The organism is Pseudoxanthomonas sp. JC1303, from assembly GCF_058448525.1.
In genome coordinates this window covers 4,029,438-4,085,470 of sequence record NZ_CP185958.1, presented here as the reverse complement: position 1 = coordinate 4,085,470, position 56,033 = coordinate 4,029,438, and the positions used below count along the sequence as shown (strand labels likewise).

Sequence of the window (56,033 nt, the reverse complement as noted above, 5' to 3'; positions counted from 1 at the left end):
GCGTCCAGCATGTCCTTCAGGTAGTCCAGCGACTGCTGGGCGGCGTCGAAGTGGCGCGCCTGCAGCGTGGTCTGGCCGGCGCGCGCCATGCCCAGGGTTTCCTCGGCGGCGTGGCACAGCTCGACCATCGGGTGGATCGCCAGGAACCCGGCGCCGCCCTTGAGCGTGTGGAAGCCGCGGAACACGGCGTTGAGCTGCTCCGAATCACCGGGCGCCTGTTCCAGCGCGACGAGCTGCTCGCCCAAGCGCTCCAGGATTTCCTGGGCCTCGATGATGAAGTCGGCAGCGATGTCGTCGGGAACGGCGCTCATGGCTTACAACCCGAGGTTGGAGAGCAGGTCATCGGCGTCGTGCTGGGACACGCCGTGCTTGTCCAGGCCGGCCAGGGCAGGGCCCGCCAGGCCATTGGCCACCGGCGATCCCTCCTTGGGAGGCAGGCCCAGCGCGCCGAAGCCTTCATGCACACGGCGCACGATGCCGGCCACGCGGCGGATGATCTGTCCGGTCAGGTCCTGGAAGCTCTGGGCCAGGGCCATCTCGGTGAGGTTGTGGCGGATGCGGTCCAGGATTTCGCCCTGGTCGGCGTTCAGGCCGCCGGCGCGCAGCTGGTCGGCCAGGGTGCGGCATTCCTCGGCCAGGTCCAGGGTGCGGTGGCTGGCCTGTTCGGTCATGGCCACCACGTGGTCCAGGCGCGAGCAGGCATCGTCCAGCTCGCCGGCTTCGCTCGGCACGGTGGGCAGGTCGCCCAGGGCCTGGCCCAGGTCGCGTGCCAGCCGGCTCAGCCCCTGCATCATCGGCTTGGTGCGCCAGGCGGCCAGGGTGTCGATCTCCACCCGCCAGGCGCCCTCGTCGCCGCTTTCCAGCGCGTCCAGGGCCCGCTGCAGGCTCTCGATGAGCGCGCCGCGCTCGGTCGTGGCGTTCATCAGGCGGCCGCTCCCAGGCGTTCGAAGATCTTGCCCAGCTTTTCTTCCAGGGTCTGGGCGGTGAACGGCTTGATGATGTAGCCGCTGACTCCGGCCTGGGCCGCCTCGATGATCTGCTCGCGCTTGGCCTCGGCGGTGACCATCAGCACCGGCAGGTGCTTGAACTTGTCATCGGCGCGGATGTTGCGCAGCAGGTCGATGCCGGTCATGCCGGGCATGTTCCAGTCGGTGACCACGAAATCGAACGGCGATGCCCGCAGCGCCGCCAGGGCGCTGTTGCCGTCTTCGGCTTCGGCGGTGTTGGTGAAGCCCAGATCGCCGAGCAGATTCTTGACGATACGTCGCATCGTCGAGAAATCGTCCACGATCAAAATCCGCATGTTCTTGTTCACCGCTGACTCCTAGGTTCTTTAATCTTCGTCTTCGAGGCCGGAATCGGCCATTTCGAATGCCTTGAGGCGACCGCGCAGGCGCACGGTGGCCTGGCCGTGGATCTGGCAGACGCGCGATTCGCTCACCCCCAGTACGGCACCGATTTCCTTCAGGTTCAACTCCTGCTCGTAATAGAGCGAGAGCACCAGCTGTTCGCGTTCGGGCAGCTGCGCGATGGCCTTGCCCAGCTCGCGGCCGAATTCCTGCCGTTCGAGCATCTGCTGCGGATTGGGGCCGCCCTTGGCGACGGTATCCAGCTCACCCTGGTCCTCGATGCGCGACTCCAGGCTGAGCACGTGCCCGCGTGAGGCGTCTTCCATCAGGCGCATGTAGTCCGGCAGCGGCATGTCCATCGCCGCGGCCACCTCGTTGGGGGCGGCGGCGCGGCCGGTGGCCTGCTCGATCTTGCGGATCGCGGCGGCCGCGTCGCGGGCGCGGCGATGCACCGAGCGCGGCACCCAGTCGCCGCGGCGGATCTCGTCGATCATCGAACCGCGGATGCGGATCGAGGCGTAGGTCTCGAACGAGGCGCCCTGGTCGGCGTCGTAGCTGCGCGAGGCCTCCAGCAGGCCGATCATCCCGGCCTGGATCAGGTCGTCGATTTCCACGCTGGCCGGCAGGCGCGCGGCCAGGTGGTGGGCGATGCGGCGCACCAGGTCGGCGTGCTGGGTGATGTAGTCGTTGTCGTTGTTGCGCTGGACGGCGCGGTACTGGGCCAGGGCGCTCATGCGGCCACCCCCGGGCGGATCATCCGCTCGACGAAGAACTCCACGTTGCCGCGCGGGGCGGTCGGGGCCTGCCAGCGGGCGGTGCGGCGGGCGATTTCGGCAATGGCCTGGGCCGACGGGCTGGCCGGATAAGCCTTGACCACCGGCTGCTGGCGCTGCACCGACAGGCGCAGCCAGTCGTCCTGGGGCACGCAGCCCAGATAGTTGAGTGACACGTCGCCCAGGAACTTCTCGCAGACCCGGCCGAGCTTGTCGTACAGCAGGCGGCCTTCGTTGGGGTCGCGGACCATGTTGGCCACGATCTGCACCCGGTCCACGCCGCGCTCGCGCGAGAGGACCTTGATCAGGGCGTAGGCGTCGGTGATCGAGGCCGGCTCGTCACAGACCACCACCACCGCATCCTGGGCGGCCTGACAGAAGGTCAGCACGCTGTCGGTGATGCCCGCGGCGGTGTCGATCACCATGACATCCAGGTCGCGCTCCAGCTCGGAGAAGACGTTGATCAGCCCGACGTGCTGGCCCGGGGCCAGCTCGGCCATGTGCCGGCGGCCGGAGGCGGCCGGAACCACCATCAGCCCATTGGGCATGTCGATGATCGACTCTTCCAGGGTGCAGCGGCCGGCGACCAAGTCGGCCAGCGTGTAGCGGGGCGTCAGGCCCAGCAACACGTCGACGTTGGCCAGACCCAGGTCGGCGTCGAGCAACAGGGTCCGCTTGCCCATGTCCGCAAGGGCCATGGACAGGTTGACCGACAGGTTGGTCTTGCCGACACCACCCTTGCCACCGGTCACGGCGATGGTCCGCACCGGGCCCAGCGGCTCGGGTCGGGTCGCCGACAGGGGGAAGGCGTTGGTCAGCTTGGCGTAGTCACGCGACTGCATGGGTCTGCTCCGGGATACAGGGCTTATCGGCATCGCGCCGCAAATCTTCAAGGCGCAAAACCAGGCTGGGGGCATTGGCGCGGTGCAGGTCGTCCGGCACGTGCTGTCCATCGGTCACCCAGGTGATGGGGAGGCGGTGATCCACGACCACCGACAGGGCGCTGCCAAAGCGTCCGGTCTCGTCGAGCTTGGTCAGGATCACGCCCTGCGGGGCGGCCCCGGCGAAGCGGCGCACCACCTCGTCCAGGTCCGAAAAGTGGGCATTGGCCGGCAGCACCAGCAGCGAGCGGACCGTGCGCGAGGCGCGCAGCCAGTTCAGCTGGGCGGCCAGGGCGCGGTCGCGCTGGCCCAGGCCGGCGGTGTCGATCAGCACCAGCTTGTAGTCGGCCAGGCGCACCAGCAGCTGCTGCAGGGAGGCGTCGCTGTCGGCCTCGTGCACCGCGATGCCCAGCTGGCGGCCGTAGCTGTGCAGTTGTTCGCGGCCGCCGACGCGGATGGTGTCGGTGGTGACCAGGGCGATGTCGCGGGCGGCATGGGTCTGCAGGAAGCGCGAGGCCAGCTTGGCGATGGTGGTGGTCTTGCCGGCGCCGGTCGGGCCGACCAGGGCGATCACGCCGCCTTCTTCCAGCGGGTCGCCGTGGGCGATGGGCAGGCGCTGGGACAACAGGCCCAGCATCATGCCGCGGCCGCGGTGCAGCTCCAGGTCGGCCGGGATCTGCATGACCACATCCCGGATCAGGCCGGCATCGAAGCCGTAATCGTCCATCAGCTCCAGGGCCTGGGCGCGCACGGGCGACCCGCGCAGGCGCTCGTCGGTGAGGCGGTTCATCTCACGCTCGATCATCTGGCGCATCAGGGCCAGCTCGTCGCGGAGTTGGCTGAGTTGGGCGTCATCCTGCGGCTTGGGGAACACCGGCGCGGCCGGAAGGGCGGCTACAGGAGCGGCGGCCACCGGTGCCGGGGCGGCAGTGGCGACCGGCGCAGCGGCCATGATCGCCGGCTCGGCCTGGACCGCGGGCGCTGCCTGGATCGGCGCGGGGGCCGGGACGGCGGGTGCCACCGGCGGGGCGGTGACCGGATCGCGCGGGAAGGCGGCCACGGCCGGGGCCGGCGCGGCGGCGGCCAGCTCCTGGGGCTGGACCGGCTGCATGTATTCGGCGAACGGGCGCGGCGCGGCGGGCGCGCGCACCGGGACGGCCGGCGCCTCGACTTCGGCTTGGGCAACACGCGGAGCCGGGGCCGGGGCCGGCGCGGCGGGGCGGGCCGGGCGGGAAGCCACGGTGGCCGTCGGTGCGGGGGCCGGCGCGGCCTGCTCGCGGGGCTGGCCGCCCAGGCGACGCTCGGTGATGGCCGCCATCATGGCCATGGCCGAGTTGGGGGCCGCCTCGGCGGGCACGCGCGGGGCCGGGTTGGCTGCCGAGTAGCTCACCTGCGGCGGCACCGGCGCAGTCGGGGCGGGCATCGGGGCGCTGGCCGGCTCCGGCCGCACCGCGTCCAGGGCACGCTGGACCAGGGCCTCGTCGTAGTTGCTGGCGGCCACGATCTCGATGCCTTCCTCGGTGCGGCGATTGGAGAGGATCACCGCGTCAGGGCCATGTTCTTCGCGGACCATGCGCAAGGCGTTGCGCATGTCGGGAGCTACGAAGCGCTTGATCTTCATGAGCGGAAACCGGAATGGGTGGAAGGGAAGTGGAGCGGGGTGGAGCGCGGTGCGTGATCAGGGTGCGTCGATCTGGGGGCTGAGGGCGTCGCCGATGTCATCGTCTTGTCGTCTCCACGTGCCGGGCCGGGTGGCGGCGCCGGTTTTCAGTTGCACGGGGAGATCGTCAATCAGCTGATCGTCCCCACCAATTTCAAACGTTTGTCTTCTGGTACTTCGCTGTAGGACAGGACCGAGAGCGCCGGGACGCTGTGCCGGACCAGCCGGGCCAGGGCGGCCCGGACCTGGCCCGGGACCAGCACCACCGCCGGCTCGTTGCGGGCTTCCTGCTTGGTCACGCAGTCGGCCAGGCTCTGATGCAAGCGCTCTGCCAATCCGGGCTCCAGCGCAGCGCCGTTGCCTTGGGTGGAATCCTGCAAGACGCGTTCCAATTGCGGGGCCAGGGTGAAGACCGGTAGTTCCGGCGACATGCCGGCGATTTCCTGGACGATGAAGCGGCCCAGGGAGTTGCGCACCGCGGCGGTCAGCGCGCCGGGTTCCTGACTCTGCGGGGCATGCTCGACCAGGGCCTCGACGATCTTGCGCAGCTGGCGCACCGGGATCTTCTCGATCAACAGGTTCTGCAGCACGCGCACCACCACCGACAGCGGCAGCGCCTTGGGGGTGAGGTCCTCGACCAGCTTGGGCGCGCTCTTGGCCAGGGTGGCCAGCAATTGCTGGACTTCCTCGTGGCCGAGCAGCTCGGGGGCGTGCTCGCGGACCAGGTGGGACAGGTGGGTGGCGATGACGGTGGCCGGGTCGACCACGGTGTAGCCCATGGTCTCGGCGTAGGCGCGCTGGTGCGGCTGGATCCAGATCGCGTCCAGGCCGAAGGCCGGGTCCTTGCCGGGGATGCCGTCGATCTTGGCCAGGGCGCCACCCGGGTCCAGGGCCAGCTCACGATCAGGGTGGATGTCGGCGGTGGCCACCGGCACGCCATGGACCAGCAGGCGGTAGGCGCTGGCCTGCAGTTCCAGGTTGTCGCGGATGTGCACCGGCGGGATCAGGAACCCGATGTCCTGGGTCAGCTTGCGGCGCACGCCCTTGATCCGGGCCATCAGTTCGCCGCCCTGGGCCTTGTCCACCAGCGGGATCAGCCGGTAACCGACCTCCAGGCTCAACGGATCGATCGGGCGCAGCTCGTCCCAGCTCAGCTCGGCGCTGGCCTGGGCCGCGGCGGTGACCTCGGGCTTGTCGGGGGCGGACTTGGCCTGCTCAAGGGCCAGACTGCGCTTCCACATCTTCCAGCCGATCAGGCCCAGGATCAGGGCCAGCGTCAAGAAAGCGACATTGGGCATGCCCGGGATCAGGCCGACCAGGCCCAGGATGGCCGCGGCCACGGCCAGCGCCTTGTGCTGGCCGAACACCTGGCCGACCATCGCCCCGCCCATGTCCTGCGAGCGCGAGGCGCGGGTGACCAGCATGGCCACCGCCGAGGACACCAGCAGCGCCGGCAGCTGGGCGACCAGGCCGTCACCGATGGACAGCAGGGTGTAGGTGGCCGCCGCCTCGGTGAAGGGCATGCCGTGCTGGAGCACGCCGACGGCCAGGCCGCCAAGCAGGTTGATGAACAGGATCAGGATGCCGGCGATGGCATCGCCTCGGATGAACTTGCTGGCGCCGTCCATCGAGCCGTAGAAGTCGGCTTCCTCGCGCACTTCCTCGCGCCGGGCCTTGGCTTCCTCACGGGTCAGCAGGCCGGCGTTGAGGTCGGCGTCGATCGCCATCTGCTTGCCGGGCATGGCGTCCAGGATGAAGCGCGCGGTCACTTCCGACACGCGCCCGGCGCCCTTGGTGATCACCACGAAGTTGATGATCGTCAGGATGGCGAACACCACGATGCCGACCGCGTAGTTGCCGCCGATCACGAATTCGCCGAAGGCCTCGATCACCTTGCCGGCCGCGCCGTGGCCACCCTGGCCGTTGAGCAGGATCACGCGGGTGGAGGCTACGTTGAGCGCCAGGCGCAGCATCGTGGTCATCAGCAGCACGATCGGGAAGATGCTGAACTCCAGCGGACGCTGCACGTACACCACCGCCAGCAGCACCATCAGCGAGATGGCGATGTTGAAGGTGAACAGCGCATCCAGGACCGGGGCGGCCAGCGGCACGACCACCATGGCCAGCATGGCCAGCACGATCAGCGGGGCGCCGAGCCCGTGCTTGATCATGTCCATGACCTTACGCGGGTTCATCTGGGTGACGGGCTTGCTCATGGACGGCGGCTCCCCGGAGCGAATTCGTCAACGTCGATCGGTGGCAGGGGCGGCATCGGGCCAGCGCGCCAGGCGCGCAGCTGATAGACGTAAGAGAGGATCTGGGCGACGGCCGCGTACAGTCTCACGGGGATTTCCTTGCCGAGTTCCCCTTCTCTATACAAGGCGCGTGCCAAAGGCGGCGCCGTGACGATGGCCACCCGGTGCTGCTCGCCCAGTTCGCGGATGTTGAAGGCCACCTCGTCCACGCCCTTGGCCACCACGGTGGGCGCGCGCATCTTGCCGCCCTCGTACTTGAGGGCTACCGCGTAGTGGGTCGGGTTGACCACCACCACGTCGGCACTGGGCACCGCCTCCATCATCCGGCGCTGCGACATCTGCATCTGCATCTGCCGGATCTTGCCCTTGACCTCGGGGCTGCCCTCGGACTCCTTCATTTCGCGGCGGACTTCCTCGCGGGTCATCTTTAGCTTCCGCGTGTAGTTCCACTTCTGGTAGGGCGCGTCGATGGCCGCCAGCAGGGCCAGAGCGCCGGCGGTGAAAGCCAGCAGGCGCACGGTGAACCCCAGCCCGTGGGTCATGGCCTGCTCCAGCGGCAGGCGCAACAGGCCCTGCAGTTCGTCCAGGCCCCCGTAGATGCACAGGCCGGCCGCGCCGCCGACGAAGGCCACGCGCAGCAACGACTTGGTCAGCTCGGCCAGGCTCTCCGGGCCGTACAGGCGCTTGATGCCGTTGAGCGGGTTCAGCCGGTTCAGGTCCGGGACCAGCGACTTGCTGGAAAAGCGCAGGCCGCCCATCAGCACCGGCCCAACGAAGCCGGCGATCAGGCAGACGATCACCAGCGGCACGGTGATCCAGGCCAGGCCCAGCAGCAGGTGCCCGGCGTAGGCGAACAGTCCGTTGGGATCCTGGCGAATGCCGGCGATGTCCGGGCTGAGCGCGTCCTTCATCCACAGCACGGCCTTGGCCGCCAGGGTGTGGGACATGCTCATCATGGCGAAGATGCCGGCGCTGAACACCGCGGCGGTGGCCAGCTCTCGCGAGCGCGGGATGTTGCCCTGTTCACGGGCTTCGCGGAGCCGTTTTTCGGTTGGCTGTTCTGTGCGTTCGCCGGCGTCTTCGTTTTCGGCCATGGCAGCGGGGCAGCCTGGGAGGGGGGAGGATGCCCCTCATCTGCAAGCGCCGTTCCACATGCGCCCGGCGCGGGCCAGAACGACGCGTCAGGCGGTGATCTGGCGTGCCGCGTCGAAGGCCGCGTCGAACATGCGCTGCACCGGCGGGCCCATCTCGCCCACCAGGACCGCCAGCAGGGCCAGGCCCAGGATCACCGCCACCGGCAGGCCAAGCTGGATCGGGTTGAGCGCCGGGGCAGCCTTGGACAGGGCGCCGAAGGCCAGGTTGACCGCCAGCATGGCCACCATTACCGGCAGGGCCAGGGTGACCGCGCCGCGGAACATGGTCATGACGAAATCCGGGGCGACCGAGGCCATGGCCTGCACATCGGGCAAGGCGGTGCCGATCGGCAACGCCTTGTAGCTGTCCACCAGCAACTGGACCACGGCCAGATGACCGTTGGCAGTGAAGAACAGCAGGCCGAAGGCCAGGTAGAACCACTGCCCGATCACGCCTGAAGTGACCCCGCGCAGCGGGTCGGCCATCTGCGCGAAGCTCAGGCCGGTACTCTGCGAGACCAGTTCGCCGGCCACCGCGCCGGCCTCGAAGATCAGGCGCAGCAGGAAGCCCATGCTGGCGCCGACCGCCAGTTCGCGGGCCACGCTCAGCACCACCGCGGCATTGAAGCCGTCCCAGTTCGGGACCGGCGGCAGGATCGGGGCCAGGGCCATGCCCAGGGTGGCGGCCAGCATCACCCGGATCCGCACCGGCACCGCGCGGCTGCCGACCACGGGCATCACCAGCAGCATCGCCCCGATGCGCAGCATGGTCCACAGGATCGCCCCGACCATGGCGAAGGCCTGCTGGCCATCGATGACCATCTGGGTGGCCGAATCCATCGCCGGGCTATCCGATCAGATGGGGAATGCGATGGAACAGCAGGATGGTGTACTCGACCACGCGTCCCAGCAGCAGGTTGCCGATGGCGAAGAGCATGGCGGTCAAGGCGGCGACCTTGGCCACGAAGGCGATCGTCGGCTCGTTGAGCTGGGTGGCGGCCTGGAAGATGCCGATCACCACGCCGACGGCCAGCATGGCCAGCAGCAACGGACCGGCCACCCACAGCAGCGTGATCAGGCCGCCGCGCAGTTCGGTCAGGGCAAGTTCGGGGGTCATGGCGTCAGACCGCGTTGAAACTGGCGGCCAGGGTGCCGACGGTCAGGACCCAGCCGTCCACCAGGACGAACAACAGGATCTTGAACGGCGCCGAGACCAGCATCGGCGACATCATCATCATGCCCATGGACATCAGCACGCTGGCCACGACCAGGTCGATGATCACGAACGGGATGAAGATCAGGAAGCCGATCTCGAAGGCGGTCTTCAGCTCGCTGGTGACGAAGGAGGCCACCAGCACCGGGAAGGGGATCGCGTCCGGGCCGCTGTAGGTCCCGTTGCCGGCCATGCCGGCGAAGGTCATCAGGTCGGCCTCGCGCACCTGGGCCAGCATGAAGGCGCGCAGCGGCTGGGTGGTCAGGGTCCAGGCGGTGGAGAAATCGATCTGGCCGTTGAGATACGGGCTCATGCCCTGGCTCCAGGCCTTGTCCCACACCGGCATCATCACCAGTGCGGTCAGGAACAACGCCAGGCCCATCAGCACCTGGTTGGAGGGCGTCTGACCGGTGCCCATTGCCTGGCGCAGCAGGCCCAGCACGATGGTGATGCGGGTGAAGGCGGTCAGCACCAGCAGCATCGACGGCAGCAGGGTGATGGCCGTCATCAGCAGCAGGGTCTGCAGCGGCAGGCTGACCTGGTCGCCGCCCACCTTGCCCACGTTGACGCTGGGCAGCGAGGGCAGGGTCGGGCCGGCCGGCGCGCTCGACGGCGCGGTCTGGGCGGTTTGGGTGGTCTGCGCGGCCTGGGCCTGGGCCAGGGCGGGCAGGGCCAGGGACGCGAGCAGCAGCAACAGGCACGCCGCGCGCAGGCAGCGGTTCCAGGAGGCGGACATGGTCATCAATCCTTGCGCAGCTTCTGTGAGAGCAGCTGGGCGAAGTCAGGGAGTTTCTTGAGGTTGGGCAACTGGGTGGGGGCGGGGGGCGGCAGGGGCTCGGGCAGCTTGTGCAGGATGCGCACGCCGCCGGCCGACACGCCCAGCAGCAGTTGCTCGCCATTGACGTCCACCACCACCACGCGCTCCTTGGCGCCGACGTTGAGGCTGGCGACGACCTTCAGCCCTTCGGCCGGGCGGAAGCCACTGCCGGGCAGGCGCTTGAGCAGCCAGGCCAGGCCGACGATCAGTCCCAGCACCAACAGCAGCGCCAGCACCGCGCCGAACAGGCTCGGCGGCTGCGGGGCAGCGTTGCCGATCCCCGGGGCGCGCGTGGCGACCCCCTGGACGGCAGCGGCGGCCAGGATCAGGTTCACCGCAGTCTCCGGATGCGCTCGCTGGGGCTGACCACGTCGGTCAGGCGCACGCCGAAGCGGTCGTTGATGGTGACCACCTCACCGTGGGCGATCAGGGTGCCGTTGACGTAGACGTCCAGCGGCTCGCCGGCGCCGCGCTCCAGTTCCACCACCGAGCCCTGGTTGAGCTGCAGCAGGTTGCGGATCGGGATGCGCGAACGGCCGACTTCCAGCGACAGGGTCACCGGCACATCCAGGATCAGGTCCAGGTTGAGGTCGTTGCCCCCCATCGTGGTCGGCTCGGCCTGCAGGGTGTCGAACTGGGCGGTCTCGGCGTCGTTGGGTGCGGTCTGGCTCATGGGGCGTCTTCCTGGTGGGCGGGGCGGCGAGGCTTGGCGCCCGGGGGTTGGTTGGACACGATCTTGATGGCGTTCTGACCGCGCGAGATGCCGAACTCACCGGTGAACAACGGCACGTCTTCCACGCACAGGGGGACCTGGGGCGACAGCTCGATGGGCAGGATGTCGCCCACCTTCAGACTGGTCAGCTCGCGCAGGCTCAGCTGCTTGCGCGCCAGCACGCTGGACAGGGTCACCTCTGCGCTGTTGAGCTGTTCGCGCAGCATGATGTTCCAGCTCTCGTCGCGGTCGACCCGGTCGCTCTGGATGCCGGCATCGAGCAGTTCGCGGATCGGCTCGAGCATGGAGTAGGGCAGGGTGATGTGGATCTCGCCGCCACCGCCCTCCAGTTCGACGTGGAAGCGGCACACCACCACGTACTCGCGCGGGGTGACGATGTTGGCGAAGTGCGGATTGATCTCCGAGTTGATGTACTCGAACTCCACGTCCATCACCGGCGACCAGGCTTCCTTGAGGTCGGCGAAGGTCTGCCTGAGCATCAGCTGGACCACGCGCATCTCGGTGGCGGTGAACTCGCGGCCTTCGATGCGCGTGTGGTAGCGCCCGTCGCCCCCGAAGAAATTGTCCACCACCGAAAACACCAGGGTCGGCTCGAACACGATCAGGCCGGTGCCACGCAGTGGCTTGAACTTGATCAGGTTCAGATTGGTCGGGACGTACAGCGAGTGCATGTACTCGTTGAACTTGACCAGGTCGATGCCGCGCACCGACAGGTCGGCGGAACGACGGATCAAGTTGAACAGGCCGATGCGCCACAGGCGGGCAAAGCGCTCGTTGACCATTTCCAGGGTGGGCATGCGCCCGCGGATGATCCGGTCCTGGCTGGAAAAGTCGTACTGGCGCGCCTCGCCGGGGGCGGCCGGCTCCGGCTCGGTGTCCACCACGCCGGCATCGACGCCATGCAGCAGGGCATCGATTTCGTCCTGGGAAAGCAGGTCGCTCATGGCCGGTGCCTTACTGGGTGACGAAGCTGGTGAACAGGAGTTCTTCGATGCACTTCTTGCCGGTTTCGCCGGTCATGACCTTCTGCGCGTCGGCGAGCGCGGCGGCCTGCAGCTTCTGGCGGCCGGCGATGTCGGCGATGTCGGTCGCCTTGACCTGCGAGAACAGCATCAGCAGGTGGGCCCGGATGGCCGGGGCGTTTTCCTCGATGTGCTTGAGCTCCTCCGGATCGCGGGTCATCAGCTGGACCTCGATCTGCAGGTAGCGCGGGCCGTCCTCGCCACCGTTGAGGTTGACCACGAAGGCCGGATCCATCGCGAAATAGCTGGCCGGCTTGGGCAGCTCGTGCTTTTCCTCGGCCTTGGCGTGGCCGTCGGCCGCGGGCTTCTTCAGGAAGAACCAGGCGGCCGCGCCGCCGCCGCCGAGCAGCACCACGGCTGCGATGACGATGATCAGCAGCTTCTTGGACTTACCGCCCTTGGGGGCGTCCTTGGCGTCGTCGGACTTCTTCGATTTGTCGGGGGCGGACACGGATTGCTCCAGCAGGTTTCAACGTGCCCTGCTACATGCAATCAGCGTGCCTAAATCGGTGATGCCGTGGACGGACTTTTGACGCGTCGTGGCAGGCGCCCCTCGCGTGTCCATCAAACGCCCGTACGACGGGGATTGGCGTCTTTCAGGGGCGCCGTGTCATGACCGCAACGGGTGGCCCGGCGCCCGGCGGAGGTGGCTGGCCAGGGGCCGATCCGGCCCCATCGGGTCAGGCGTAGGCGTCCAGCAGGCCGCGCTGGCGCAGCACCACCGACGGAATCCCGGCGGGTGCCAGACCGTCCTCGGCCAGCTCGCCGCCGGCACCGGCGCTGGTTCCGGCTCCGCCCTGCGAGGGCGATTGCTGGTGCTGGCCGACATCGGCCTGGCCCAGCTGGAAGCCGTGCTGGCCGAGCATTTCGCGCAGGCGGGGCAGGCTGTTTTCCAGCGCGTGGCGCACTTCGGCGTGGTTGCTGCTGAAGGCGGCGTTGACCTGGTCGTCGCTCAGGTGCAGACGTACCTCGACCGGGCCCAGGTCGGCCGGGCTGAGCTTGATGTGGGCGTGGCCGATCTTCTGGTCGGCCAGCCAGCTCATGCGCGCGCCCATCGCATCGTCGAAGTTGTCCGCGTGCAGGTTGGGCGTCGGAGTCGGCGAGCCGGTGAACGGCGCGCCGGCGCCGGCCACATCGCGCACCGGCGATTGCGGCACGGTCGTCGCCAGCAGATTGATCGGGTCGACCGCACCGGCATCGGCACCGCTCGCATCGTCAGCGGGCTTGCTGCCGATGGCCTGGGCCAGGGCGGCCACGGCCAGCGCATTGCCTGCCTCGGCGGGCGCCTGCGCCGGCTGGGCGGCGGACTGGGACAGCAGGCTGGCGAACCCGGCGCCGGCCTGTTGGCTCGCGCTGCTCGTGGCCGCGCTCGCCCCCTGCGCAGGGGCGGCGCCATCGGCCTGTGCCGCACCGGCGGTCAGGCCGGCCACCAGCGCCGTCAAGCCCGGCGTGCTCGCGCCGCCACCGGTGCCGATCGTCAGACCGTTGCCGCCCAGCGGCGTGGCCTGGCTGGCCAGCGCGGTGGGGGCCAGCGGCAGCAGGTTCAGGCCGAAGCCGCCCAGACCGGCCGGCGGCCACGCATCGTCCTTGTCGTCGGACTCGGTGGCGGTGTCCTTGCCGGAAGCCGGCTTGTCGGCGGGCTTGGCCTGCGCCACGGCGCGCTCGCCGGCCTCGGCACTGGCGCCTTCGCGCGCGGGCGAGGTGGCCTGCTGATCCTGTGGATCAATGTCCTGGGACGCCGGGCCGTCCTCGCGTGCCTGCGGGCGCTCCTTGGCCTGCGGAGCGGCGCTGGCGCGGGATGCCTGGTTGGCCTGCTGGCCGGCGCCCATCATGCTGGCGAAATCCTGGCCCTGCGTGACCTGGTCGGCCGCGCCGCTGTCGTTGCTGGCGTTGGCCATCAGGCCGTTGCGACCGGCACCGCCGATCATGGAAAGACCGCTCATCGCTGCTGCTCCTTGTCTTCGTTGGCCGCGCCCAGCGACGGACGGGCCAGGCGGGCGCCGAGGTCGTCCATCTCACGCTGGCTGCGGCGGTCGGCGGCCTGGCGCTCCTGGGCGCGGTAGCTGGCGGCCAGCTGCTCGAGCACCTGCTTGTCGCGGCTGGCCAGCAGCAGGCGGCTGCGTTCCATCTCGACCTTCTCGCGGTTGCGGTCCACGGTCTGGCACTGCTGCTCGACGGCGCTGTTGAGGCGGTCCAGGAAGGCGCGCCGGTTGGCCAGCTGGGCCGGGCTGGTGGCCGCCATCTGGCTGTTGGCGTATTCCTCGGCGTAGCGACGCAGTTCCTCCAGGCGCGACTCGTGCGTGCTCAGGGCGCGCTGGCGCTCGGCCAGGTCGCGGGCCACTTCGTCCTCGTGCTGCTGGGCCCGGCGGAGCAGGGGATCGATTCGCTGCGATTGCATCATGACTGGGTCTCACGTTCGACTAGGCGCCGCAACGCGGCCTGGCTATGGGGCAGATCGGCGGCCTTGGTGACGTCCTGGCCCAGGAATTCGACGATTTCCGGCCAACGCTCCAGGGCCTCGTCCACGGCCGCGTCGTTGCCGCGCTGGTAGGCGCCGATGCTGATCAAGTCGCGGTTGGACGAGTAGGCCGACACCAGCCGCTTGAGCGCGCGGATGCGCAGGCGCCAGGGCTCGTCGGCGATGTCCTGGACCACGCGGCTGACCGAGGATTCGACATCGATGGCCGGGTACAGGCCCGAATCGGCGACCCGGCGCGAGAGCAGGATGTGGCCGTCCAGGATCGCGCGCGCGGCATCAGCGATCGGATCCTGCGGATCGTCGCCTTCGGTCAGCACGGTGTAGAAGGCGGTGATCGAGCCGCGGCCCTTGGCGCCGTTGCCGGCGCGCTCGACCAGCGCCGGCAGCTTGGCGAACACGCTGGGTGGGTAGCCGCGGGTGGTCGGCGGTTCGCCCACCGACAGGCCGATCTCGCGCTGGGCCTGGGCGAAGCGGGTCAGCGAATCCATCAGCAGCAGCACGTTCAAGCCCTGGTCGCGGAACCATTCGGCGATCGCGGTGGCCCGATAGGCGCCATGCAGGCGCGCCAGCGGCGGGCGGTCGGCCGGGGCGGCCACGACCACTGCGCGGCGCAGGCCTTCCTCGCCCAGGGTGCTCTCGACGAAGTCACGCACTTCGCGGCCGCGTTCGCCGATCAGTCCGACCACGATCACATCGGCGGCGGTGTAGCGGGTCATCATGCCCAGCAGGGTGGACTTGCCCACGCCCGAGCCGGCGAACAGGCCCACGCGCTGGCCGCGACCGATGGGCAGCAGCGCGTTGATGGCGCGCACGCCCACATCCAGCGGCGTGGTGATCGGCTCGCGTGCCAGCGGGTTGATCGACACGCCGGCCATGCCCACCGCGCCTTCGGCACGGATCGGGCCCTTGCCGTCCAGCGGCACGCCGTCCGAGTCGATCACTCGGCCGAGCAGGCCTTCGCCCACTTCCACGCCGCCACGCTGGTGCGAGGGCACCACGCGGGCATTGGGCAGCAGACCGTGCATTTCGGCGCTGGGCATCAGGTAGGTGCGCTCGCCGGCGAAGCCGACCACCTCGGCATCCACCCAGCCGTCGTCGACCACCTGAACCTTGCACACCGAGCCCAGCGGGGCTTCGCAGCCGACCGCTTCCAGGGTCAGGCCGACGGCGCGGCGCAGGATGCCTTCGCGGATCAGCCCACGCCCATTGGCCGGGTCCAGGTTGATGCGGCCCAGGCGCCCGGCCAGGCGCAGGTTGCGCGCCTCCAGCCAGTCGATCGGATCGGGAACGGCGCTCACAGGCCGGCTCCGGACTTGCGCATGATGGTCTCCAGCGCGGCGCGCAGGCGTGCCTCCAGGGTGCCGTCGATGCGCACCGCTTCGGCGTGGACGCGCAGGTCGCCGCGGGTCAAGGACAGGTCCGGCACCAGGCGGGTGCCATCGGCGAGCTGGAGCAGAGGGGTCAGGGCGATGATGTCGTCCGGATGCAGGCGCACCTCGACCTCGCGCTGGGCGCCGCCGACGGCGATCAGGGCCTCGTTGACCAGATCGGCCAGCTGCGCCGGATCGGCCTGGTAGGCCGGGCCGACCAGGGCGCCGGCGATGCGCACGGCCAGTTCGCCCAGGGCGCCGACGACCTCGTTTTCCAGACGCGCCAGCGGACGGGTGAAGTTGTCCACGATGCCTTCGAACTGCGCGGCCAGGCGCCGCATCTCGGACTGGGCCTGGGCCAGGCCCTCGGCATGGCCACGGTCGAAGCCTTCCTGGTGGGCGGCGTCCTGGATGGCCTGCAGTTCCTCCAGGCTCGGCGGACGCAGGACCGGGGCGGCGGCCTCGACCGAGATGTCCTCGGAGGTCTCGGTCTGGGCCGGGGCATCCAGCTCCGGAGCGAACCAGCGCACGGCGGCAGGCGTGTTCATACCATCGCCTCCGCACCGCTGCCGCCCAGGCTGATCACGCCCTCATCGGCCAGGCGCCGGACGATGGCCAGGATCTCCTTCTGTGCGGCTTCCACGTCGGCCAGACGGACCGGGCCGCGGGCCTCCATGTCCTCCAGCAGGATCTCGGCGGCGCGCTGGGACATGTTCTTGGTGATCTTCTCGCGGACCTTCACGTCGGCACCGCGCAGGGCCAGGCCCAGGCGCTCGCCGGAGACTTCGCGCAGCATGGTCTGCAGGGCGCGGTCGTCCAGCTCGACCAGGTTGTCGAAGACGAACATCAGGTCCTGGATGCGGCTGCCCAGCTCGGCGTCGATCTTGGTAATCGCCGCCAGCACGCCCTGGTCGGCGCCGGTGTCAAGGAAGTTGAGGATGTTGGCGGCCACCTTGACCCCACCGACGTTGGAGGACTTCATGCCCTGGTTGCCGGCGAACTGGCGCTCCATGATCTCGTTGAGCTCGTTCAGCGCGTTGGGCGGGATGCCATCCAGGGTGGCGATGCGCATCAGCACGTCGGCGCGGGTGCGCTCGGGCAGCAGCTTGAGCGCCTCGGCCGCCTGGTCGTTGTCCAGGTGCGCCATGACGATGGCGATGATCTGCGGGTGCTCGTTGCGCACCAGGTCGGCCACCGCGCGCGGATCCATCCACTTGAGCGTGTCCAGCCCGGTGGTATTGCGGCCCAGCAGGATCCGGTCGATCAGGCCGCCGGCCTTGTCCTCGCCCAGGGCCTGGACCAGCACGTTGCGGATGTAGTCGTCGGCGCCCACGCCCAGCGAGGTCTTGCTGCCCAGCTCGGTGTTGAAATCGTCCATGACCCGCTCGACCTGCTCGCGCGAGATGCCGGTCATGGTGGCCATGGCGATGCCGATCTTCTGCACCTCCTTGGGGTCCATGTGCTTGAGCACCTCGGCCGCGTCGGCCTCGCCCAGCGAGAGCAACAGCACCGCGGCGCGCTGCACGCCCTTGATGTCCGAATCAGGCTTCACTGGCCACCCAACCCTTGACGACCTGCGCCACGCGCTTGGAATCCGCCTTCACCGCCTCGCGGGCCAGGCGCAGACGCTCCTCGTAGGCGTCCGGCAGCGGCAGGGCGCCGCCCTTCTCACCGCCGGAGAGCCGGGCGGTGTCCTCGGCCAGGGACAGCAGCGGATCGTCGTTCTCCAGCATTGAGACGCTGCCGGTCGGCACGCCCTCGCCATCGGTCCCCCTCTTGCCCTTCTTGCCGCCCGCGCTGGCCGGACCGGCGATCTGGCGCAGCGCCGGGCGCAGCACGCCGAACAGCAGGGCCAGCACGATCAATGCACCCACGCCCAGGCGCAGCGCGTCGCGGATGCGCGGGTCTTCCCACCACTTGACCGGGTCCGGGCCATCGGTGGTGGTCTTGACGAACGGCGCGTTCATCACCGACACGGTGTCGCCACGGTCGGCGTCGAAGCCCACGGCCTGCTTGACCAGGGCCTCGACCTTGGTCAGCTCGGCGGCGCTGAGCGGCTGGTCGGTGAGCTTGCCCTTGGCATCCGGGCGCGGGACGTTGTCGATCAGGACCGCCACCGACACGCGCTTGATGCGCCCGGCCGGCTGGCGGGTGTGCTGCAGGGTGCGGTCCAGCTCGTAATTGCGGGTGGCGCTCTTGGAGGTCTCGGTCGGGGTGGCCGCCGCAGCGGTCTGCTGGCCAGCGGCGCCGGCTGCGGCACCGGCGGCGTTGGGCTGGCCGGCGGCCGGCGCCGGGGCATTGGCGCCCTGGCCCGGGGAGTTGCTGGTCGCACCGGGGACGCCCTGCGGGCCGTTGGCGGTGCTGCTGCTGTCGCTGACCTGCTCGCTGCGCAGCTTCGGCGGGTCCCCGTTGTACAGCTCGCGGGCCTCCTCCACGACCGAAAAGTCCATGTCCACGCTGACTTCCGGATTGACCCGGCCCGGGCCGGTCATCGGCTCGAGCAGCTCGCGGATGCGCTGGTTGTAGGAGCTTTCCTGGCGACGCACCCGGTCGAACTGCGCGGCATTGAGCGCCGCATCGCTGTTGGGATCGGAGATGGTCAGCATGCGCCCGCTCTGATCCACCACGGTGACCCGGTCGGGCGACAGATCCGGGATGCTGGAGGCGACCATGTTGACGATGGCGTCGACCTGGTTGCGCTCCAGGCTGTTGCCGCCGCGCAGCTCCAGCACGACCGAGGCGCTGGCGGCCTCGCGCTGGCGGGTGAAGGCGCTGGGCTTGGGGATGGCCAGGTGCACGCGCGCCTCCCGCACCGGGCGCAGCGAGGCGATCGTGCGGGCCAGTTCGGTTTCCAGCGCGTGCTGGTAGCGCGCGCTCTCGACGAACTGGCTCACACCGAAGCCCGGGTCCTTTTCCATCATTTCAAAGCCCATGCTGCCGTTGTCGGTCAGCCCGGCGCCGGCCAGCTTGAGGCGTGCATCGTAGACCTTGTCCTGCGGCACCGAGATCGCGCCGGTGGCCTGGTCCAGCTTGAACGGGATCTGCGCGGTGCGCAGCAGGTCGGCGGCCTCGGCCGTGCCTTTTTCGTCCAGGCCGGTGTACAGCGGGGCGTAGTCGGGCTTCTGCGACCAGAAGAACACGAACAGGCCTGCGGCCACGGCCACGGCGATCATCGCCATCAGCCCCAGCCGACGGGTGATCTGCAGGCTCTGCACCCGGTCGAACCAGGCGCCGGCTTTTTCGCTGCTGAGAGAATCTTTGGAGAGGGCCAGGGCCATCGTCGTCTACCTTGCTTACAGCGGCATGTTCATCACGTCCTGGTACGCCTGGACGAGTCGGTTGCGGACTTCCACGGTGGCGCGGAACGCCACCTGGGACTGCTGCGCGGCCAGCATCACCTTGGCCAGGCCGGCGTTGGGGTCGCCCATTTCAAAGGCCTTGGCCAGGTTGGCCGCATTCTGCTGGGTCTCGTTGACGCCACCGATGGCCCCACGCAGGGTGTCGCTGAAGCTCGGCCCCTGGGTGCCGGTGGTGCCGACCAGGCCCTGGATCTCGTTGCCACGGGCGACATCGCCCACCGGACCGGCCGCGCTCTGGCTGACCTGGCTCTGGTAGCTGCGGATCTGGGACAGGATGGAATTGATGGAGTCGCTCATCGCAAAACGCTCGCGCCAACGGGGCGTTCAACACGATGCAAGCGGTGTGCCTAAATGGCGCCGGATTTCCGGCAGGTGGCTGGATCAGGGCCTGTGGCGCCGCCATGGGGGACGGCGGACCTCGTCATCCCGAGGGCGGCGCAGGCGCGCCGTCAAGCCCGCGGCGGCTTGGGTCAGCTGGCCAGCTCGGTCTGTTCGCGGTCGATGCCGTACTTGCGCAGCTTCTCGACCAGGGTGGTGCGGCGCAGGCCCAGCAGCTGGGCGGCATGGGCGACCACGCCCTGGGTGCGGGCGAGGGCTTCGTTGATCAGGGCCAGCTCGATGTTGGCCATGTGATCGCGCAGGTCGATGCCGTCGTCGGGCAGGCTGCTGGCCACGGCGTCCAACTCGTGTCCATGGGGGGCGGGCTGGGCGGGCAGCTCGGGCGCCGGCATCCGGGCGGGCTCTGCGGTGACCGCTGTCGGGGCGGGTTCGGGGGTCGGGCTGTCCGGGAAGTCACCACGATAACGAGAAGGCAGGTCCTGGACGCGCACCAGGCCGCCGGGGTGGAGCACGGCAAGCCGCTCGACCAAATTGGTCAGCTCGCGCACATTGCCTGGCCATTCGTAGCTGCGCAGGGCCGTGAGCGCTTCGTCGGTGAAACGCACTTCGCCGCGCCCGGTCCGGGCCAACTGCGCCGCCACGGTCTGGACCAGGGCGGCCAGGTCGTCGGCCCGCTCGCGCAGCGCCGGCATTTCGATGGGGAAGACGTTGAGGCGGTAGAACAGGTCCTCGCGGAAGTGTCCCTCGCCGATGCGCGCTTCCAGGTTGCGATGGGTCGCGGCGATCACGCGCACGTTGCAGCGGATCGTCTGGCCGCCGCCGACGCGCTCGAAGCTGCGCTCCTGCAGCACGCGCAGCAGCTTGACCTGCATCGGCAGGCTCATGTCACCGATCTCGTCGAGCAGCAGGGTGCCCCCCTCTGCCATCTCGAATCGACCCTTGCGCGCGCTCAGGGCGCCGGTGAAGGCGCCTTTCTCATGGCCGAACAGTTCGCTTTCCAGCAGGTCCGGCGGAATGGCGCCACAGTTGATGGCCACGAAGGGCCCGTCCCGACGCGGCGACTGATGGTGGATGGCGCGCGCGGCGACCTCCTTGCCGGTTCCGGACTCGCCCAGGATCAGCACCGTGGTGTCGAAGGCGGCCACCTGGTCGATCAGTCGGCGCAGGCGGGTGACCGCCTCGCTGTTGCCGGTGGGGCCGGTGTCCGGCTGGGTGCCCACGGCCTGGTGCTCGGCATCCAGGCGCTTGAGGCTGGCCCGACGCAGTAGGGCCTCCAGCTGGGTGTGGCGCAGCGGGGTGTCCAGCGGCCAGACATTGGCCTCGTGCAGGCCATGGGCATGGGCGAAGGCGACCGGGTCGCCTTCCATCAGCAGCACGGGAGGAGCCAGCTTGGCCGCGGCCAGCCAGTCGAAGAACTTGTCGGCCTGGGCGGCATCCTCAGACGAGCCCACCATCACCGCCATCCATTCGTTCTGGCGGTGCTTGCCGGGATTGATGTCGGCGCCGTCGGTGACCCAGCGCGGATTGAAGTCCATGAATTCCAGGAGCGACACCGTCCGTTCGGCCCGGACCGCGTCGCTGTCGATCAGCAGGATGCGTGATTCACTCATTCCTGGCTCCTTCGGTCAGGCCCTCCAGGATCGGCATGACTTCCTGGATGTAGGACAGCTTGCTGACGAAGTTATCAGCCCCGGCACGCAATGCGTGCTCACGGTGTTCGGCGTCATCGAAATGGCTGGCGATCACGATGTAGGGCGGATCGTCCTGGGTCTTGATCAGGCGGGTGGCCTGCAGGCCGCCCATCTCGGGCATGGCCAGGTCCATGAGCACCACTTTCGGACGCAGGGTTTCGGAGCGTTCGATCGCCTCCAACCCGTTGGCCGCGCTTCCCACGATGTCCAGCCAGTCGACCTTGCGGAAATGCCGCATTGCAGCGTTGATGAAACCTTCGTGGTCGTCGACCAGCAACACGGTGAGTTTGCTCATAGTTGTCCTTATCCTGCCCGTGCCAGCAGCGATTTGCTGCTCCTCCGGCGTTCGCGGGCTGGGGCAATGTCCAACTGCTCGCGATACTTGGCGACGGTGCGTCGGGCGATGTTAACGCCTTGGCGGGACAACAGTCCGGCAATGGCCTCGTCGGCCAGGGGCCGGCCGGCCGGTTCGCTCTCGATCAGGCGGCGGACCATGGCCTTGACGGCCTGTCCGGAGACGCTGGCGCCCTCCAGGCGCACGGCGAAGAAGTGCTTGAGCTCGAAGGTGCCGCGCGGGGTCTGGATGTACTTGCCGGTGGTGATGCGCGAAATGGTCGACTCGTGCATGCCGATCTCCTCGGCGATCTCCTTGAGGGTGAGCGGCGCCATGGCTTCCTCGCCGCGGACCAGGAAGGCGGCCTGGCGCTCGACGATGGCGCGGGTGGCGCGCAGCAGGGTTTCGTAGCGCATGGACAGGCCGCGGGTGAGCCAGCGCGCTTCCTGCAGCATGTCGCGCAGCGGCTGAGCCGCCTCGCCGGCCTCGGCCAGGGCGCGCTCGTGCATGGGATTGATGCTGACCCGGTGGGTGGTGGCCGGGTTGAGCGCGACCCGCCAGCTGCCGTCGGCGTGCCAGGCGAGCACGTCGGGGATCACCACCGCGTTGCTTTCCGGCAGCAGGTGTTCGCCCGGGCGGGGCTGCAGGGACAGGATCAGGCGCACCGCCTCGCGCACATCGGCTTCTTCGGCGTCCAGCTGGCGGGCCAGGCGCGGATAGTCGTGCTCGGCCAGGGCCGACAGATCGGTGTCCAAAATCCGGCCCGCCAAGTGCCGGGCGGGGACACGGCCGGGCAGGGCGGCCAGCTGGGCCTGCAGGCATTCGCGCAGGTCACAGGCGGCCAGGCCCGTGGGATCGCCCTGCACGATGCGCTGGCGGATGGCCTCCACCTCGCCGGCGGTCATGGCGAAACGGGCGCAGGCCAACTTTTGCAGGGCATCCAGCGAGGCGGCCAGATAGCCGGCCTCGTCGGTCTGCTCCAGCCAGAACGCGGCCACGGCCAGGGCGCTGTCGTCCAGGTCGTAGGCCAGCTCCCGGAGTACGCGCACATGCGGGTCGGTCGATTCGCCGGCCGCCACGCGCTGCATGCGGTCATCGTCGCCCTCGTTCCAACTGCTGCCGGCCACGTCCCACATGGAGCTTTCCGGCAGTTCGTCGAAGGCGGCCACATCGCTCGCGTCGGCGTCCTGGCGGGGCGCTTCCTCGGCTTCCTGCTCTTCCAGTTCCAGCAGGGGATTGGTTTCGAGCGCGCGCCGGATCTCCAGTTCCAGCTGCAGGCCGTCCAGTTGGAGCAGGCGGATGGATTGAAGCAGTTGCGGGGTCAGGTGTAGCTGCTGACCAAGCTGGGTCGAGAGCGATGCCTTCATGTGTCCATCCCCAGATGCGCCGACATATGGCGTTACGGAACACATCTTGCAGGCGGGTGTGACAACTTTATAATCAGGGCATCTGTAAGGGGTTGAGGGGATTTCCCCTACAAGATGTAGGGAATGGCCTTACGGGTGAAATGGAGGGAGACCCGCCGCCAAAGCGCTGACGCGGGTCTGCGTGATCTGGGTCACGCTCCGTTGCGGAGTGTTTGTGCCGCCTCAGCCAAGTTCGGCCAAGTGCTTGGCTGCCAGCAGGAGCAGGTCGTTGGCGCGTCGACAGCCCAGTGATTCCATCATCCGGGCCCGATGGGTCTCCACCGTCTTGATGCTGATGCCCAGGTCCGCGGCGATTTCCTTGGTGCTCTGGCCGCGGCCGATCTCACGCAGGATCTGGCGCTGACGCGGCGGCAGTGCGGCGACCCCATGCGGCTTCTCGCGACCCAGCATCGGCGCCAGCATGCTGGAGGAGATCTGCGGACTGAGGAAGAGCTGCCCGGCAAAGGCCGCGCGCAGTGCCAGTTCAAGCTCGAGCGGTGCGGCATCCTTGACGATGAAGCCGGCCGCGCCACGGTCCAGTGCCTCGCGCACGTGGACCGGATCGTCGTACATGGACATCATCACCACACGCGTGCGCGGCATGGCGCGCAGGATGTCGCTCAAGGCATCCAGGCCACTGCGGCCCGGCAGGGACAGGTCCATGAGGACAACGTCCGGGCGGTGCACCAGGGTCATGTCCAGCGCGAGCTGGGCGGTGCTGGCCTCGGCGACGACGTCAATGTCGGCAAAGCCCTGCAGCAGGCGTGAAAGGCCGGCGCGGACAAGCGTGTGGTCATCAACAATGAGGATTCGCACGGGGGAATGCGCTGCGCCTGCGGATGACGCACCATAACGGAGCCGCCACGGCACGCCAACCTTGCAGGGTGAAGCGAAGGTCCTCAGCCCCGGCGCGGGCTGGCCACGACGGCTGATGTGCTGAGGTGCAGCCTATTATCGCTCGCGGCGTGCTTCGGCGATCTGGCGACGGTGCAAGCGGAACAGGTGGCGCTCCAGCGCCGATTCCAGGCCCGGGCCCAATTCGCCAAATGCCAGCCAGACGAAGAATCCACCGCTCCCGGTGGCGGCCTCGGCCAGGACGGTGACCGGCAGTTCGATCGGTTCGGGAAGCCATTCGGAAGGCTGCAGGCAGACCACGCCGGCGGCGCCGGGTGCGGCACCGGTGCGCGCGCCCAGCTCCAGGCGGATGCCGCGGCGGGACCAGCGGACCGGGCGCAGGGCGGGGAAATCCTCGCCCTGGCGCACCAGCCGCCCGATGAGCGCCAGCAGCAGGTCGAGCTTGGCGTCCATGCGCTGCACCATCAAGGGCAGTTCGCCACGCTCCTCGGTACTGTCCTCGCTGCGCAGGTCCTCGATCTGGCCCAAGGCACGCAGCAGCGATTCGGCCGCGGCCTGGCGTCCGCCGCCACTGCCGGCGCGGAACTCGGCCGGCTGCAGCAGTTCGCAGCTCAAGGCATCGTCGAAGAGCTGCGATTCGGCCGGATGGTGGATGGCGATGCCTGAGTTCATTAAAGCCAGCCGCCCCGGGCATAGGCGCGCGCGGCGCGGGTCGCCTGGGACTGGGCGCGCATGAGTTCCAGGATCCGCGCCTGACGTTCACGCATGCGCCGGATCAGGTCGTATTGCATGGTGTTGAGCTGCTTCAGCTCGTCCCGCACCGCCTCCACGTCGGCGCCAGCGCAGTACGCGCGCAGGTGCTGGTCATGCTCGACAAGCATGTCCTTCATCTCGTCGAACTGGTCGTGCGCGAGCGCCGAGGCGAGCGCGGTGACCTGGGCCTGCAGTGACTGGACGGTGTGGGGCTGGAGGGTCATGCCGGTTCCGGGAATCCACGTTGGCCGGCCGGGATCGCATCCCAGGCCGAGTTGATCTCGCCGAGCAGCTCAAGGGCTTCCCCAAGCGCGGCCTCGTCGTTGTGCAGGTTGGCCTCGGTCAGCCGCTGCATCACGTATTCGTAGAGGGAGGACAGGTTGGTGGCGATCTCGCCGCCGGCCTCATGGTCCAGCGAGCCATTCAAGTGCCCCACGATCGCGCAGGCTTCGCCGATGGCCTTGCCCTTGCGGGCCTGGTCGCCCTGGGTCAGGCAGGCCTGCGCCAGGCGGATGCGCTGGCACGCGCCGTTGAACAGCAGGGCGACCAGCTTGTGCGGATCGGCCTCGGTCACGCTGGTGGTGACGCCGACCTTGCGGTACTGCTCTGCGTATTGGCGACTTGAACCGTACATGGAGAACTCCTCGGGTGGTCCTGATCCCTTCCCGGGATCGCGTCGGCCGCCGCTGTGCTGGCCAAGCCCGAATGGACCGTGGTGGTGATGGTTGCCCAAGTTATCGGCCGCCAGCCCATGGGACTTGAGTGCTGGCGGCGCGCCGCACTCACGATTCCAGCAGGCTGCTCAGCGAACCGGCCGAGCTCTGCATCTGGGTGATCATGGTTTCCATCGCGGTGAACTGCGCGGTGTACTGGTTGCTGAGTTTGTCCATCCGCGCATCCAGCGCATCCATCTGGTCGGACAGGTCGGAGATCTGATCGTTGAGGCTGTTGGTGCGCATGACCAATGTGCCATTGGTCGAGTTGAGGTTGCTGTTGAGCATCGAGCTCAGGCCGGCGCTGTAGGTGCCGTCCTTGCCGAACATGTTCTTGGCCGCAAGCGGGTCGGCCGCTATGGCCGTATCGAACGCGCTGGCGGAAAAGGACATCACGCCATCCTTGTCCAGGGTCAGGCCCAGCGCCTTGAGGTCGACCAGGTTTGCGCTGACCGAGCCACGCAGCTGCTGTTGCAGGCCGCGGATCAGCGAGTCGCCGGTGAGGGTGGAGGCGGTCTTGGTATCGGGGTTGTAGGCAGAGCTCGACTTGAGCAGGGTGTTGGTGGCGTTGTAGGCAGCGGCAAAGGCGGTCAGATTGCCCTTGAGGGCGCTGGTGTCCGAGGCGACGGTGAGGCTGAAATTGCTGCCCTCAGCGGCCTTGGTCAGGTTCAGGACCACGCCCGGCACCAGATCGGCCACCGTATTGCTGCTGGAGGTCCGCTCGAAGCCGTCCACCCGTACCACCGCATCCTTGGCCGCGATCGTGGCGCTCAGGCCGCTGTTGCTGGTGCCGTCATAGGTCAGCCCGGCCAGACCGGTCGAATCGGCCGAGGCGGTCACGGTGAGGGCGCCGGCCTCCCCGGTATTGGTGGAGCTGAAGACCAGGTGCTGGCCGTCATCGGCGGTGACCACGCTGGCGGTGACGCCGACGCCGCCAGCGGCCTTGTTCACTGCCGCGGCGATGGTGGCCAGGGTGTCGTCGGCGCCGATGGTGACCTCGATGGTCTTGTCATCTCCGTAGCTGAAGGTCAGCGTGCCGCTGCCCACCGTGGCCCCACTTGCATAGGCGCCCGAGGACAGCTTCTGTGCGGTGGCCAACTGGACCACCTCGACGCTATAGCTGCCGGTGGCCGAGTTGCTGGTCGTGGTCGCGGTGAATCCTGCGTCGGCCTGCACCGTGGCTTTGTAGGCGGTCGTGTCAGCGCTGCTGATGACCTTGTTCAGCGCGCTCTGCAGCGTGGTCATGCTGCTCTTGACCTGGCCGATGGCGCTCAGCTTGGCGGTTGCCGCGCTCCCCGCGCTGTTGATCCGGGTCGCAGCGGGGGTCCGGGCGGCGGTGACCAGTTGACTGACCAGGGACGGGATGTCCAGCCCGGAACCGGTGACGGAGGAAGTGGCCATGTGTGGTCTACCTTGGGCTGTGAGACGGCGGCGCGGGGGTGGAGAGGTGCATTGCGGGTATCGGCCGGCGAGGGCCAGTCTTTAACGCAGCGGTGCTGCGGGTGTAATGCAATTTCCATGCCGGAATCGGCGTCAAACAAAAGAAGGCCCCTCCTGGGAGGGGCCTCTGCTTGCCTGGTGCGCCGGGGATGACCGGCGTGCCGCTGCTTACTGCAGCAGGCTCAGGACGTTCTGCGGGACCGACTTGGCCTGGGCCAGCATCGCGGTACCGGCCTGCTGCAGGATCTGCGTGCGGGTCAGCTCGGCGGTTTCCTTCGCATAGTCGGCATCCTGGATGCGGCTACGCGAGGCGGTCAGGTTCTCCGAGGTCGAGCTCAGGTTGGCGATGGTGGAGGTGAAGCGGTTCTGGATCGCACCCATGTCGGCACGCGAGGAGTTCACCGCGGTCAGCGCCTTGTCGACGATTTCCATGGCCTTCTGCGCGCCAGTGAAGGTCGAGATGTCCAGGTCCTGCAGGTGCACGGCGCTGCCCGAGTTTCCCGAGACCGCGTAGGAGGCGGTGCCGAAGTCAGCACCCAGGGTCACGCCGGTGCCGCCGGTCAGGGTGCCGGTGTCGAAGGACGTGAAGTCCTGGCCAGCCTTCAGCGAGGAGATGGTCAGGTTGGCACCCGTGCTGTCCAGGGTGGCGTACATGCCGGTCTGGTCCAGCTTGTCGTTGATGGCGGCGGCGACCTTCTTGTTGACCGCGGCGGCGTCGTCGCCCACGTCGACCTTGACGTCGGCCAGCTTGATGGTCTGGGCGGTGCCGCTGGCATCGTTGAACTTGATTTCCATGCCCTTGATGGTGCCCGAGGCCGTCGCGCCGCTGGCCGAGGTGGCGCCCGCGCCGCTGACGGCGTCGGCGAAGCTCGCCTTGCCCAGCGAATCGACGTTGGCGTCGACGATGCTGTTGATGCCGATCGTCTGGCCGGCGTCGGCGCCGACCTGGAACAGGGCGCCGGAGAAGTCGCCGTTCAGCAGCTTGGTGCCGTTGAAGCTGGTCTGGTTGGCCACGCGGTCGATTTCCGACAGCAGCTGGCTGACTTCCGAGTTCAACGCCGAGCGGTCAGTGTCGGAGTTGGTGGCGTTGGCCGACTGCACCGACAGCTCACGGATGCGCTGCAGGTTGTTGCCGATCTCGACCATCGCGCCTTCGGCGGTCTGGGCCAGCGAGATGCCGTCGTTGGCGTTGCGCGAGGCAACGTCCAGGCCGCGGATCTGGGTGGTGAAGCGCTGGCTGATCGCCAGGCCGGCCGCGTCGTCCTTGGCGCTGTTGATGCGCAGGCCGGACGACAGACGCTGGATCGTCGTGGCCATGCTGGAGCTGGTGGTGTTCAGATTGCGCTGAGCGTTCAGCGACATCACGTTGGTGTTGATGACCTGTGCCATTTGATATCTCCTCTAAGCGATTTTTTCCGGCATGCGATTTGGCCGGAGCCTGTCGCAGGGGGGCCATCATTTGGCCGTTGCCGCTGCTGGTATAGATAACGGCGCTGTGTCAACAACCTTTAGAACTTTTCTTCCGAAAACCCTGGAAATTTCAGGGTATTTTCGCGGCCGACACAGGCGCGAACAGAGAGTTTCGGCCAGGGTCCGGCAAACTTTAGAGATTCGTCGGGATGAGGCGGCGATAGGGCAAGGCGGCCGTCGACGCTATAAATGCAAGGGCCCGGCGACGCGAAGCGTGCCGGGCCCGGAAGGCGTCGCGGGAGGGACGGGGCTTACCCGAGCTTGTTGAAGAGCGACATCGACTGCATCTGGGTAAAGAGGGTCTGCGCGGCCGACAGCGCGGATTGCTCGAGCTGGTATTCGCCGATGGCCTGTGCATAGTCCAGGTCGCGGATCGAGGACAGGGTGGTCTTGAGCGTGACTTCGTTGGCCGCGCGCACCTCGCCTGCGTCGTCGATGGCGGCAAGCTGGGCGCCACCGGCGGCGCGGGCGTCGATCATCTTGGAGGAGGCCTGGCTGATGTCGCGCATCGAGGCCTGCAAGGTATTGGTCAGCGCTGCCTTGTCGCTGGCGGTGACCGGGTCGGAGCTCAGGGCCGTCACCAGATCGTCCAGGGTGGAGAAGACGTCCTTGTTGGTCGAGGCGCCAATCTGGAAGCTGTCGCCCGTCGCCGGCGCACCGTCGATGCGCATGTTCAATCCGCCGAAGCCGATCGACTCGCCCGCTGCGTAGGTCCCGGTCTTGACCACGTTGCCGCCATTGTCCAGGACCTCGTAGCTGTCGGCCGCCGTGAACGAGACGGTATAGCTGCCGCCGTTCCAACTACCGGAAGAAGCATCGCGGCCATAGTCCAGCAGCAGCCCGGTGCCGGTGTTGCCGCCGGCGGCATGCGCGTCCACGGTGCCGTCGCCGTTGCGGATGCGCATGAAGATCTCGCTGCCAGGCAGGGTGTCGGAAACTTGGGTGTCAGCCGCCACTTCCACCTTGCGCTGGGTCTGGTCGCCGCTGTAGACCACCTGGCCGCCGACGATGGAAAACGGGGCGCTGTCGTCGGCAGTCCCGGCGAACAGATAGCGGCCGGCGCCATCGGTGCTGTTGGACAGGCTCAGCAGGCTGTCCTTGAGGGTCTTGATCTCCGAGGCGATCGCCTTGCGGTCGTCGGTGGTCATCGTGGCGTTGTTGGCCTCGATCACCAGTTCATTGACCCGGGACATGACCTCGCCGGCCGAGGACAAGGCGTTCTCCTGCAGTCCCAGGCGGTTCTGTACGGTGTTGGCATTCTCGCCGAAGCGGGTCAGCTCGGCCAGGGCCCGGTCCAGGTTGACCGCCGTGCCCGAGGCGACCGGATCGTCGGCGGCGCTCACCAGCTTCTTGCCGGTGGCCAACTGCTCCTGCAGGTGGGACAGCTTGGCCTGCTTGCCCAGCATCTGGTTGATCGACTGGCTGTACATCATGCTGGTGGAGATGCGGGTGCTCATCGGATCGCACTCAGGATGGACTGAAACATGTTGTCGGCCGTGGAGATCAATTGTGAAGCGGCCTGGTAGGCCTGCTGCAGGCGCAGCATGTCGGCCGCTTCCTCGTCCAGGTTGACGCCGGAGATCGAATCGCGCGCATCCTGGGCGTTGGTGTTGATGGCCTCCTGCGCATCGGCGGCCAGGGAGGCCTGCCGTGCCGAGGAGCCGACAGCGGTCGTCAGGCCGGACACCGCGCCGTTGAGGGTGATCGTCTTGCCGTTGAAGGCCTTGGCGTCATCCAGGTTGGACAGGATCAACGCGTTGCCGTTGTTGCTGGAGCCGGCACCGGTCGGGCCGACGGTGAACGCGTCCCCGGCCACCGGCGCGCCATCCAGGGTCAGACTCCAGCCGTTGGCGCTGATGGTCTGGCCGGCGGTGTAGGCGTAGGGGCCGGCGCCGTCGATCGTGAACTGGTTGGCATCGATGAAGCTGATGCTGGCCGGCGTCAGCAGATTGGCGTTGCCCGCATCGGTGACGGTCATGCGGCTGGCCACGCCCGTGCCCAGGTTGGCCAGGTCCGAGGACACGCTGACCGGGGTCGCCGCAGCGATGCGCGAGGGGTCGTTGATGGCCACCGACAGCCCGGTGACGGCCGTGGCCGTGGGCTGCAGCAGGAACTTGTCGCCCGCCGCGGCGCTGCCGGACAGCTGTAGCGCCACGCCATTGACCATGAACGGATCGGCGGCGGTGCCGCTGCCGGTCATGGCCACGTTGGCGCCGGTATCGGCGCGGCTGGCGCTCCAGTTGGTGCCGTCGAACTTCAGCAGCAGGTTCTGCCCGTCGAGTTTGCTCAGGTCCTGGACGCTGGCGCTGAAACTGGCCGTGCCGGTGTTGGCGCTGTTGCCGGTCACCGACGGGGCGGGCAGGTTGAAGAAGTCGCCGCCCAGGTTGCCGTACAGGTCGACACCGGCGTGGTGCTGCTGGTTGTAGGTGACCGCCAGGCCGGTGGCGATGCGGCCCAGTTCGGCCGTGGTCGGCTCCAGCACGGAGCTGCGGAACTCCAGCAGGCCGCCGATCTGCCCGCCCATGGAGCTGCTTCCCAGGGTGACGGTGTTGCCCTGGGTCTTGATGGCGACCTGCAGCTTGCCCGGCTGATAGGGGTCGGTCACGGTGGTCAGGGTCGCGGCGCTGGTGCCCACGACCATGGCCTGGCCGCCCGCGGTGTAGACGTTGATCGCACCGCCGTCCTGGCTGACCGCCGTTCCGCCGGTGTAGCCAACCAGCTCCTTGATCAGCTGGTCGCGCTGGTCGAGCAGGTCCGGGGGGGCGCTGGCGGCGTTGCTGCCGATCTTGCCGTTGAGCTTGGCGATCTCGCTGGCCAGGCGGTTGGCTTCGTTGGTGGTGGAGAGCAGCCCGTTGTTGACCTCGGTATTGAGCGAGTCCAACTGGCCGTTGAGCTGCTTGAAGCGGGTCACCAGCGCGTTGGCGTTGTCCAGCACGTTCTGGCGGTTGGCCGTGCCGGCCGCCTCCGAGGACAACCCGGTCACCGCGTCGAAGAAATTGGACCACTGGCCGGCGATGTTGGTGGCCGAATCGGAGAACAGCGTGTCCACGCGGTCCGACAGCGATGACAGCTGCTGCAGGCGCGCCAGCTCGCCGGTGCTGTCCAGCAGGCGGGAGGTGGCCAACTGGTCGCCCACGCGGGCGATATCGGTGATCTGGGTGCCGTTGCCGATGTACTGCGACCCAAACAGGGTCGGCGTCTGGGTGGCGAAGGATACCTTCTGCCGGCTATAGCCCTCGGTGTTGATGTTGGCCACGTTGTGGCTGACCGTGGCCAACGCTCGCTGGAAGGCGAGCAGGGCGCTGGTGCCGGTGGACATGACGGACATGGCGGGCCTTTAGCGCAGAAGGGGGGTGGAGCCGGTGGCGGCAAACACGCGCTCGATGCCGCCCATGGCCGCGTTGCTGATGGCCTCCACCGCGCGGCCGATGGTCGGGCCGCCAGCGATCGCGGCGATCTTGGCCGCGTAGGACGGGTCGGTGGCATAGCCGGCGCGCTGCAGGCCCTGGGCGAAGCCCCTGATATCGGTGCCGGCCTTGAGCGCATGCTGGTAACGCGGATTGTTCTTCAGCAGCCGCACGTAGTCGGCGAAGCTGGCCTCGGCCGAGTCGTAGGCGCGGAAAGCCGCGGTCTCGGTGGTCTTGACCCCGTTGACGTACTCGTGGGTGCCGGTGGTGACGCTCTCGCCGCTCCAGCCAGTGGCCTTGATGCCGAACAGGTTGTTGGAATCGCTGCCGTTGCCGCGCGAGATGCCCTTGCGGCCCCAGCCGGTTTCCAGTGCCGCCTGGGCGACCAGCGCGCGCGGATCCACGCCCAGTTCGCTGGCTGCCTTCTTGGCATGGGTCCAGATCTTGGCCACGAAGCCTTCGGGCGTGCGCTCGCCCAGCTCGGCGACCGCGGCGCTGGCGGCCTTGCGGGTCGCCGCCAACTCGGCGCTGTCGGCCGCGTTGACGCCGCTCCAGCGGTCGTCGCCGGAAGCCCAGGTCGTATCGACACCCTCGCTGCCGGGGTTGCTGGACGTGGTGCCCGCCGGACGCCCGGCGATCATGTCCAGCAGCTGGTCCATCGGCGACTGGGTGGCGGTGGGCTGGATCTGCGCCACCTGGCGCTCGCCGGCGATCAGCGAATAGGCCTTGGCTGCCTGCTTGCCGACCAGCGAGGTGTCGGTGGCCGGTGCGTCGGCCTTATCGCCGCCGCCCAGCTGGCGGGCGATGATCGCCTGCAGGCCCAGTCCCTTGCCTTCGGTCATGGACTTGGCCAGCTGCTGGTCGTACATGTCGCGGAAGGTCTGGTTTTCGCCCGGGAACAGCGAATCGCCGAAGCTCGCATCACGCATGCTCTTGACCAACATCTGCGCGAACTGGCCCTCGAGCTGGCGCGAGACCTGCTCGATCTTGGCCGGGTCCTTGGCCGTGTTGACGGCCTGCAAGTCGATGGGAGCGGCGGAGATGCGCATGTCAGATCACCTCGAGCTCCGCGCTCAATGCGCCGGCCTGCTTCAGGGCTTCCAGGATCGCGATCAGGTCGCCAGGGGCGGCGCCGACCTCGTTGACCGCGCGCACGATCTGGTCGAGCGTGGTGCCACCCTCGAACTTGAACATGCGGCTGCCTTCGCTGGTCGCGGTGATCGTGGATTGCGGCGCGGCCACGGTCTGCCCGTTGGAGAACGCGCCGGGCTGGCTGACGCTGGTGCCTTCGGTGATGCTGACCGTCAGCGAACCATGTGAAATGGCGGCCGGGCTGACCCGCACCTGCGAGCCGATGACCACCGTGCCGGTCCGCGCGTTCACCACGACCTTGGCCGGGGCCACGCCCGGGGAAACTTCGAGGTTCTCGATCCGCGCCAGCAGGCCGATGCGTGCGCTCGGGTCGGTCGGCGAGCGCACGGACACCGTGCCGCCGTCCACGGCCTGGGCTGCGCCCGGGCCGAAGGCGCTGTCCAGCGCGGCCACCATGCGAGAGACAGTGGTGAAATCGTTCTGGTGCAGGTTGAGGGTGATCTGGTCGCTGGCGCCGAACACATCCGGCAGGGCGCGCTCGACCGTGGCGCCATTGGGGATGCGGCCCACGCTGGGCACGTTGACCGAGATGCGCGAACCATCCTTGCCCTGCGCGCCGAAGCCGCCGACGATCAGGCTGCCCTGGGCGATCGCGTAGACCTGCCCGTCGGCGCCTTTCAACGGCGCCATCAGCAGCGAACCGCCGCGCAGGGAGACCGCGTTGCCGATGGAGGACACGGTCACGTCGATGGGCTGGCCGGGCTTGGCGAACGGCGGCAGCTCGGCCTGGATGGCCACGGCGGCGACATTCTTCAACTGTGGGTTGACGTTGGCCGGCACGTTGACGCCCAGCTCGCCGAGCATGTTCTTCAAGCTCTGCACGGTGAAGGGCGCCTGGCTGGTGCGGTCGCCGCTGTTGTCCAGGCCCACGACCAGGCCGTAGCCGACCAGCTGGTTGTTGCGCACGCCACCGACCTGGGCCAGGTCCTTGATGCGTTCGGCATGGGCCGGCGCGGCCAGCGCGCAGGCGGCCACGACCAGGGCGAGCAGACGGCAGGGCAGGGGAGACAGGTTCATGACGCGGCGGCTCAGTAGGGCGACAGGCGCGAATTGAAGAAGCGGCTCAGCCAGCCCATCGCGTTGGACTGGGCGACCGCGCCGCGACCGCCGTAGGCGATGCGGGCCTCGGCGACCTTGCTGGAGGGGATGGTGTTGTCCGGGGCGATGTCGGCGGCGCGGACGATGCCCTGCACCTGGACCAGTTCGTCGCCCTGGTTCAGGCGCATGTTCTTCTGGCCCTGGACCACCAGGTTGCCGTTGGCCAGGCGCTGGACCACCGTCACCGTGATGCTGCCCTGCATCTTGTTGCTCTGGGCGGTGTTGCCCTTGCCGGCGAAGCTGCGATCGCCGGCCGTGTTGTTGTTGAGGATGCCCAGCCCGCCCACGCTCAGCGGTGCGCCCAGCAGGGTGGGATTGGTCATGTCGACCGAGTCGGACTTGGTGATGGCCGTATTGGCGGTGGAGGAGGCGGTGGTGCTTTCCACCAGGGTGATCGTCAGCAGGTCGCCCACGTCGCGGGCGCGACGATCGCCGTAGAGGTTCAGGCCCGGACCGGCGGCGTAGATCGCCCCGGCGCTGGGCTGGGCGACCGGCATGGCCACCGGCACGATCGGTGCCATCGGCGCGTAGGGGCGCACATCGCCGGCGGCCACGCAGCCGGAGATCAGCGCGCTGGCGGTCACGGCGAGGACCACGGCAAGGGAGGATGGACGGATCATGGCAGGAGGTCCTGGCGGCGCCTTAGACGTTGTTGTTGAGGTAACCGAGCATCGAGTCGGTGGTGGAGATGGCCTTGGCGTTCATTTCGTAGGCGCGCTGGGTCTCGATCATGCTGACCAGCTCCTCGACCACGTTGACGTTGCTGCCTTCCAGGGCGCCCTGCACGGTGGTGCCCAGGCCGTTGAGGCCCGGCGCGCCGTTCTGGGCCGGGCCCGAGGCGGTGGTTTCCGCGTAGAGGTTCTCGCCCTTGGCCTGCAGGCCAGCGGGATTGATGAAGTCGGTCAGGGTCAGCGAGCCCACTTCCAGGGCCTGGGCCGAATCGGCCATCTGCACGGTGATCGTGCCGTCGTTGCCGATGGTCAGCGACTGGGCGCCTTCGGGGATCTGGATGCCTGGCTGCACCGGATAGCCGGAGTTGGTGACCAGTTCGCCCTGCGAGTTGATCTGGAAGCTGCCGTCGCGGGTGTAGGCCGAGCTGCCGTCGGGCATCAGGACCTCGAAGAAACCGCGGCCATTGACCATCACGTCCAGGGCGCGGCCGGTCTGCTGCTGGTTGCCCTGTTCGAAATCCTTGGAGGTGGACACCACGCGCACACCGGTGCCCAGCTGCAGGCCCGAGGGGAGTTGGGTCTGGGCCGAGGTCGAACCGCCGGGCTGGCGCACCTGCTGGTACAGCAGATCCTCGAAGCTGGCGCGATCGCGCTTGAAGCCGGTGGTGCTGGTGTTGGCCAGGTTGTTGGAGACGACCGACATGCGCGTCTGCTGCGCATCCAGTCCGGTCTTGGCGACCCACAAAGCCTGATTCATGACCCGATTCCTCTCAGTGATGGCCCCGCGTCTGGCGCCGGGCAATGAACCTGATGCACGCGCCGTGCCAGAACGAACGACGGCTTTCCGGCGGGCCGCGGCCTTAGCCGCTCAGACGCAGCAGGGTGTTGGCGGACTGCGCGTTGTCATCGCCATGCTTGATGACCTTGACCTGCATCTCGAACTGGCGCTGCAGCTGGATCATCTGCACCAGGGCGCCGGCGGCGTCGACGTTGCTGCCTTCTAGCACGCCGCTGTTGAGGGTCTTGCCCGGCGCCTGGGCGAAGGCCTGGGCCGGATCGGTGCTGACATTGCGCATCAGTCCGTCCAGGCCGCGGGTCAGGCGCTCGGGCGTGGCCTCCACGACCTTCATCTGGCCCACGATGGTCATCGTGGCCGGGCCTTCGCCCTGCGGGATGATCGAGATCGTGCCGTCGTTGCCGATTTCCAGCGACTGGTGCGGCGGGATCGTCATCGGATTGCCGTCCTGGTCCAGGACCGCGCGGCCGCTGGCGGTGACCAGTTGCCCGTTGGGCGTCAGGGCCAGCTCGCCGCCGCGGGTGTAGGCCTCGCTGCCGTCGGCCGACTGCACGGCCAGCCAGCGGTTGTCCAGGAACGAGACATCCAGCGGGTTGCCGGTGACCTGCTGGGAACCGACGTCGCGGTCGAAGCCCTGGTCCACATGCAGCGCATCGATGCGCGAGGGGTAGCCCGCACCGGGGATCTTGTAGGCCTCGGTGTTGGCCAGGGCCGCCTTGAAGCCGGCGGTGTCCACGTTGGCCAGGTTGTGCGAGACGGTGGCCTGCGCCTGCAGGGAGGCGCGGGCGCCGGTCATCGCGACATAAAGTGCCTTGTCCATGCGCTGCTCCGGATCGGATCAGCCGCCCATGGCCATCATCAACGGATGTTGATGATGGTCTGGGTGACCTGGTCCTGGGTGGAAATCATCTGCGAATTGGCCTGGAAGTTGCGCTGGGCCACGATCATGTTGACCAGCTGTTCGGTCAGGTCCACGGTCGAGGATTCCAGGGCCCCGGACTGGATGTCGCCGAAGTCCGAGGTGCCCGGGGCACCGGAACGCGCGCCGCCCGAGGTGGAGCTCTCGGCCCAGATGTTGTCGCCCAGCGAGCTCAGGCCCTGCGGATTGACGAAGTTGGTGATCGCCACCTGGCCCAGCGCCTTGTCGGCGTTGTTGGAGTAGCGCGCATAGACCACGCCGTCGGCGTCGATGCTGATCGAGTTGAGTTTGCCGCTGGCAAAGCCGTCCTGGCGCGCATCGCGCAGGGCGAAGGCCTCGCCGTACTGGGTCGAACCGGTGATGTCCAACGTCATGTTCAAGGTGCCGGCGCCGGTGCTGGGCGTGAACGTGCCCAGGGCGATGCGCCCATCGGCCGGGGTCACCAGCGCGCCGCTGTCGGAGAACTGCAGCGTGGACGCGGCGCCCACCGCGGTGCCGTCGACATAGTTGTAGACCTGCCATTCGTTCGGATTGGCGGTCTTGACGAAGTACGAGGTCTGGGTATGGGTCACGCCCAGCGAGTCGTAGACGGTGATGCCGCCGGTGGAGTGGTTGTAACTGTTGGCATCGGCCGGATCGAAGGGGGTCACGCTCGGCCCGGAGGCGTTGCCGGGCAGGGTGACCATCAGGTTGGCGGTGCTGGTCTGCTGCGGGGCGCTGTCGGTGGTGAGCAGCTGCAGGTCGGTCAGCGAGCCGACCGCGAACCCAGTGCCGTTGGCATTGGGTGGATACACCTGCAGGCGCGCACCCTGCGGATTGACCACATAGCCGTTGGCATCGGTCTGGAAATTACCGGCGCGCGAATAGACCTTGGCGCCGTTGACCGTCAGGGTGAAGAACCCTTCGCCGGAGATGGCCAGGTCCAGGTTGCGTCCGGTCGGATCGACGTTGCCCTGCGAGAACTGCTGGGCCACGTTGCTCACCCGCACGCCCGAGCCCACCGCGTTGCGCGCCAGGCCGTAGCCGGTGGAGGAGAACAGGTCGGCGAACTCGGCGCGCGACTCCTTGAAGCCGGTCGTGTTCACGTTGGCGATGTTGTTGGCGGTGACATTCAGGTCGGTGTTGGCCGCCTTGATGCCGGACAGCGAAGTGTTGAAACCCATGATGGACTCCTGTGTGGTTGTCCGGCGTCAGCTGACGCGGAGCACGTTGGCGAGCGGGGCGGTGCCCAGCCCGGTCAGATCGAGATAAATGCCGTCCGAGCCGACCGTCGCACTTTCGACGGTCGCCTTGACGTAGGTGGACAGATCCGTGTCGGTCCCGCTGCTGTCGGTATAGGTGGCCGAGATGGAGTACTTGCCCGATGCCAGCCGCGTGCCATAGGCATCGGTGCCGTCCCAGTCGAAGGCCACCTCGCCGGCATCGCTGGCCTTGGCGGTGATCTGCTTGACCGCATTGCCGTTGGCATCGCTGATGGTGAAGTTGACCGTGCCGGCGCCGGGCGCGGCGACCACGCCGGTGGCATGCCCGCCATCGGCCAGGGCCAGGTTGGAGGAGGGCACCAGCACCGAATGCCCGACCAGGGTCGAGGCACGCAGGATCTGGTCGGCCCCCAGCGAGCTGGAAAGGCCGCTGACGGTGGTGTTGAGGTCGCCTATGCCCTGGACGGTGGACAGCTGGGCCATCTGCGAGACCATCTGGCTGTTGTCCATCGGCTTGAGCGGATCCTGGTGTTGGAGCTGCTCGGTCATCAGCTTGAGGAAGTCGGCCTGGCTGAGGGTGTCCGACTTGCTGGTCGACTTGCTGCTGCTGTTGGATGCGCCGGTCAGTCCCAGGCTGGAATAGACGTCGCTGGAAACGGTGCTCATGGGAAGGTCCTAGGACGGATGTGCGGGAAGCGGGCGCGCTTAGCGGCCCATCGTGAGCGTGGCAAGGGCAAGCTCCTTGGCCGTGTTGAGCACCTCGACGCCGGCCTGGTAATTGCGCGAGGCCGAGATGAGGTTGACCATCTGCGAGACCGGATCGACGTCGGGCTGGTAGACATAGCCGTCGGCGTCGGCCAGCGGGTGGCCCGGCTCGTAGCGTTTGATCGGCGGGTCCTTGCTCTGGGAAATTTCCTTGACGCTGACCCCGGTCAGGCTCTTGTCCTGGGGATTGGTCACCGCCTGGAAGATCGGTTCGATCGGCTTGTAGGCGGCCTCGGCCGAGCCGGCCACCGAATCGGCGTTGGCCAGGTTCGAGGCGATGGTGCTCATGCGCACCGACTGGGCCTGCAGGGCGGAGCCGGCGACATCGAAGATGGGGAGGTTGCTCATGGCTTATTGCCCCGTGATCGCGGTGAGCATGGTGCGGACCTTGCCCTCGACGAAGCTCAGCGAGGCGCGGTATTCCAGCGCCGCGCGGCCGTAGGCGGCACGTTCTGCGTCGGGATCGACCGTGTTGCCGTCCAGGCTGGGCTGGCTGGCTTCGCGCGTGAACTGGAAGGGGTTCAGCCCGTCGCCATTGCCACCGACGGGAAAGTGGCGCGCGTCGGTGACCTCCAGCCCGCTACCGTCACGCTCGCCCTGTGCCGCGCGCATGGCCGCATCGAAATCCAGGTCCTGGGCCTTGTAGCCCGGGGTGTCGACGTTGCTGAGGTTGCTGGCGATCAGCTTCATCCGCTGCTCGCGCAGCGGCAGGGCGTCGCCACTGACGCCCAGGAAGGATGAGATCGGATTGGACATGACGCGCTCCCGCGGTGTGGTGCAGGAGAGCGAGGCAAGAGCTGTGCCAGAACGCGGGGCGATGCCCGCGTCGGATGCCCGGCGCGGATCGGCGACCGGGTTTGAACCGCCAATCGGTTGGAATCAGGCCGCCTGGCTGGTGGCGACGGTGCGCAGGCGGGCCAGGACGTAGTCGGCCAGCTCGTGCGGGCTGTACTTGGCCACGAAGGCATTGGCCCCCACGCGCTCGACCATGGCGTTGTTGAACACCCCCGACAGCGAGGTGTGCAGCAACACGTACAGGTCCGCCAGCCCGGCGTGGCGCCGGATTTCCGTCGTCAGGGTGTAGCCGTCCATGGCCGGCATCTCGATATCGGAGATGACCATGGCGTAGCGATTGGCCGGGCGCTCGCCCGAGGCATGGATCTGCAAGAGGTGGTCCAGCGCCTGGCGGCCATCGGAGAGCAGGGTCGCGCCAACGCCCAGCTGGTCGAGCACGCTGCGGATCTGCTGGCGGGCCACGCGGGAGTCGTCCACGACCAGGACCTGCAGCTGTGGGCCATCCGGACCAAACGCCAGGGACGGATCGATCCGGGCTTCCACGCGGGTCTGGGCGATGTCGGCCAGGACGCTTTCCACGTCGATGACCTGGATCAGCTCGCCCTGAAAACGCGTCACCGCGGTCAGATACGTGGATTCGGCGCCGAGTTCCGGCGGCGGATGGATGTCCTCCACCGCGATGTTGACGATGCGCTCGACGCCGCTGACCAGGAAGCCCTGGACCGAGCGGTTGAATTCAGTGACCACCAGGTATCCAGGGGCCCGGTCGGCGTCCGGCTCGCGCTCGGGGTGGCCGATGGCCATGCCCAGGTCCAGGACCGGGACCGACCGGCCCCGCACGTCGGCCACGCCGGAGAACTGCATGGGCAGGCCGGGGACCTGGAACAGCTCCGGGCGCCGCAGCACTTCCTGCACCTTGAAGACGTTGACGCCAAAAAGCTGGCGCCCGCCCAGCCGGAACAGCAGCAGGGCCAGCCGGTTATGGCCCGCCAGGCGGGTGCTCTGTTCGATGCGGTTGAGCAGATCGTGCGACATGGCGTTCATATCGGCCCCTGCGGGAACAAACTTGAGCGCGACAGTCGGGTTTGGCCGCGGGATTACGGCACGCCGCTTGCATCGGCCTGGCATGTTTCGCTTTAGGGCTGCCACGATGCGCCTGCTGCTCCTTATCACTGTTCTTATGGTGGCCGTGCCGGCCTGGGCATCGGATTTCCAGTCGATCGAATCGATCCGGGCCGCCGCCCTGTCCACCATCGGCCCGGACGCCGAGGCCGAGGCCACCCTGGACCCCGCCATGCGGATGCCAGCCTGTGGCGCGCCGCTGGAAGCCCACCCGACCGGCACGACGACCGTGGAAGTCAGCTGCCCGCGCGAGGCGGGCTGGCGCCTGTTCGTGCCGGTGAAGATCCGGCGCCTGCAGCATGTGCTGGTCCTGGCCCGGGGCGTGGCCGCTGGAGATACGCTGGGGCCGGCCGATATCGTGTCCGAGACACGCGACGCCGCCCGGATCGTGGGCGCGCCGCTGCACACCCTGGACGACGCGGTGGGCAAGGTGGCCCGGCGCACGTTGCCGGCTGGCAGCCTCCTGTCGGGCAGTGACCTGGTCTCGCCGCGGCTGATCCGCCGGGGTGACAATGTCGCCCTGGTCGCCCGCAATGGCGGCCTGGAAGTGCGGATGGCCGGGCGCGCCCTGCAGGATGCCGGGCAGGACGACCGGGTCAGCGTGGAGAACCTCTCCTCGCATCGGATCGTGCAGGGAACGGTGGCGCAGAACGGGGATGTCGTGGTCAGTCGCTGAAAACCCTAAAGTTTGTCCAGGCGACGCCGTTATCCCTATCGAACCCGATGACAGGACCCCACCGATGAGCCAGAAAATCGAAGGAAGCGTGCCGACTCCGGCCAGTCTTCGTACCTCATCCGTCAATACCAAAGCAGCCACTGGCGTGTCCGACGAGGGCAAGACCCGCGCGGTCGACGCCACCGCCTCGGCCGACAGCCTGAGCCTGACTGGGCAGGCCTCGGGCCTGCAGACCCTGCAGCGCGAGCTGTCCACCGCTCCGGCCGTGGATAGCAGCCGCGTCGAGGCGGTCCGCCAGTCCCTGCAGGACGGCAGCTACAAGATCAATCCCGACGCGATCGCCAGCCGCATGCTCGAGCTGGATCAGCAACTCGGCGGATGAACACCTCCGCCGCCAGTTCCGGCCTGCTGGACCAGCTCGGCGTCGCCCTCGCCGACGAGCGTCAGGCATTGCTCGACCACGACGTCGAAGGCCTGATGCGTGCCACGAGCGCCAAACTGGCGGCCCTGAAGGCCCTCGAGTTCGACCTGCCCACAGAGGCCGAGGCCGGTGGACGCCTGCGCGAGCTGGCCGAAGCCAACCGGGCCAATGGCGCACTGTTGTCGCGCCGCCGCCGCGAGGTCAATTGGGCGCTGCGCCACCTTGGGCGCAGCGAGAGCGCGCCGTCCTACGATGCCAAGGGCCAGTCGAACACGCTCCAGGCCAGCCGCTCCCTGGCGGTCGCCTGATTCACGGATCCTGCGTTCGCGCTGGGGCATGCGTGGGCCGCTCGGCGGCTTCAGCCGGTATATTGCAGTCCGGTCCACTGCCTGAACGACTTCGTGAATTCAATCTCACCCGACAAGACCGGGCCGGCCACCTTCCCTGATCGCGATGTGCTGCTCGCCCTCGGCGAGCTGATGCACGAAGGCGCCATGCTGTTCCAGGCCGATGGCCACCTGCTGTGGTCCAACGACGCGGCCCGCACGCGCCTGTGCGAGCGTGACGACAGTGATCCGCGTCCGCTGGGCGAACGATTGACCCAGCGGCTGCCTGCCGACGCGCTGACCCAGGCCCGCTCGACCGGCCGCTGGGATGGCAGCCTGCCGGTGGACGACAAGATCGTCCTGGCGCATCTGTACTTCCATGCCGGGACCACCGAGGGCGAGGGCTACTTCCTGGCCCTGATCCAGGAGGTCAAGGGCGCGCAGGAATTCGAAGAAGAGCTACAGCTGCGGCACGCCGAGCTGCGCCAGGCCTACATGCGCCTGAGCGGTGCCCAGGACAAACTCCTGCAGTCCGAGAAGATGGCCTCGATCGGCCAGCTGGCCGCCGGCGTGGCCCATGAGATCAACAACCCGATTGGCTACGTGCATTCCAATCTTGGCAGTCTGCAGGAATACCTGCGCAGCCTGTTCACCCTGATCGAAGCCTACGAGCGCGCGCTGCGCGCGCCGGATCCCAAGGCGATGATCGATGAGATCGACGACATCCGCGAGCGCTTCGACATCGACTTCATCAGCCGCGACCTGCCGCAGCTGATGTCCGAGTCGCGCGAGGGCATCGAGCGGGTCACCCGCATCGTGCGTGACCTGAAGGACTTCTCCTACTTCGACCGGGCCGAGTCCTGGAAGCTGGTGGACCTGCACATGGGGCTGGAGTCCACGATCAACATCATCTGGAACGAACTCAAGTACAAGGTCACCCTGGAGCGGCGCTATGGCGAACTGCCGATGGTCGAGTGCCTGCCTTCGGAGTTGAACCAGGTCTACATGAACCTGCTGCTCAATGCGGGCCAGGCCATCGGCGAGCGCGGCACCATCGCCATCAGCACCGGGGTGGACGACGACCACGTGTGGATCGAGTTCAAGGACTCCGGGCCGGGCATTCCGCCGGACCTGCTGCAGCGCATCTTCGACCCGTTCTTCACCACCAAGCCGGTGGGCAGCGGCACCGGGCTGGGCCTGTCGATCTCCTACGGCATCATCAACAAGCACCACGGGCGCATCGACGTCAGCAGCCCGGCGGGCGAGGGGGCGTGCTTCCGCATCGTGCTGCCGATCCGCCAACCCGCGCGTGCCGATGCCGCCAAGGGCGCGACCTGAGGGTTGCGCCAACGTCCTGGTGATGGTCGGGCCGGCTCAGGAGGGAGGATCGCGTCGCTGATCCTCGTGGGTCCTGAAGGCCTGGCGGATGTGCTTGCGCAGTTCCTCGTCGTTCCATGGCTTGGTCAGGAAGCGGTAGATCGAGCCGCGGTTGATCGCGTCGGTGACCGTGGTCAGGTCCGTGTAGCCGGAGAGCACCAGGCGGATGGTGTCCGGATAGAGCATCTTCACCCGGCCCAGGAACTCGGTGCCGCTCATGTCGGACATGCGCTGGTCGGAAAGAATCACCTGCACATCGTTGGTGGCCAGCAGGTCGAAGGCGTCGCGCACGTTGCCCGCCGCCAGGATCCGGTAGCCGTCGCGGCGGAACAGCCGGACCAGCGAGCGCAGCACGTTCTCCTCGTCATCCAGCAGCAGCAGGGTCTTGTCCGGACTGGATTCGGCGAAGGACTCCGGGCGGATGTAGCGTCGGCGCAGCACCGTGCCGGCCGCTTCGGCCGACATCGGCTCACCGAACAGGTAGCCCTGGAACACGTCACAGTCGCTGCGGCGCAGAAAGCCCAGCTGGGCCTGGGATTCGACACCGTTGGCGATGACGGTCATGCCCAACTGGTGGCCCATGGCGATGATAGTGCGGGCGATGGCCGCCTCGCGGTTGCCGGCCGGGGCGCTGTTGATGAAGCTGCGGTCGATCTTGAGCCGGTCGACCGGGTAGCGCACCAGGGCGCCCAGGCTGGAGTCACCGGTCCCGAAGTTGTCCAGGCTGAGACTCACGCCCTCGCTGGAAAGCTTGGCCAGGGTCTCGTGCACGAAGTTCACGTTCTTGGTCAGGGCGCTTTCGTTGATCTCCAGCACCAGGGTCTGGGCTGGCACGCCGGTGGCCTGCAGGACCTGCATGACTTCGGAATAGAAGGTCGGCCGCAGCAACTGCAACGTGGAGACATTGACGGCGATGGTGAAGTCGTCGAAACCCTGGTCGCGCCACTGCCGGGCCTGACGCAGGGCGCCCTCCAGGACCCAGGTGCCGATCTGCACCACCACGCCCAGGCGCTCGGCGGTGAGCATGAAGCGCTCGGGCACCAGCATGCCCAGGCTGGGTGACTGCCAGCGCACCAGCGATTCCATGCCGACCACGCGCCCGTCGCGCGCGCTGACCATCGGCTGGTAACGCAGACGCAGTTCGCCGTTGGGGATGGCGTCGACGATCTGGCGGGAAATGACCCGGTCGTTGTGCGCGCTCGGCGGCCCCCCCCGCTCGAACATCCGCACCACGTTGCCGCCCTCGCGCGCGGCCTGGAGGACCGCCTGTTCGGCCAGGTCCATCAGCGGGGAGAGTTCGTCAGCGTGGTCGGGGTAGAGGCTGACCCCGATCTTGCCGGTCATGAACAGGTTGTAGGGGAGCACCGACAGCGGCAGTTCGATCTGCTGCCGGATTTCCTCGGCGAACGCCTCCGGGCCAGGCACGCCGGGCAGGCACGGCACCGCGATCAGCAGTTCGTCGCTCCCGTGCCGCCATAGCAGGCCGCGCCCGGCCAGATGCCCGCGTAGCCGCGCGGCCAGCAGCGCCAGCGCCTGGTCGCCGACCTCGTCGCTCATGGTTTCGTTGATCGATGCGAAGTGGTCGATGTCCAGGTGCAGCAGCATCAAGCCATGTTCACCCTCGCGTGCCCGCGCCAGCATCTCCTCCAGCGCCGGATGCCCCGCGCCCAAGCGCGCAGGCGGGCTGCCTGGAGGGGTGGCAGGAGCATCCGGGTTCCACATGGGGTCAAGATCCGAGGACATCTGACGAAGCCGACACCATGGCATAAGGCAGGTGGAGCGTCACCCGGGTACCGTTCCCGGGAGCGGAGTCGATGTGCAAGGTGCCGCCGGCGGTCTGTGCGCGTTCGCGCATCACGATCAGGCCCAGCCCGCGTGGTCCGGCCGGGTCGAACCCCTCGCCGTCGTCCACCACCTCCAGGCGCAGCTGCCGGTGTCCGGCAGGCTTGAGACGCAGGGTGACCGAGCCGGCGCGCGCGTGGCGCAGGGCGTTGGTCAGGCTTTCCTGGGCGATGCGGAAGCAGGCCTGTTCGGCCTCTGCATCGGGGCGCTCGGGCAGGGGATCGATGTCCAGCTGCAGCTCCACCTGCGAGGCGCGGAACAGCATGCCGGCCTGCCAGCGCACCGCCGCCTCCAGGCCCAGGGCATCCAGTTGGGGCGGACGCAGCAGCATGGCGAGATTGCGGAGCTTGTCGATGCTCGCGTCGGCGAGCTGGACGATGTGGGCCAGGTCGTCGCGCTGCCTGCCCGGGTCGGTTTCCGCCTGCGCGGCGTGGGCAGAGAGTTTCATGGCGGTGATCGCCTGCCCGACGTCGTCGTGCAGGTCGCGGGAAAGCGCCCGGCGCTCATCCTCCTGCAGGGAAAACAGGCGACGCGCCATAGCCTGGAGTTCGCGGTTGCTCTGCTCCAGCGCATCGCGCATGCGCTCAGGTTCGCTCAGGTCGCGCACGATCAGCAGCCGGCAGTCGCGGCCGCTGTAGCGGACCTCGCCCATCGACAGGCCCGCGTGGAAGACGCTGCCGTCCTGGCGGCGCATGCGCAGGGCCGTGCCGATCCCGACGGTCGTGTCGGGTCGGTGCATCTGGTCGCGGACATGTTCCAGGTCCTGGGCAGGCACCAGGCGCTCCAGCGACTCACCCAGCAGGGTTTCGCTGGAGTACCCGAGCTGCTGGGCGCAGGCGGCATTGGCATAGAGCACGTGCTCGCCATGCAGGATCAGCACGCCGTCGGGCAGCACGCGCACCAGCTCCTTGAACTGCGCTTCGCGCTCGTGCAGCAGGCGACGCGCGTCCTCGCGCTCGGTCACGTCCTGCAGCGTGCCGCGCACCGCCGATCCGCCGTCGGCGTGGGATGCATTGGCGCGCAAGTGCACGGTGAGCGCACGTCCATCGGCGGACTGCAGTGGTACCAGCGCATCCATGCAGACCGGACCGGCGCCACGCAGCGGGGTCAGCAGCGCCTGCAGCTGGGCCGCGCCCTGCGCGTCGCCAGCCGAGAGCAGATCGTCGAACGGATGTCGCCGCAGTTCGTCCGGCGGCGGGCGTCGCCCAAGCATCCGGTAGATCTGCTTTGAGTAAACGCCCAGCCCGGTATCCGGATCGAACTCCCACCAACCCAGTCGGGCGATGTCCTGGGCTTGCTCCAGTCGCGCCAGCGCCTGGTCCCGTCGCGCGCGCGCATCCTGCTCGGCGGTGCGATCGTCGATCACGACCAGCCGCGCATCGCGGCCTCCGCGACGCATAGGCGCATCGCGAACCTCGACCACGCGTTGGCGACCGTCGTGCAGCACGGCCTGGCCGGTTCGCAAGTGCTGGCCCTCCGCGTTCGCGGCGACCGGTGGGGCCACGCCAGACCAAAGGCCGTCCAGCGGCCGGCCCAACAACTGGCTGCGCGCGAGGCCAAAAAAAACGAGCGCCGCGGGGTTGGCGTCGACGATCCGCAGCTCGGGCAGCTCGCAGACCAGCATCGGCCCAGGATTGGTCCGGAACATCCGCCGGTAATCGGTCTTGCTCGCCGTCAACCGACGGTGCGTGCGCGTGATGCGGCGGACGAGGGCGCGCAGCACGATCGAAAGCGCCAGGGTGCTGACCGCCATGAACACCAGGCCGCTGCCCAACTGGATCGCCGTCCAGCGCCCCGGCGCGCCCGTGCCGGCCCCGATCAGCAGCGGGCCGCCGATCGCCCAGGCCAGTCCCAGCGCGCCGTACACGGTGACGATCCGACGCGTCCAGCGCGTGAGCGCGTAGTGGAGCCGGCGTTCAGAGCTGTACGGGCGCGCAGCGTGGGGGGAAGCTGGAGGGGTCGCCATCGTCCGCCCATCCGGGCCCGGCAAGTCACGTGTGGTCGTGATCTTAACGGCAAGCGCCGACGGGCCCAACGGGCTCAACTAAAAGCAGGGGCGGCCGATATGACTTTCGTCCGTCAGCGTCCCAGGCGGTTCAGAAGGAGCACTCCGGCGTGGATCACGGCGTCATTGCAAGCTTGCTGCGGCATCCGGTTGGGTCGGCCTTCGTCCTGTTGGACGTCGAAGGCCGCCCGCTGGCTTCCAACGGCGCGGCCCAGGCCATGGGCCTTCCGGGCGCCATCGAGGCCTACATGGATCTGCTGGCCCAGGCCGGCGGGCCCTCGCTCGCGGCCGGACGCATGGTGCCTTGCGTGTTGCCGGGGCCGCAGGCCGCCTCCCTGGAGGGGTGGCTGAGCGCGGTGCATGACGAGCACGGCCAGATCCTGGCCTATACCTTGAGCGTGCCGGAGGCATCCCCGGGCGCCGGTGCGCCGCCTGCGGTGCCCGCGCGCCTGCAGGCCCAGCTGGGGGAACAGGAAGTCATGCTGCGCGAGGCCCAGCGCATCGCCGGCATGGGCGACTGGTCGTGGGAGCTGAGCAGCGACAAAGTCGTGCTGTCCGGCGAACTGCCGACGGCGCATGGCCTGGCCACCGATCCGATGGGCGGCCGCGGATTCCTGCAACTGCTCACCCGGGCGTCCGCCGCAACGTTGGTCCGCGCGATCAGGCGCATGAAGCAGGAGTCGGTGCCGATTTCACTGGACCTGGAACTGGCCGTGCGGCGGGAAGCGCTCATGCAGGTCCGCGTCTGGGGCCGCCCGGTGCATGCGCCCGACGGACGCCTGTCCCGGATCGTGGGACAGGTCCTCAACATCACCGCCCAGCGCCAGACCGACGCGCTGATCCGCTGGCGCACGGAACTGCTCAATCGCGTCTCGGCCCTGGGCAAGATCGGCGGTTGCGAGATCGAAGTGGACAGCCGTGACCTGCAGTGCACCGAGGAGTGCTACCGCATTCACGGCTTGCGCAAGGAGGCGGTGTCGCTGGACCAGCTGTTGTCGCTGTATACGCACGAGTCGCGGGAGGCCTTCCAGGCCGCGCTGGCCCAGATCGCGCACGGCAGCCTGCCCGAGCAACTGGACCTGTGCTTCCACCGCCCCTCCGGACTGCGGGTCTGGGTCCAGGTCCTGATTGAACTGGACAAGCGCGACGGCCTGCCGCCGCGCTTCGTCGTGCTCTTCCGCGATATCTCGCGCGAGCGCGAGGCGAGCGAACGGATCGATAAGCTGGCCCACTACGACCTGCTCACCGGGCTTCCCAACCGCGCCCTGCTGCGCGAGCAGGCCGAGGACGCCATCCGCGAGGCGGTGGAGCAGGGCAGCACCCTGGCGGTGTTGTTCGTGGACCTGGACGGCTTCAAGAACATCAACGATTCCTATGGCCACGCCACCGGCGACATGCTGCTCAAGCTCGCGGCCGGGCGGATGCACCAGCACCTGCGCACCAGCGACCTGTTCAGCCGCTTCAGCGGCGACGAGTTCGTCATCGTGCTGCGCGACCTGGCCGATCCCGGCGATGCCGGCCATGTGGCCCGCAAGCTGATCGCGGCCCTGGCCGAGCCGCTGGAGTGGGGCGATGGGATGATCAAGCTGAGTGCGAGCATCGGAATCGCCCTGGTCGACGCCAACCACCAGGACTTCGATGGCCTGCTGCGTGCCGCCGACGCGGCGATGTACGCGGCCAAGGAGTCCGGCCGCAACACCTCCCACTATTACAGCCAGGACGTCCTGCTGCGCGCCCAGCGCCGGCGCGAGATCGAGAACGCGCTGCACGGCGCGCTGGAGCGCGAGGAGTTTTCGCTGGTGTACCAGCCGTTGGCCCACACCGCCGGCCAACGCGCCCCGGCGGTCGAAGCGCTGCTGCGATGGCATCGTCCGGGGCACGGGTTCTGCAGCCCCGCCGAATTCATTCCCATCGCCGAGCGCTGCGGTGAAATCGTGCGCATCGGCGATTGGGTGATCAGTGAGGCGTGCCGCCAGGCGGCCGCCTGGGATGCGGCCGGCCTGCGCTTCGACCGCATCTCGGTCAACGTCTCGGCCATGCAGCTGCGCGACCGCGGGTTTGCCGAGCGCGTACTGGCCATCTGTCATGCCCATGGCTGGTCGCCGACCCGGCTGGAGCTGGAGCTCACCGAGTCGGCGCTGATCCGCGACACCGAGGCCCTGCGGCACTGCTTCGATCTCTTCGAAAAGCACGGCGTACCGCTTGCCGTGGACGATTTCGGGACCGGCTTTTCCAACCTGCACTATCTCAACCGGTTCCCCGTGCACCGCCTGAAGATCGACCGCAGCTTCGTGCAGGACATGCTGCACGACCTGGGGACGGCCAAGGTCACCCAGGCCATCATCCAACTGGGGCATGCGCTGGGGATGCAGGTGGTCGCCGAGGGCGTGGAAACCGTGCAGGAAGACGCGCTGCTGCGCGAACAGGGCTGCGACGAGATCCAGGGCTACCTGTACTCGCGGCCGTTGCCGCCGCGGGAGATGTCGATCTTTCTGCGCGGTCGCCAGGACAGCCTGGTGACCGTTGCGCCGACCATGGCCGTCGCCGAGCACTAAGCCACACGCGTCAACATGGTTGCGTCGCCCGAAGAAGCCCGCCCTGCGCGGGCTTCGGCGTTGACGCCGCCGGAGACGGGCTGACCGATTCGCTGGGGTCCGCGCCGCGCGGTATCTCAGCTCGGCTTGGTTGGCTTGTACGTCACCGAGCGAACGCGGGATACCGTGGTCCGTGGTCTTGATCGTCCCATGGGTAGCGGCCAGGCGCGGGTGAGGGTCTGCTCAGTCAGCGCCGCCCGGCGCATTGATGCCAGAACAGGATCCGGTTGTTGCCGGGTTCATCCCAAGGAGGGCGGTGCGCCGATGTCGAACGTCGCGGCCGGCGCCCAGGCGATGCCAACGCCCAGGCGCATCAGCCGCGTGCGCTTCACGATCAGCGGGACAGCTGTGCGCAACCCGCCGGAGTCAGTCGTTCTGGACATCCGCCGGCCAGGCGTGACGGGCTTCAATCCGTTCCAGGCCTTCAATCGGCTCGGTTGCCTTATTGGCTGTCCGTGGTCGCGACACCCAGCGCCTGCAGGGCATGGCCATCCAGGCCCAGATCCCACGCCAGGGAGGCGAGGACCGGGTCGAGCTTGGCCGGTGGCGGCGTGCTTGCGGTGGCCTGGGCGCGTAGCTGGCCCAGTTCCGCGCGGGCCAGGGCCTCGAGCCGCTGCAGGGCCGGGGCGTCATCGGAAGGCACGGATTCGTTGGGCTGGCGGGTGAAGGCTTGGATCATGGGAGGCGATGGCCGAAACCAGTGCGCAGAGGGGAGAGGTCAGGGACGACGGGGGTCGGCGCCATCAGCATTGCTGCCGGTCAACGGACGAACGACCCGGCCAGGCGCAGGGCCGGACAGGGTCGCTCGATGCCGCGGATCTTGCGTGGGCGCTGGCTCAGAACAACTCCACCGTGCCCGCGCCCATGTCCTGCTGTGCAACCGGCTTGTGCGGCGGACGCTCCCACTCCACGCGCATCTCGCGCAAGCGGGTCCCCACCCGCTGCAGTGCCGCGATCAGTTCGCCGTCGAACACCCCGCCACTGCGATGCAGCAGTTCCTGCAGGCCGACCGCCTCGCGGTTGATCGCGGTCAGGCGGTCCAGGTGGGTGTGGACGCCGCCCAGGGCCTGGGTGGCAATGTCCTCGAACTGCAAGGCGCGCACGGCTTCGGCGACGCTGCTGTCGATCGAGCGGCCGCACTCGGAGATCTCGCGCACGCCTTCGCCCAGGGAGCGGTTGATCGCCGCGACGTTGTCCAGCATCGCCGCTGCCTCGTGACGCGCTTCACGTGAACGGTCCATGTCACGCGAGGCCATGTTGGAGACCGTCTCGCGGACCTTGGCAATGGCGTCCTTGGAGCTGTGCGCGAGTTTGCGGATCTGCTCGTTGAAGCTGGTCGAGCGCTCGGACAGGTTGCGGACCTCGTCGGCCACCACCGCGAAGCCGCGTCCGGCTTCACCGGCGCGCGCCGCTTCGATCGCCGCGTTCAGCGCCAGCAGGTTGGTCTGATCGGCGATCGACTTGACGTCCTCCAGCAGGGCGAAGATGCCGTCCAGGTGCTGGGCCATCTCGTCGATATGCTGGACCGTGGTGCTGCTCTGGCCGCTGACCTGCTCCAGCGCCTCGACCAGTTGTTCCATGCGCGAACTGGCATGTTGGGCGAAGCGGGCCACGTCGATGCCCGACCCGCCTTCCTCGCCGGTCCGGTCCACGATGCGGGCCAGCGCCTGGCTCTGCTGGCGCGACTTGCGGTTCATGGCCTCGAAGCTACCGCCCAGCCCGGACACCGCCTGGCGGATCAGTTCACGGGCACGCTCGATCTCGCTACGCGAGCCGTCGATCTCGTTGCTGACGAAGCTGCGCAGGTCCGAGAGCAACTGGTCCTGCTCGCGCATCGCCTTGCTTTGCTCCGGGGAGCGGCGTGAGTGGCTGTAGGTCACCCAGCCGGCATAGCCCAGCCAGCTCAGCGTCATGGTGGTGAGGATCGCCCAGCGCATGGCGGCGGGCCAATCCAGCGCCGTGGCCAGGGGGAAGAGCAGCGTCAGGACCAGCGGAGCGGCCAGACGGATGAGGAGGCGTGAGTACATGGTCGTTCTCGGCAGAGTCACGATTGCTGTATCGGCCGCCCCCCCCGGGTCTTTAGTCGGCCGGGTGCATCTGCGACGCCGTTCGCACCGCGTTCCAGCGCACTGGGGCGTGCGCTGGAGATGACGAAATTGAAAGGCGCGCTGCGCGATCCGCCGCCTGGTGCGTTGCGCGGCTTACGCCCCCAGCCAGCTGCGTGCGGCCTGGACCATGGCCTTGCGCGAGAACACGAAGTCCCAAAGGCTGCCGCCCAGCTGACGCCACAGCACCGCGGCGCGCACGGCCGCCAGCAGGATCGCGCGGATCTCCGAGACCACGCCAGGTTGGCCCAGGTAGTGCGGGTTTCCCTGGATCATCACCCGCGGCCGCAGGTGGCTGATCGTGTCCGAGTAGAGCGTGCCCAGGGCCGTCAGGACATCCGGATGGGTACTGCCGCGCTCGGCGGCCTGGGGGGCGATTTCCTCCAGGCCACCGCTCACAGCGCGGACCGTGTCGGTTTCCCGGACGAAGCGGCGTTCGACCTGCAGCACCGAGAGCGCCAGGCGGGGCAGGGACGCGTCCTTGTTCTGGCCTTCGAAGTAATCACGCAGCAGGCGCAGCCCCGGCGCCAGGGACGAGGCACGGGCGTAGACGGCCTCCGTGGAAGCGGCATCGACACGGAACACACTGTCCAGCACCGCGCTGGCAGCACCGTCCTCGGACTGCCCGGTTTCGGCGATCCGACGCACCTGTGCCAGCGATTGGGCCAGGGCGGCCAACGCGAGCACGCGCTCATTCAGTGGCGCGCTCATGCCGCCTGCTCCCGCAGGCGCAATTCCAGTGGCGCGTTGGTCGAGGCGATCACCGCCCCGCCCAGGCAATCCTGTCCGTCGTACAGCACCACCGATTGCCCGGGGGTGACCGCGCGTTGTGGGCGTGCAAATTCGATATCCAGTGTTCCGTCCTCAAGTACATGCACCGTGCAGGGCTCTGCGGCCTGCCGGTAGCGGGTCTGCGCACTGCAGTCGATGCGGGCGGCGGGCGCGGCGCCGGCGACCCAATGCATCGATTCACTGCGCAGGCGGGTGGAGTGCAGATAGGGACTGGCGGTGTCCTGATCGACATAGAGCACATTGCCGGTCACGTCCTTACCCACGACATACCAGGGCGCCGCGGCACGCCCGCGGACGCCGCCGATGTTCAGCCCCTCGCGCTGCCCCAGGGTAAAGAAGAACACGCCGGGATGCTGGCCGATGACCGCGCCATCCGGGTCGCGCATCTCCCCGGTCTTGGCTGGCAGGTACTGGCCGAGGAACTGGCGGAAATCGCGCTCGCCGATGAAGCAGATGCCGGTCGAATCCTTCTTGTCGTGGACCGGCAGCCCAGCCTGGCGTGCGATTCCGCGCAGATCCGGCTTGTGCAGGTGGCCGATCGGAAACAGGGTCGCGGCCAGCTGCTCTTGCCCGAGCTGATGCAGGAAGTAGCTCTGGTCCTTGGCCGTGTCCACCCCGCGCAGCAGGTGCCAGCGGCGTCCCCGCTGCTCGACCCGGGCGTAGTGGCCGGTGGCGATCTTCTCGGCGCCCAGTTCACGGGCCGCGTCGATGAAATGCTTGAACTTGACCTCGCGGTTACACAGCACGTCCGGGTTGGGCGTGCGCCCAGCGGCGTATTCCGCCAGGAAATGCGCGAACACCCCATCCCAGTATTCCTGCGAGAAATCGCGAAAGTGGAAGGGCAAGCCCAGCCGCCCGCAAACCGCCACCGCGTCGCGCCGGTCGTCTTCGGCGCGGCAATCGCCTCTGCCGTCGTCGGACCAGTTCTGCATGAACAGCCCGGCGGCCGGAACCCCCGAGCGGACCAGTTCCAGCGCGGCCACCGACGAGTCGACCCCGCCGGACACACCGACCACCACGCGCGGGGCGGTGCTCATGCCAGCTGCGCCACCGCGGACAGCGGCAAGCGGCGTCCGGCCAGGTAATCGGCGGCCACCCGCCACACCAGCGGACTGCGATGTCGCGCCTGCGCCTGGCGCAGTTCGTCCGGCGTCATCCACAGTGCCCGGACGATGCCCTCGTCGAGCGCGCGCGCCGCGTCGTGGGAGACCGGCTCGCCTGCGAAAGCAAAGCGCAGGTAGTGCCGGCCGGTTTCGGCCTTCCACTGGTAGGCGCCTACGAAATGGGTCAGGCGCACCGTCCAGCCGCTTTCCTCGAGCGTCTCCCGCAAGGCGGCGTCCTGCAGGCTCTCGTCTGGCTCGAGGTGGCCGGCTGGCTGGTTCAGGACCAGTCGTCCCTCGGCGTGCTCCTCGACCAGCAGCAGGCGCCCGTCGCGCACCACGATGGTCGCCACCGTGGTATCGGGCTGCCAAAAACGGTCATCCGGGAAGCTCATCGTGATCCATTCCTTGTCGACATTGGCCCGATATTGGGACAGTCGCAGGTGAAATCATCCTGGCGGTGAAACGGGCGGGCAGGGCACATCGTGCAAATTGTGCGTGCGCGGACGCAGCCCGTCCATTCCGTATAATTGCCGCATGCCCCGCACTCCCGAACACGAGCAAGACCACGGCGTCCTGGTGGAAACCGGAAAGCCGGAGGTCACCCCGCCGCCCCTGTATCAGGTCCTGCTGCTCAACGACGACTACACACCGATGGATTTCGTGATCACGGTGCTGCAGCAGTTCTTCAACATGGACCTGGAGAAGGCCACCCAGGTGATGCTGCACGTCCACACCCGCGGACGCGGCGTGTGCGGCGTCTACACACGCGAAGTGGCAGAGTCGAAGGTGGCCCAGGTCAACGAGTATTCGAGGATGAGTCAGCATCCTTTGCTGTGCACGATGGAACAGTCCTGAGCCAGCCGCCCGTATCGCGCAACCCGCGCTGAATAGGTCAGCGCAAGGCAGTTGTGGAAATTCCCGCTACAGGCCGCATATTGTTGGCAACAGCAGTTGGGAGCGACCCATGTTCAGCAAAGATCTCGAGCAGACGATCGGCCAGTGCTACAAGCGTGCCCGCGAGGCGCGGCACGAATTCATGACGGTCGAACACTTGCTGCTCGCCCTCCTCGACAACCCGTCGGCCCAGGCGGTCCTCAAGGCCACCGGCGCCGACACCGGGCGTTTGCGCCTGGATCTGGACCAGGCGGTCGAGGCCTCGGTCTCGCGCCTGGCCGAGGACGATGGACGCGACACCCAGCCCACGCTGGGCTTCCAGCGCGTGCTGCAGCGGGCCGTCTACCACGTCCAGTCCTCCGGCAAGAAGGAAGTCACCGGAGCCAATGTGCTGGTGGCGATCTTCGGCGAGAAGGACTCGCACGCCGTGTACTTCCTCAACCAGCAGGACGTCACCCGCCTGGACATCGTCAACTACCTCTCCCACGGCATTGCCCGGCAGGGCGAGGGCGAGACGCAGGGATCGGCCGAACCCGGCGAGGGCAAGGCAGAAGGCGGCGAAAGCGAAGCCAAGGGCGACGCGTTGGCTGAATATGCCAGCAACCTCAACGACGCGGCCCGGAACGGCAGGATCGATCCGCTGGTCGGGCGTGGTGAGGAAATCGAGCGCACCATCCAGGTCCTGTGCCGCCGCCGCAAGAACAATCCGCTCTACGTCGGCGAGGCCGGCGTGGGCAAGACGGCCCTGGCCGAAGGTCTGGCCAAGCGCATCGTCGACGGCGAGGTGCCCGAGGTCCTTGAGGACGCGGTCATTTATTCGTTGGATCTGGGTGCGCTGGTGGCCGGGACCAAGTACCGCGGAGACTTCGAGAAGCGCCTGAAGGCCGTGCTCGGCGCGTTGAAGAAGGTGCCCAATGCGGTGCTGTTCATCGACGAGATCCACACGATCATCGGCGCCGGATCGGCCTCGGGCGGCACCATGGATGCCTCCAATCTGATCAAGCCGGCCCTGGCGTCGGGCGAGCTGCGCTGCATCGGGTCGACCACCTTCCAGGAATATCGCGGCATCTTCGAAAAGGACCGCGCCCTGGCGCGCCGTTTCCAGAAGATCGACGTGGTCGAGCCGACCATCAGCGAGACCTACGAGATTTTGCTGGGCCTGAAGGCCAAGTACGAGTCGCACCACAACGTCAGCTACGCCGACGAGGCGCTGCAGGCCGCGGTGGACCTGTCGGTCAAGCACATCGGGGACCGCTTGCTGCCGGACAAGGCGATCGACGTGATCGACGAAGCCGGTGCCCGACAGCGCCTGCTGCCTGAAGAGCAGCGCAAGACCCTGATCGACGTGGAAGAGATCGAGACCATCGTGGCCAAGATGGCGCGCATCCCGGCCAAGCAGGTCAGTGCGACCGACAAGGACGTGCTGCAGCATCTGGATCGCAACCTGAAGATGGTCATCTTCGGCCAGGATCCGGCGATCGATTCGCTGGCGTCGGCCATCAAGCTGGCGCGCAGCGGCCTGGGCAATCCGGACAAGCCGATCGGCAACTTCCTGTTCGCGGGCCCGACCGGGGTGGGCAAGACCGAGGTGACCCGCCAGCTGGCCATGCAACTGGGCATCGAGCTGGTGCGCTTCGACATGTCCGAGTACATGGAGCCGCATTCGATCAGCCGCCTGATCGGTGCGCCTCCGGGCTACGTCGGATTCGACCAGGGCGGTTTGCTGACCGAAAAGATCGTCAAGACGCCGCACTGCGTGCTGCTGCTGGACGAGGTGGAGAAGGCCCATCCGGACATCTTCAACATCCTGCTGCAGGTCATGGACCGCGGCGTGCTGACCGACACCAACGGGCGCGAGGCCAACTTCAAGAACGTGATCCTGGTGATGACGACCAATGCGGGTGCGGCGCAGGCCTCGCGTCGGTC

At 68.1% G+C, this 56,033-nt stretch carries 57 protein-coding genes (2 of these 57 cut by a window edge); 7 read left to right on the top strand and 50 right to left on the bottom strand.

Going from position 1 to position 56,033, the window contains the following annotated elements:
• From ACORQU_RS18240 to ACORQU_RS18030, 43 genes are all read right to left on the bottom strand, one after another.
• Positions 1–311, bottom strand: partial view of a chemotaxis protein CheA gene (locus ACORQU_RS18240; protein WP_491642451.1) — the start only. 1,303 nt of this gene lie to the left of the window's left edge; the window shows 311 of its 1,614 coding nt (coding positions 1–311); it begins with the start codon at positions 309–311; its stop codon lies off the left edge, out of view.
• Between the two features lie 3 nt (positions 312–314).
• A complete protein-coding gene (locus ACORQU_RS18235; protein ID WP_271645718.1) occupies positions 315–923 on the bottom strand; it encodes a protein phosphatase CheZ in 609 nt (202 codons plus the stop codon).
• On the bottom strand, positions 923–1,315 hold the full coding sequence (cheY, locus tag ACORQU_RS18230; protein ID WP_271645719.1) for a chemotaxis response regulator CheY: 393 nt from the start codon (positions 1,313–1,315) through the stop codon (positions 923–925). Before cheY ends, ACORQU_RS18235 begins: the two co-directional genes overlap by 1 nt.
• 18 nt (positions 1,316–1,333) lie before the next feature.
• Positions 1,334–2,083, bottom strand: coding sequence for an RNA polymerase sigma factor FliA (locus ACORQU_RS18225; RefSeq protein WP_271645720.1), 750 nt, complete (start codon positions 2,081–2,083; stop codon positions 1,334–1,336).
• On the bottom strand, positions 2,080–2,964 hold the full coding sequence (locus ACORQU_RS18220; RefSeq protein ID WP_491642450.1) for a MinD/ParA family ATP-binding protein: 885 nt from the start codon (positions 2,962–2,964) through the stop codon (positions 2,080–2,082). The genes ACORQU_RS18225 and ACORQU_RS18220 overlap by 4 nt, the downstream gene beginning before the upstream one ends.
• The gene (flhF, locus tag ACORQU_RS18215) at positions 2,951–4,624 is read right to left on the bottom strand and encodes a flagellar biosynthesis GTPase FlhF (protein ID WP_491642449.1); all 1,674 of its coding nucleotides are present in this window, start codon (positions 4,622–4,624) and stop codon (positions 2,951–2,953) included. Before flhF ends, ACORQU_RS18220 begins: the two co-directional genes overlap by 14 nt.
• A 170-nt stretch (positions 4,625–4,794) precedes the next feature.
• Positions 4,795–6,858, bottom strand: a complete 2,064-nt coding sequence (gene flhA, locus ACORQU_RS18210; RefSeq protein WP_491645172.1) for a flagellar biosynthesis protein FlhA — start codon at positions 6,856–6,858, stop codon at positions 4,795–4,797.
• A gap of 17 nt (positions 6,859–6,875) precedes the next feature.
• Positions 6,876–8,012 (bottom strand): flagellar biosynthesis protein FlhB, encoded by a 1,137-nt coding sequence (gene flhB / locus ACORQU_RS18205; protein WP_271645723.1) that lies wholly within the window; start codon positions 8,010–8,012, stop codon positions 6,876–6,878.
• Between the two features lie 87 nt (positions 8,013–8,099).
• Positions 8,100–8,891, bottom strand: a complete 792-nt coding sequence (gene fliR, locus ACORQU_RS18200) for a flagellar biosynthetic protein FliR (RefSeq protein ID WP_491642448.1) — start codon at positions 8,889–8,891, stop codon at positions 8,100–8,102.
• 7 nt (positions 8,892–8,898) lie between these two features.
• The gene (locus ACORQU_RS18195; protein ID WP_271645725.1) at positions 8,899–9,168 is read right to left on the bottom strand and encodes a flagellar biosynthetic protein FliQ; all 270 of its coding nucleotides are present in this window, start codon (positions 9,166–9,168) and stop codon (positions 8,899–8,901) included.
• A gap of 4 nt (positions 9,169–9,172) precedes the next feature.
• Entirely contained in the window at positions 9,173–10,000 is an 828-nt protein-coding gene (gene fliP / locus ACORQU_RS18190; protein ID WP_271645726.1) for a flagellar type III secretion system pore protein FliP, read from the bottom strand.
• A gap of 5 nt (positions 10,001–10,005) precedes the next feature.
• Entirely contained in the window at positions 10,006–10,410 is a 405-nt protein-coding gene (gene fliO / locus ACORQU_RS18185) for a flagellar biosynthetic protein FliO (RefSeq protein WP_491645171.1), read from the bottom strand.
• Positions 10,411–10,412: 2 nt separating this feature from the next.
• A complete protein-coding gene (gene fliN, locus ACORQU_RS18180) occupies positions 10,413–10,754 on the bottom strand; it encodes a flagellar motor switch protein FliN (protein ID WP_491642447.1) in 342 nt (113 codons plus the stop codon).
• On the bottom strand, positions 10,751–11,758 hold the full coding sequence (gene fliM / locus ACORQU_RS18175; RefSeq protein ID WP_491642446.1) for a flagellar motor switch protein FliM: 1,008 nt from the start codon (positions 11,756–11,758) through the stop codon (positions 10,751–10,753). Before fliM ends, fliN begins: the two co-directional genes overlap by 4 nt.
• 10 nt (positions 11,759–11,768) lie before the next feature.
• Positions 11,769–12,287, bottom strand: coding sequence for a flagellar basal body-associated FliL family protein (locus tag ACORQU_RS18170; RefSeq protein WP_491642445.1), 519 nt, complete (start codon positions 12,285–12,287; stop codon positions 11,769–11,771).
• A 229-nt stretch (positions 12,288–12,516) separates the two neighbouring features.
• The gene (locus ACORQU_RS18165; RefSeq protein ID WP_491642444.1) at positions 12,517–13,779 is read right to left on the bottom strand and encodes a flagellar hook-length control protein FliK; all 1,263 of its coding nucleotides are present in this window, start codon (positions 13,777–13,779) and stop codon (positions 12,517–12,519) included.
• Positions 13,776–14,237, bottom strand: coding sequence for a flagellar export protein FliJ (fliJ, locus tag ACORQU_RS18160; protein WP_271645732.1), 462 nt, complete (start codon positions 14,235–14,237; stop codon positions 13,776–13,778). The genes ACORQU_RS18165 and fliJ overlap by 4 nt, the downstream gene beginning before the upstream one ends.
• A complete protein-coding gene (gene fliI, locus ACORQU_RS18155) occupies positions 14,234–15,613 on the bottom strand; it encodes a flagellar protein export ATPase FliI (protein WP_271645733.1) in 1,380 nt (459 codons plus the stop codon). Before fliI ends, fliJ begins: the two co-directional genes overlap by 4 nt.
• Positions 15,610–16,233 carry a FliH/SctL family protein gene (locus ACORQU_RS18150; RefSeq protein WP_491642443.1) on the bottom strand — a complete coding sequence of 208 codons (624 nt, stop codon included), beginning with the start codon at positions 16,231–16,233 and terminating at the stop codon, positions 15,610–15,612. The genes fliI and ACORQU_RS18150 overlap by 4 nt, the downstream gene beginning before the upstream one ends.
• A complete protein-coding gene (fliG, locus tag ACORQU_RS18145) occupies positions 16,230–17,219 on the bottom strand; it encodes a flagellar motor switch protein FliG (protein WP_491645170.1) in 990 nt (329 codons plus the stop codon). Before fliG ends, ACORQU_RS18150 begins: the two co-directional genes overlap by 4 nt.
• Positions 17,220–17,226: 7 nt before the next feature.
• Positions 17,227–18,963, bottom strand: a complete 1,737-nt coding sequence (fliF, locus tag ACORQU_RS18140; protein WP_491642442.1) for a flagellar basal-body MS-ring/collar protein FliF — start codon at positions 18,961–18,963, stop codon at positions 17,227–17,229.
• 15 nt (positions 18,964–18,978) lie between these two features.
• A complete protein-coding gene (gene fliE, locus ACORQU_RS18135) occupies positions 18,979–19,341 on the bottom strand; it encodes a flagellar hook-basal body complex protein FliE (protein WP_271645736.1) in 363 nt (120 codons plus the stop codon).
• A gap of 173 nt (positions 19,342–19,514) precedes the next feature.
• Positions 19,515–20,993, bottom strand: a complete 1,479-nt coding sequence (locus ACORQU_RS18130; protein WP_491642441.1) for a sigma-54 dependent transcriptional regulator — start codon at positions 20,991–20,993, stop codon at positions 19,515–19,517.
• A complete protein-coding gene (locus tag ACORQU_RS18125) occupies positions 20,986–21,369 on the bottom strand; it encodes a response regulator (RefSeq protein WP_271645738.1) in 384 nt (127 codons plus the stop codon). The genes ACORQU_RS18130 and ACORQU_RS18125 overlap by 8 nt, the downstream gene beginning before the upstream one ends.
• A gap of 8 nt (positions 21,370–21,377) precedes the next feature.
• A complete protein-coding gene (gene rpoN, locus ACORQU_RS18120) occupies positions 21,378–22,775 on the bottom strand; it encodes an RNA polymerase factor sigma-54 (RefSeq protein WP_491642440.1) in 1,398 nt (465 codons plus the stop codon).
• Positions 22,776–22,997: 222 nt separating this feature from the next.
• Positions 22,998–23,630 carry a response regulator transcription factor gene (locus ACORQU_RS18115; protein WP_491642439.1) on the bottom strand — a complete coding sequence of 211 codons (633 nt, stop codon included), beginning with the start codon at positions 23,628–23,630 and terminating at the stop codon, positions 22,998–23,000.
• A gap of 135 nt (positions 23,631–23,765) precedes the next feature.
• The gene (locus ACORQU_RS18110) at positions 23,766–24,341 is read right to left on the bottom strand and encodes a PilZ domain-containing protein (RefSeq protein ID WP_491642438.1); all 576 of its coding nucleotides are present in this window, start codon (positions 24,339–24,341) and stop codon (positions 23,766–23,768) included.
• Positions 24,341–24,646 carry a hypothetical protein gene (locus ACORQU_RS18105; RefSeq protein WP_271645742.1) on the bottom strand — a complete coding sequence of 102 codons (306 nt, stop codon included), beginning with the start codon at positions 24,644–24,646 and terminating at the stop codon, positions 24,341–24,343. The genes ACORQU_RS18110 and ACORQU_RS18105 overlap by 1 nt, the downstream gene beginning before the upstream one ends.
• A complete protein-coding gene (gene fliS, locus ACORQU_RS18100) occupies positions 24,643–25,056 on the bottom strand; it encodes a flagellar export chaperone FliS (RefSeq protein WP_271645743.1) in 414 nt (137 codons plus the stop codon). The genes ACORQU_RS18105 and fliS overlap by 4 nt, the downstream gene beginning before the upstream one ends.
• Positions 25,057–25,204: 148 nt before the next feature.
• Entirely contained in the window at positions 25,205–26,536 is a 1,332-nt protein-coding gene (fliD, locus tag ACORQU_RS18095) for a flagellar filament capping protein FliD (RefSeq protein ID WP_491642437.1), read from the bottom strand.
• Positions 26,537–26,743: 207 nt separating this feature from the next.
• Positions 26,744–27,964, bottom strand: coding sequence for a flagellin (locus ACORQU_RS18090; protein ID WP_491642436.1), 1,221 nt, complete (start codon positions 27,962–27,964; stop codon positions 26,744–26,746).
• Between the two features lie 332 nt (positions 27,965–28,296).
• On the bottom strand, positions 28,297–29,502 hold the full coding sequence (gene flgL, locus ACORQU_RS18085; RefSeq protein ID WP_491642435.1) for a flagellar hook-associated protein FlgL: 1,206 nt from the start codon (positions 29,500–29,502) through the stop codon (positions 28,297–28,299).
• Positions 29,499–31,373: a flagellar hook-associated protein FlgK gene (flgK, locus tag ACORQU_RS18080; protein WP_491642433.1), complete on the bottom strand. Its 1,875-nt coding sequence runs from the start codon at positions 31,371–31,373 to the stop codon at positions 29,499–29,501. The genes flgL and flgK overlap by 4 nt, the downstream gene beginning before the upstream one ends.
• A gap of 9 nt (positions 31,374–31,382) precedes the next feature.
• Entirely contained in the window at positions 31,383–32,501 is a 1,119-nt protein-coding gene (gene flgJ / locus ACORQU_RS18075) for a flagellar assembly peptidoglycan hydrolase FlgJ (RefSeq protein WP_491642432.1), read from the bottom strand.
• 1 nt (position 32,502) lies between these two features.
• Positions 32,503–33,621, bottom strand: coding sequence for a flagellar basal body P-ring protein FlgI (locus tag ACORQU_RS18070; protein ID WP_491642431.1), 1,119 nt, complete (start codon positions 33,619–33,621; stop codon positions 32,503–32,505).
• An 11-nt stretch (positions 33,622–33,632) separates the two neighbouring features.
• Entirely contained in the window at positions 33,633–34,322 is a 690-nt protein-coding gene (gene flgH, locus ACORQU_RS18065; RefSeq protein WP_491642430.1) for a flagellar basal body L-ring protein FlgH, read from the bottom strand.
• Between the two features lie 22 nt (positions 34,323–34,344).
• Entirely contained in the window at positions 34,345–35,130 is a 786-nt protein-coding gene (gene flgG / locus ACORQU_RS18060) for a flagellar basal-body rod protein FlgG (protein WP_271645751.1), read from the bottom strand.
• Positions 35,131–35,233: 103 nt separating this feature from the next.
• Entirely contained in the window at positions 35,234–35,989 is a 756-nt protein-coding gene (locus ACORQU_RS18055) for a flagellar basal body rod protein FlgF (RefSeq protein ID WP_271645752.1), read from the bottom strand.
• A gap of 38 nt (positions 35,990–36,027) precedes the next feature.
• The gene (gene flgE / locus ACORQU_RS18050) at positions 36,028–37,251 is read right to left on the bottom strand and encodes a flagellar hook protein FlgE (RefSeq protein ID WP_491642428.1); all 1,224 of its coding nucleotides are present in this window, start codon (positions 37,249–37,251) and stop codon (positions 36,028–36,030) included.
• A 27-nt stretch (positions 37,252–37,278) separates the two neighbouring features.
• Positions 37,279–37,956: a flagellar hook capping FlgD N-terminal domain-containing protein gene (locus ACORQU_RS18045; RefSeq protein WP_491642427.1), complete on the bottom strand. Its 678-nt coding sequence runs from the start codon at positions 37,954–37,956 to the stop codon at positions 37,279–37,281.
• A 39-nt stretch (positions 37,957–37,995) separates the two neighbouring features.
• On the bottom strand, positions 37,996–38,403 hold the full coding sequence (flgC, locus tag ACORQU_RS18040; protein WP_491642426.1) for a flagellar basal body rod protein FlgC: 408 nt from the start codon (positions 38,401–38,403) through the stop codon (positions 37,996–37,998).
• 3 nt (positions 38,404–38,406) lie between these two features.
• Entirely contained in the window at positions 38,407–38,811 is a 405-nt protein-coding gene (flgB, locus tag ACORQU_RS18035; RefSeq protein ID WP_491642425.1) for a flagellar basal body rod protein FlgB, read from the bottom strand.
• Between the two features lie 123 nt (positions 38,812–38,934).
• Positions 38,935–39,885, bottom strand: a complete 951-nt coding sequence (locus ACORQU_RS18030; RefSeq protein WP_271648683.1) for a chemotaxis protein — start codon at positions 39,883–39,885, stop codon at positions 38,935–38,937.
• Positions 39,886–40,000: 115 nt separating this feature from the next.
• On the opposite strand from ACORQU_RS18030, the gene flgA reads away from it, so the two are divergent.
• The 4 genes from flgA (at position 40,001) to ACORQU_RS18010 (ending at position 42,733) form a co-directional block, all read left to right on the top strand.
• Positions 40,001–40,648 carry a flagellar basal body P-ring formation chaperone FlgA gene (gene flgA / locus ACORQU_RS18025; RefSeq protein ID WP_491642423.1) on the top strand — a complete coding sequence of 216 codons (648 nt, stop codon included), beginning with the start codon at positions 40,001–40,003 and terminating at the stop codon, positions 40,646–40,648.
• Positions 40,649–40,712: 64 nt separating this feature from the next.
• Positions 40,713–41,030, top strand: coding sequence for a flagellar biosynthesis anti-sigma factor FlgM (gene flgM, locus ACORQU_RS18020; RefSeq protein ID WP_271645760.1), 318 nt, complete (start codon positions 40,713–40,715; stop codon positions 41,028–41,030).
• The gene (locus ACORQU_RS18015; protein ID WP_271645761.1) at positions 41,027–41,377 is read left to right on the top strand and encodes a flagellar protein FlgN; all 351 of its coding nucleotides are present in this window, start codon (positions 41,027–41,029) and stop codon (positions 41,375–41,377) included. Before flgM ends, ACORQU_RS18015 begins: the two co-directional genes overlap by 4 nt.
• A gap of 171 nt (positions 41,378–41,548) precedes the next feature.
• A complete protein-coding gene (locus tag ACORQU_RS18010; protein WP_491645169.1) occupies positions 41,549–42,733 on the top strand; it encodes an ATP-binding protein in 1,185 nt (394 codons plus the stop codon).
• Between the two features lie 36 nt (positions 42,734–42,769).
• Here ACORQU_RS18010 and ACORQU_RS18005 read toward each other — a convergent pair whose 3' ends face one another.
• The gene (locus ACORQU_RS18005; protein ID WP_491642421.1) at positions 42,770–44,494 is read right to left on the bottom strand and encodes an EAL domain-containing protein; all 1,725 of its coding nucleotides are present in this window, start codon (positions 44,492–44,494) and stop codon (positions 42,770–42,772) included.
• Between the two features lie 4 nt (positions 44,495–44,498).
• Positions 44,499–46,580, bottom strand: a complete 2,082-nt coding sequence (locus ACORQU_RS18000; RefSeq protein ID WP_491642420.1) for a PAS domain-containing sensor histidine kinase — start codon at positions 46,578–46,580, stop codon at positions 44,499–44,501.
• 149 nt (positions 46,581–46,729) lie between these two features.
• Between ACORQU_RS18000 and ACORQU_RS17995 the strand changes: the two genes are divergently transcribed.
• Entirely contained in the window at positions 46,730–49,174 is a 2,445-nt protein-coding gene (locus ACORQU_RS17995) for a putative bifunctional diguanylate cyclase/phosphodiesterase (RefSeq protein ID WP_491642419.1), read from the top strand.
• A 481-nt stretch (positions 49,175–49,655) separates the two neighbouring features.
• On the opposite strand, the gene ACORQU_RS17990 is transcribed toward ACORQU_RS17995, so the two are convergent.
• The 5 genes from ACORQU_RS17990 to ACORQU_RS17970 form a co-directional block, all read right to left on the bottom strand.
• Positions 49,656–49,892, bottom strand: a complete 237-nt coding sequence (locus tag ACORQU_RS17990; RefSeq protein ID WP_491642418.1) for a hypothetical protein — start codon at positions 49,890–49,892, stop codon at positions 49,656–49,658.
• 157 nt (positions 49,893–50,049) lie between these two features.
• Entirely contained in the window at positions 50,050–51,240 is a 1,191-nt protein-coding gene (locus tag ACORQU_RS17985) for a methyl-accepting chemotaxis protein (RefSeq protein ID WP_271645767.1), read from the bottom strand.
• Positions 51,241–51,414: 174 nt separating this feature from the next.
• Positions 51,415–52,029 (bottom strand): high frequency lysogenization protein HflD, encoded by a 615-nt coding sequence (gene hflD / locus ACORQU_RS17980; RefSeq protein WP_271645768.1) that lies wholly within the window; start codon positions 52,027–52,029, stop codon positions 51,415–51,417.
• Positions 52,026–53,147: a tRNA 2-thiouridine(34) synthase MnmA gene (gene mnmA / locus ACORQU_RS17975; protein WP_491642416.1), complete on the bottom strand. Its 1,122-nt coding sequence runs from the start codon at positions 53,145–53,147 to the stop codon at positions 52,026–52,028. The genes hflD and mnmA overlap by 4 nt, the downstream gene beginning before the upstream one ends.
• Positions 53,144–53,605, bottom strand: a complete 462-nt coding sequence (locus ACORQU_RS17970) for an NUDIX hydrolase (RefSeq protein ID WP_271645770.1) — start codon at positions 53,603–53,605, stop codon at positions 53,144–53,146. The genes mnmA and ACORQU_RS17970 overlap by 4 nt, the downstream gene beginning before the upstream one ends.
• A 142-nt stretch (positions 53,606–53,747) precedes the next feature.
• Between ACORQU_RS17970 and clpS the strand changes: the two genes are divergently transcribed.
• A complete protein-coding gene (gene clpS / locus ACORQU_RS17965; RefSeq protein WP_271645771.1) occupies positions 53,748–54,068 on the top strand; it encodes an ATP-dependent Clp protease adapter ClpS in 321 nt (106 codons plus the stop codon).
• Between the two features lie 109 nt (positions 54,069–54,177).
• Positions 54,178–56,033: the 5' portion of an ATP-dependent Clp protease ATP-binding subunit ClpA gene (gene clpA / locus ACORQU_RS17960; protein WP_491642415.1), read on the top strand. It continues 430 nt past the right edge of the window; only the first 1,856 of its 2,286 coding nucleotides appear in the window; it begins with the start codon at positions 54,178–54,180; its stop codon lies beyond the right edge, outside the window.

Coding starts and splice junctions, on each gene's coding strand:
- ACORQU_RS18235 (WP_271645718.1), bottom strand. CDS start 923: ATGAACGCCACGACCGAGCGCGGCGCGCTCATCGAGAGCCTGCAGCGG.
- ACORQU_RS18225 (WP_271645720.1), bottom strand. CDS start 2,083: ATGAGCGCCCTGGCCCAGTACCGCGCCGTCCAGCGCAACAACGACAAC.
- ACORQU_RS18220 (WP_491642450.1), bottom strand. CDS start 2,964: ATGCAGTCGCGTGACTACGCCAAGCTGACCAACGCCTTCCCCCTGTCG.
- flhF (WP_491642449.1), bottom strand. CDS start 4,624: ATGAAGATCAAGCGCTTCGTAGCTCCCGACATGCGCAACGCCTTGCGC.
- flhA (WP_491645172.1), bottom strand. CDS start 6,858: ATGAACCCGCGTAAGGTCATGGACATGATCAAGCACGGGCTCGGCGCC.
- flhB (WP_271645723.1), bottom strand. CDS start 8,012: ATGGCCGAAAACGAAGACGCCGGCGAACGCACAGAACAGCCAACCGAA.
- fliR (WP_491642448.1), bottom strand. CDS start 8,891: ATGGATTCGGCCACCCAGATGGTCATCGATGGCCAGCAGGCCTTCGCC.
- ACORQU_RS18195 (WP_271645725.1), bottom strand. CDS start 9,168: ATGACCCCCGAACTTGCCCTGACCGAACTGCGCGGCGGCCTGATCACG.
- fliP (WP_271645726.1), bottom strand. CDS start 10,000: ATGTCCGCCTCCTGGAACCGCTGCCTGCGCGCGGCGTGCCTGTTGCTG.
- fliN (WP_491642447.1), bottom strand. CDS start 10,754: ATGAGCCAGACCGCACCCAACGACGCCGAGACCGCCCAGTTCGACACC.
- fliM (WP_491642446.1), bottom strand. CDS start 11,758: ATGAGCGACCTGCTTTCCCAGGACGAAATCGATGCCCTGCTGCATGGC.
- ACORQU_RS18165 (WP_491642444.1), bottom strand. CDS start 13,779: ATGAGCGGTCTTTCCATGATCGGCGGTGCCGGTCGCAACGGCCTGATG.
- fliJ (WP_271645732.1), bottom strand. CDS start 14,237: ATGATGCAATCGCAGCGAATCGATCCCCTGCTCCGCCGGGCCCAGCAG.
- ACORQU_RS18150 (WP_491642443.1), bottom strand. CDS start 16,233: ATGAACACGCCTGCCGCCGTGCGCTGGTTCGCTCCGGAGCTGGATGCC.
- fliF (WP_491642442.1), bottom strand. CDS start 18,963: ATGGCCCTGGCCCTCTCCAAAGATTCTCTCAGCAGCGAAAAAGCCGGC.
- fliE (WP_271645736.1), bottom strand. CDS start 19,341: ATGAGCGACTCCATCAATTCCATCCTGTCCCAGATCCGCAGCTACCAG.
- ACORQU_RS18130 (WP_491642441.1), bottom strand. CDS start 20,993: ATGAGTGAATCACGCATCCTGCTGATCGACAGCGACGCGGTCCGGGCC.
- ACORQU_RS18125 (WP_271645738.1), bottom strand. CDS start 21,369: ATGAGCAAACTCACCGTGTTGCTGGTCGACGACCACGAAGGTTTCATC.
- rpoN (WP_491642440.1), bottom strand. CDS start 22,775: ATGAAGGCATCGCTCTCGACCCAGCTTGGTCAGCAGCTACACCTGACC.
- ACORQU_RS18110 (WP_491642438.1), bottom strand. CDS start 24,341: ATGAACTCAGGCATCGCCATCCACCATCCGGCCGAATCGCAGCTCTTC.
- ACORQU_RS18105 (WP_271645742.1), bottom strand. CDS start 24,646: ATGACCCTCCAGCCCCACACCGTCCAGTCACTGCAGGCCCAGGTCACC.
- fliS (WP_271645743.1), bottom strand. CDS start 25,056: ATGTACGGTTCAAGTCGCCAATACGCAGAGCAGTACCGCAAGGTCGGC.
- fliD (WP_491642437.1), bottom strand. CDS start 26,536: ATGGCCACTTCCTCCGTCACCGGTTCCGGGCTGGACATCCCGTCCCTG.
- ACORQU_RS18090 (WP_491642436.1), bottom strand. CDS start 27,964: ATGGCACAGGTCATCAACACCAACGTGATGTCGCTGAACGCTCAGCGC.
- flgL (WP_491642435.1), bottom strand. CDS start 29,502: ATGAGCACCCGCATCTCCACCAGCATGATGTACAGCCAGTCGATCAAC.
- flgK (WP_491642433.1), bottom strand. CDS start 31,373: ATGTCCGTCATGTCCACCGGCACCAGCGCCCTGCTCGCCTTCCAGCGA.
- flgJ (WP_491642432.1), bottom strand. CDS start 32,501: ATGCGCATCTCCGCCGCTCCCATCGACTTGCAGGCCGTCAACACGGCC.
- ACORQU_RS18070 (WP_491642431.1), bottom strand. CDS start 33,621: ATGAACCTGTCTCCCCTGCCCTGCCGTCTGCTCGCCCTGGTCGTGGCC.
- flgH (WP_491642430.1), bottom strand. CDS start 34,322: ATGATCCGTCCATCCTCCCTTGCCGTGGTCCTCGCCGTGACCGCCAGC.
- flgG (WP_271645751.1), bottom strand. CDS start 35,130: ATGAATCAGGCTTTGTGGGTCGCCAAGACCGGACTGGATGCGCAGCAG.
- ACORQU_RS18055 (WP_271645752.1), bottom strand. CDS start 35,989: ATGGACAAGGCACTTTATGTCGCGATGACCGGCGCCCGCGCCTCCCTG.
- flgE (WP_491642428.1), bottom strand. CDS start 37,251: ATGGGTTTCAACACTTCGCTGTCCGGCATCAAGGCGGCCAACACCGAC.
- ACORQU_RS18045 (WP_491642427.1), bottom strand. CDS start 37,956: ATGAGCACCGTTTCCAGCGACGTCTATTCCAGCCTGGGACTGACCGGC.
- flgC (WP_491642426.1), bottom strand. CDS start 38,403: ATGAGCAACCTCCCCATCTTCGATGTCGCCGGCTCCGCCCTGCAGGCC.
- flgB (WP_491642425.1), bottom strand. CDS start 38,811: ATGTCCAATCCGATCTCATCCTTCCTGGGCGTCAGTGGCGACGCCCTG.
- ACORQU_RS18030 (WP_271648683.1), bottom strand. CDS start 39,885: ATGTCGCACGATCTGCTCAACCGCATCGAACAGAGCACCCGCCTGGCG.
- flgA (WP_491642423.1), top strand. CDS start 40,001: ATGCGCCTGCTGCTCCTTATCACTGTTCTTATGGTGGCCGTGCCGGCC.
- flgM (WP_271645760.1), top strand. CDS start 40,713: ATGAGCCAGAAAATCGAAGGAAGCGTGCCGACTCCGGCCAGTCTTCGT.
- ACORQU_RS18015 (WP_271645761.1), top strand. CDS start 41,027: ATGAACACCTCCGCCGCCAGTTCCGGCCTGCTGGACCAGCTCGGCGTC.
- ACORQU_RS18010 (WP_491645169.1), top strand. CDS start 41,549: ATGCACGAAGGCGCCATGCTGTTCCAGGCCGATGGCCACCTGCTGTGG.
- ACORQU_RS18005 (WP_491642421.1), bottom strand. CDS start 44,494: ATGTGGAACCCGGATGCTCCTGCCACCCCTCCAGGCAGCCCGCCTGCG.
- ACORQU_RS18000 (WP_491642420.1), bottom strand. CDS start 46,580: ATGGCGACCCCTCCAGCTTCCCCCCACGCTGCGCGCCCGTACAGCTCT.
- ACORQU_RS17990 (WP_491642418.1), bottom strand. CDS start 49,892: ATGATCCAAGCCTTCACCCGCCAGCCCAACGAATCCGTGCCTTCCGAT.
- ACORQU_RS17985 (WP_271645767.1), bottom strand. CDS start 51,240: ATGTACTCACGCCTCCTCATCCGTCTGGCCGCTCCGCTGGTCCTGACG.
- hflD (WP_271645768.1), bottom strand. CDS start 52,029: ATGAGCGCGCCACTGAATGAGCGCGTGCTCGCGTTGGCCGCCCTGGCC.
- mnmA (WP_491642416.1), bottom strand. CDS start 53,147: ATGAGCACCGCCCCGCGCGTGGTGGTCGGTGTGTCCGGCGGGGTCGAC.
- ACORQU_RS17970 (WP_271645770.1), bottom strand. CDS start 53,605: ATGAGCTTCCCGGATGACCGTTTTTGGCAGCCCGATACCACGGTGGCG.
- clpS (WP_271645771.1), top strand. CDS start 53,748: ATGCCCCGCACTCCCGAACACGAGCAAGACCACGGCGTCCTGGTGGAA.